Annotated in this window: 52 protein-coding genes and 1 pseudogene (1 of these 53 running past the window's edge); 38 read left to right on the forward strand and 15 right to left on the reverse strand. The window is 62.7% G+C overall.

Annotation, left to right across the window (positions count from 1 at the left end):
* Positions 1 to 336 precede the first annotated feature (336 nt).
* The 4 genes from speA to NPS47_RS16530 all read right to left on the reverse strand — a co-directional run bounded on the left by speA (position 337) and on the right by NPS47_RS16530 (position 4584).
* Positions 337 to 2250: an arginine decarboxylase gene (gene speA / locus NPS47_RS16515; protein WP_274295909.1), complete on the reverse strand. Its 1914-nt coding sequence runs from the start codon at positions 2248 to 2250 to the stop codon at positions 337 to 339.
* A gap of 153 nt (positions 2251 to 2403) precedes the next feature.
* Complete coding sequence (locus tag NPS47_RS16520; protein ID WP_010221702.1) at positions 2404 to 2775, reverse strand: translation initiation factor Sui1; 372 nt, start codon at positions 2773 to 2775, stop codon at positions 2404 to 2406.
* A 195-nt stretch (positions 2776 to 2970) separates the two neighbouring features.
* Positions 2971 to 3507 (reverse strand): NUDIX hydrolase, encoded by a 537-nt coding sequence (locus NPS47_RS16525; protein WP_274295910.1) that lies wholly within the window; start codon positions 3505 to 3507, stop codon positions 2971 to 2973.
* A 3-nt stretch (positions 3508 to 3510) separates the two neighbouring features.
* Positions 3511 to 4584, reverse strand: a complete 1074-nt coding sequence (locus NPS47_RS16530) for a DUF2333 family protein (RefSeq protein ID WP_274295911.1) — start codon at positions 4582 to 4584, stop codon at positions 3511 to 3513.
* A gap of 280 nt (positions 4585 to 4864) precedes the next feature.
* Here NPS47_RS16530 and NPS47_RS16535 point away from each other — a divergent pair, with 280 nt between their 5' ends.
* The 14 genes from NPS47_RS16535 (at position 4865) to NPS47_RS16600 (ending at position 23551) form a co-directional block, all read left to right on the forward strand.
* Positions 4865 to 6478 carry a response regulator gene (locus NPS47_RS16535; RefSeq protein ID WP_274295912.1) on the forward strand — a complete coding sequence of 538 codons (1614 nt, stop codon included), beginning with the start codon at positions 4865 to 4867 and terminating at the stop codon, positions 6476 to 6478.
* Between the two features lie 1293 nt (positions 6479 to 7771).
* Positions 7772 to 8551 (forward strand): methyl-accepting chemotaxis protein, encoded by a 780-nt coding sequence (locus tag NPS47_RS25775; RefSeq protein ID WP_425313519.1) that lies wholly within the window; start codon positions 7772 to 7774, stop codon positions 8549 to 8551.
* Positions 8552 to 8677: 126 nt separating this feature from the next.
* The gene (locus NPS47_RS16545) at positions 8678 to 10468 is read left to right on the forward strand and encodes a protein-disulfide reductase DsbD (protein ID WP_274295991.1); all 1791 of its coding nucleotides are present in this window, start codon (positions 8678 to 8680) and stop codon (positions 10466 to 10468) included.
* Between the two features lie 173 nt (positions 10469 to 10641).
* Positions 10642 to 11094 carry a type II 3-dehydroquinate dehydratase gene (gene aroQ, locus NPS47_RS16550; protein ID WP_136478331.1) on the forward strand — a complete coding sequence of 151 codons (453 nt, stop codon included), beginning with the start codon at positions 10642 to 10644 and terminating at the stop codon, positions 11092 to 11094.
* 99 nt (positions 11095 to 11193) lie between these two features.
* Positions 11194 to 11652, forward strand: a complete 459-nt coding sequence (gene accB, locus NPS47_RS16555) for an acetyl-CoA carboxylase biotin carboxyl carrier protein (RefSeq protein ID WP_274295914.1) — start codon at positions 11194 to 11196, stop codon at positions 11650 to 11652.
* A gap of 17 nt (positions 11653 to 11669) precedes the next feature.
* A complete protein-coding gene (gene accC / locus NPS47_RS16560) occupies positions 11670 to 13025 on the forward strand; it encodes an acetyl-CoA carboxylase biotin carboxylase subunit (protein WP_274295915.1) in 1356 nt (451 codons plus the stop codon).
* Positions 13026 to 13179: 154 nt separating this feature from the next.
* Entirely contained in the window at positions 13180 to 14058 is an 879-nt protein-coding gene (prmA, locus tag NPS47_RS16565) for a 50S ribosomal protein L11 methyltransferase (RefSeq protein ID WP_274295916.1), read from the forward strand.
* A 40-nt stretch (positions 14059 to 14098) separates the two neighbouring features.
* Complete coding sequence (locus tag NPS47_RS16570; RefSeq protein ID WP_274295917.1) at positions 14099 to 15376, forward strand: DUF3426 domain-containing protein; 1278 nt, start codon at positions 14099 to 14101, stop codon at positions 15374 to 15376.
* 156 nt (positions 15377 to 15532) lie between these two features.
* Complete coding sequence (gene dusB, locus NPS47_RS16575) at positions 15533 to 16546, forward strand: tRNA dihydrouridine synthase DusB (RefSeq protein ID WP_274295918.1); 1014 nt, start codon at positions 15533 to 15535, stop codon at positions 16544 to 16546.
* Positions 16543 to 16863 carry a DNA-binding transcriptional regulator Fis gene (gene fis / locus NPS47_RS16580; RefSeq protein WP_003186237.1) on the forward strand — a complete coding sequence of 107 codons (321 nt, stop codon included), beginning with the start codon at positions 16543 to 16545 and terminating at the stop codon, positions 16861 to 16863. Before dusB ends, fis begins: the two co-directional genes overlap by 4 nt.
* Before the next feature lie 82 nt (positions 16864 to 16945).
* Entirely contained in the window at positions 16946 to 18553 is a 1608-nt protein-coding gene (gene purH, locus NPS47_RS16585; protein ID WP_274295919.1) for a bifunctional phosphoribosylaminoimidazolecarboxamide formyltransferase/IMP cyclohydrolase, read from the forward strand.
* Positions 18554 to 18694: 141 nt separating this feature from the next.
* A complete protein-coding gene (purD, locus tag NPS47_RS16590; RefSeq protein ID WP_274295920.1) occupies positions 18695 to 19990 on the forward strand; it encodes a phosphoribosylamine--glycine ligase in 1296 nt (431 codons plus the stop codon).
* 135 nt (positions 19991 to 20125) lie between these two features.
* Positions 20126 to 22897 (forward strand): hybrid sensor histidine kinase/response regulator, encoded by a 2772-nt coding sequence (locus NPS47_RS16595; RefSeq protein WP_274295921.1) that lies wholly within the window; start codon positions 20126 to 20128, stop codon positions 22895 to 22897.
* 57 nt (positions 22898 to 22954) lie between these two features.
* Positions 22955 to 23551, forward strand: coding sequence for a MarC family protein (locus NPS47_RS16600; protein ID WP_274295922.1), 597 nt, complete (start codon positions 22955 to 22957; stop codon positions 23549 to 23551).
* Here the strand turns inward: NPS47_RS16600 and NPS47_RS16605 are convergent.
* The 7 genes from NPS47_RS16605 to cobG form a co-directional block, all read right to left on the reverse strand.
* Positions 23529 to 24200, reverse strand: a complete 672-nt coding sequence (locus tag NPS47_RS16605; RefSeq protein ID WP_274295923.1) for a hypothetical protein — start codon at positions 24198 to 24200, stop codon at positions 23529 to 23531. The genes NPS47_RS16600 and NPS47_RS16605 overlap by 23 nt on opposite strands.
* Positions 24197 to 24925, reverse strand: coding sequence for a hypothetical protein (locus NPS47_RS16610; RefSeq protein WP_274295924.1), 729 nt, complete (start codon positions 24923 to 24925; stop codon positions 24197 to 24199). The genes NPS47_RS16605 and NPS47_RS16610 overlap by 4 nt, the downstream gene beginning before the upstream one ends.
* Positions 24926 to 24953: 28 nt before the next feature.
* Positions 24954 to 25658: a hypothetical protein gene (locus NPS47_RS16615; RefSeq protein WP_274295925.1), complete on the reverse strand. Its 705-nt coding sequence runs from the start codon at positions 25656 to 25658 to the stop codon at positions 24954 to 24956.
* A 107-nt stretch (positions 25659 to 25765) separates the two neighbouring features.
* Positions 25766 to 27466 (reverse strand): precorrin-3B C(17)-methyltransferase, encoded by a 1701-nt coding sequence (gene cobJ / locus NPS47_RS16620; protein ID WP_274295992.1) that lies wholly within the window; start codon positions 27464 to 27466, stop codon positions 25766 to 25768.
* Positions 27466 to 28200 carry a precorrin-2 C(20)-methyltransferase gene (locus tag NPS47_RS16625; RefSeq protein ID WP_425313518.1) on the reverse strand — a complete coding sequence of 245 codons (735 nt, stop codon included), beginning with the start codon at positions 28198 to 28200 and terminating at the stop codon, positions 27466 to 27468. Before NPS47_RS16625 ends, cobJ begins: the two co-directional genes overlap by 1 nt.
* A complete protein-coding gene (locus NPS47_RS16630; protein ID WP_274295926.1) occupies positions 28197 to 28823 on the reverse strand; it encodes a precorrin-8X methylmutase in 627 nt (208 codons plus the stop codon). Before NPS47_RS16630 ends, NPS47_RS16625 begins: the two co-directional genes overlap by 4 nt.
* A complete protein-coding gene (gene cobG, locus NPS47_RS16635; RefSeq protein WP_274295927.1) occupies positions 28816 to 30153 on the reverse strand; it encodes a precorrin-3B synthase in 1338 nt (445 codons plus the stop codon). The genes NPS47_RS16630 and cobG overlap by 8 nt, the downstream gene beginning before the upstream one ends.
* Before the next feature lie 117 nt (positions 30154 to 30270).
* Between cobG and cbiE the strand changes: the two genes are divergently transcribed.
* The 21 genes and pseudogenes from cbiE to NPS47_RS16740 all read left to right on the forward strand — a co-directional run bounded on the left by cbiE (position 30271) and on the right by NPS47_RS16740 (position 51591).
* Positions 30271 to 31482, forward strand: a complete 1212-nt coding sequence (gene cbiE / locus NPS47_RS16640; protein ID WP_274295928.1) for a precorrin-6y C5,15-methyltransferase (decarboxylating) subunit CbiE — start codon at positions 30271 to 30273, stop codon at positions 31480 to 31482.
* Positions 31475 to 32557, forward strand: a pseudogene (locus tag NPS47_RS16645) (cobalt-precorrin-5B (C(1))-methyltransferase); the annotation flags it as partial. The gene cbiE and the pseudogene NPS47_RS16645, both read left to right, overlap by 8 nt.
* A 98-nt stretch (positions 32558 to 32655) precedes the next feature.
* Entirely contained in the window at positions 32656 to 33372 is a 717-nt protein-coding gene (locus tag NPS47_RS16650; protein WP_274295929.1) for a cobalt-precorrin-6A reductase, read from the forward strand.
* Between the two features lie 529 nt (positions 33373 to 33901).
* Positions 33902 to 34339, forward strand: a complete 438-nt coding sequence (locus NPS47_RS16655; RefSeq protein WP_274295930.1) for an NfeD family protein — start codon at positions 33902 to 33904, stop codon at positions 34337 to 34339.
* A gap of 23 nt (positions 34340 to 34362) precedes the next feature.
* Positions 34363 to 35220, forward strand: a complete 858-nt coding sequence (locus NPS47_RS16660) for an SPFH domain-containing protein (RefSeq protein ID WP_274295931.1) — start codon at positions 34363 to 34365, stop codon at positions 35218 to 35220.
* Positions 35221 to 35339: 119 nt separating this feature from the next.
* Positions 35340 to 35726, forward strand: coding sequence for a DUF2946 domain-containing protein (locus NPS47_RS16665; RefSeq protein WP_274295932.1), 387 nt, complete (start codon positions 35340 to 35342; stop codon positions 35724 to 35726).
* Between the two features lie 47 nt (positions 35727 to 35773).
* Complete coding sequence (locus tag NPS47_RS16670) at positions 35774 to 36244, forward strand: copper chaperone PCu(A)C (RefSeq protein WP_274295933.1); 471 nt, start codon at positions 35774 to 35776, stop codon at positions 36242 to 36244.
* A gap of 19 nt (positions 36245 to 36263) precedes the next feature.
* Complete coding sequence (locus NPS47_RS16675) at positions 36264 to 36704, forward strand: DUF2946 domain-containing protein (protein ID WP_274295934.1); 441 nt, start codon at positions 36264 to 36266, stop codon at positions 36702 to 36704.
* A 79-nt stretch (positions 36705 to 36783) separates the two neighbouring features.
* Positions 36784 to 38850 (forward strand): TonB-dependent copper receptor, encoded by a 2067-nt coding sequence (locus NPS47_RS16680; RefSeq protein ID WP_274295935.1) that lies wholly within the window; start codon positions 36784 to 36786, stop codon positions 38848 to 38850.
* 58 nt (positions 38851 to 38908) lie between these two features.
* Positions 38909 to 40270, forward strand: coding sequence for a PepSY-associated TM helix domain-containing protein (locus tag NPS47_RS16685; RefSeq protein ID WP_274295936.1), 1362 nt, complete (start codon positions 38909 to 38911; stop codon positions 40268 to 40270).
* 141 nt (positions 40271 to 40411) lie between these two features.
* Positions 40412 to 41200: an ABC transporter ATP-binding protein gene (locus NPS47_RS16690; RefSeq protein ID WP_274295937.1), complete on the forward strand. Its 789-nt coding sequence runs from the start codon at positions 40412 to 40414 to the stop codon at positions 41198 to 41200.
* Positions 41197 to 42144, forward strand: coding sequence for an ABC transporter substrate-binding protein (locus NPS47_RS16695; protein WP_274295938.1), 948 nt, complete (start codon positions 41197 to 41199; stop codon positions 42142 to 42144). Before NPS47_RS16690 ends, NPS47_RS16695 begins: the two co-directional genes overlap by 4 nt.
* Positions 42141 to 43151, forward strand: a complete 1011-nt coding sequence (locus NPS47_RS16700) for a FecCD family ABC transporter permease (RefSeq protein WP_274295939.1) — start codon at positions 42141 to 42143, stop codon at positions 43149 to 43151. Before NPS47_RS16695 ends, NPS47_RS16700 begins: the two co-directional genes overlap by 4 nt.
* Positions 43152 to 43261: 110 nt before the next feature.
* A complete protein-coding gene (cycA, locus tag NPS47_RS16705) occupies positions 43262 to 44677 on the forward strand; it encodes a D-serine/D-alanine/glycine transporter (protein WP_274295940.1) in 1416 nt (471 codons plus the stop codon).
* A 203-nt stretch (positions 44678 to 44880) separates the two neighbouring features.
* Positions 44881 to 46146: an urea ABC transporter substrate-binding protein gene (gene urtA, locus NPS47_RS16710; protein WP_274295941.1), complete on the forward strand. Its 1266-nt coding sequence runs from the start codon at positions 44881 to 44883 to the stop codon at positions 46144 to 46146.
* A gap of 128 nt (positions 46147 to 46274) precedes the next feature.
* Positions 46275 to 47771, forward strand: a complete 1497-nt coding sequence (gene urtB / locus NPS47_RS16715; RefSeq protein ID WP_274295942.1) for an urea ABC transporter permease subunit UrtB — start codon at positions 46275 to 46277, stop codon at positions 47769 to 47771.
* Positions 47771 to 48850 (forward strand): urea ABC transporter permease subunit UrtC, encoded by a 1080-nt coding sequence (urtC, locus tag NPS47_RS16720; RefSeq protein ID WP_274295943.1) that lies wholly within the window; start codon positions 47771 to 47773, stop codon positions 48848 to 48850. Before urtB ends, urtC begins: the two co-directional genes overlap by 1 nt.
* 35 nt (positions 48851 to 48885) lie before the next feature.
* On the forward strand, positions 48886 to 49707 hold the full coding sequence (gene urtD, locus NPS47_RS16725) for an urea ABC transporter ATP-binding protein UrtD (protein ID WP_274295994.1): 822 nt from the start codon (positions 48886 to 48888) through the stop codon (positions 49705 to 49707).
* 88 nt (positions 49708 to 49795) lie between these two features.
* Positions 49796 to 50494, forward strand: coding sequence for an urea ABC transporter ATP-binding subunit UrtE (urtE, locus tag NPS47_RS16730; RefSeq protein WP_274295944.1), 699 nt, complete (start codon positions 49796 to 49798; stop codon positions 50492 to 50494).
* Positions 50495 to 50529: 35 nt separating this feature from the next.
* Positions 50530 to 51063, forward strand: a complete 534-nt coding sequence (locus NPS47_RS16735; RefSeq protein ID WP_274295945.1) for a GNAT family N-acetyltransferase — start codon at positions 50530 to 50532, stop codon at positions 51061 to 51063.
* A 6-nt stretch (positions 51064 to 51069) separates the two neighbouring features.
* Positions 51070 to 51591: a GNAT family N-acetyltransferase gene (locus NPS47_RS16740; protein WP_274295946.1), complete on the forward strand. Its 522-nt coding sequence runs from the start codon at positions 51070 to 51072 to the stop codon at positions 51589 to 51591.
* A gap of 103 nt (positions 51592 to 51694) precedes the next feature.
* Here the strand turns inward: NPS47_RS16740 and NPS47_RS16745 are convergent, their stop codons facing one another.
* Positions 51695 to 52000: a chaperone modulator CbpM gene (locus NPS47_RS16745; RefSeq protein ID WP_274295947.1), complete on the reverse strand. Its 306-nt coding sequence runs from the start codon at positions 51998 to 52000 to the stop codon at positions 51695 to 51697.
* 2 nt (positions 52001 to 52002) lie between these two features.
* Positions 52003 to 52950: a curved DNA-binding protein gene (cbpA, locus tag NPS47_RS16750; protein WP_274295948.1), complete on the reverse strand. Its 948-nt coding sequence runs from the start codon at positions 52948 to 52950 to the stop codon at positions 52003 to 52005.
* Between the two features lie 160 nt (positions 52951 to 53110).
* On the opposite strand from cbpA, the gene NPS47_RS16755 reads away from it, so the two are divergent.
* Entirely contained in the window at positions 53111 to 54376 is a 1266-nt protein-coding gene (locus NPS47_RS16755; protein WP_274295949.1) for an Hsp70 family protein, read from the forward strand.
* A gap of 78 nt (positions 54377 to 54454) precedes the next feature.
* On the opposite strand, the gene NPS47_RS16760 is transcribed toward NPS47_RS16755, so the two are convergent.
* Positions 54455 to 55462 (reverse strand): AI-2E family transporter, encoded by a 1008-nt coding sequence (locus tag NPS47_RS16760; RefSeq protein ID WP_274295950.1) that lies wholly within the window; start codon positions 55460 to 55462, stop codon positions 54455 to 54457.
* Positions 55463 to 55679: 217 nt separating this feature from the next.
* Here NPS47_RS16760 and NPS47_RS16765 point away from each other — a divergent pair, with 217 nt between their 5' ends.
* On the forward strand, positions 55680 to 56600 hold the full coding sequence (locus tag NPS47_RS16765) for a hypothetical protein (RefSeq protein ID WP_274295951.1): 921 nt from the start codon (positions 55680 to 55682) through the stop codon (positions 56598 to 56600).
* Between the two features lie 82 nt (positions 56601 to 56682).
* On the opposite strand, the gene NPS47_RS16770 is transcribed toward NPS47_RS16765, so the two are convergent.
* The gene (locus tag NPS47_RS16770; protein WP_274295952.1) at positions 56683 to 57474 is read right to left on the reverse strand and encodes an AraC family transcriptional regulator; all 792 of its coding nucleotides are present in this window, start codon (positions 57472 to 57474) and stop codon (positions 56683 to 56685) included.
* 97 nt (positions 57475 to 57571) lie between these two features.
* Between NPS47_RS16770 and NPS47_RS16775 the strand changes: the two genes are divergently transcribed.
* On the forward strand, positions 57572 to 57671 hold the start of the coding sequence (locus tag NPS47_RS16775; protein WP_274295953.1) for a DMT family transporter. It continues 797 nt past the right edge of the window; 100 of the gene's 897 nt are visible here — the first part of the coding sequence; it begins with the start codon at positions 57572 to 57574; the stop codon falls past the right edge of the window.

Below are 57671 nucleotides of genomic sequence, written 5' to 3' on the forward strand. Positions count from 1 at the left end.
TATCCCGCCATTATCGAATGGTCCAAACCACTGCCGCCCGAGCAGTGGGCCAAGCGCTCCCCGGAGCTGGAAGCTGCCATCGCCAAGCGTGAGGAGGAATTGGCCGCGCAAGCGCTACGAGAGCAGCCTTGAGGCTGGCAACCGTTGTGATCATTCTGATCAGCCGAGATTGGGGGAAATGATGTGGCTATGTGGGCCTCATCGCGGGGCAAGCCCGCTCCCACCGGGCAGTCCGCTCCTACAAGACAGTTGCTCCCACCGAAGTGGGAGCTTTCAAAGCAGGTCCCACCAGGTTCACACAACCCCCGGTGGGAGCGGGCTTGCCCCGCGATTGCATCAGCTCGACAGGTAAGACGAACGCGTCAGCCCCAGACGCAAGGCATCAAGGAACTGGGTCTTCTCACGCGCGGTGATCTTGGCGCTGGCGCACTTGTCGCGGTAGTGCGTCATCAACTCCTCCGGCGACAGGTGCACGTAGCGCAGCATGTCTTCGATGGTGTCGTGGGTCTCGATACCGGCGTGGTACACAGTGCCGTTGGGGTTCTGGTAGATGTTCACCGAGTCGGTGTCACCAAACAGGTTGTGCATGTCACCGAGAATCTCCTGGTAGGCACCGACCAGGAAAATCCCCAGCAGGTAGTCCTCACCCTCGTTGATGCCGTGCACCGGCAGGCTGGTCTCGATGCTCTGCTCGTCGACGTACTGGTTGATCTTGCCATCGGAGTCGCAGGTCAGGTCCTGCAGCACCGCACGGCGCATCGGCTCTTCGTCGAGGCGATGCAGCGGCAGGATCGGCAGGACCTGGCCGATGGCCCAGGTGTCCGGCAGGCTCTGGAACACCGAGAAGTTGCAGATGTACTTGTCGGCGAGCTTGTCGTTGAGCTCGTCCAGCACCTGACGGTGCGAACGCTGACGCGCCTTGAGCGAGTTGTGCAGGCGCCGGCAGACGGCGAAGTAGCACTGCTCGGCCAGGGCTTTCTCGGCCAGGGTGATCTTGCCGTCGGCGTACTGCGCGGCCACGTCGCTCATGTAGTGCGTGGCACGCCAGTAAGTCTCGGTGACCATCTCGATATCGGTCGGACCGAGCAGGTCGGCCAGCCACTGGACGGTCTCGGGCAGGCTTTCCTTGTTGTCGATCACCGGCACTTCGTCGTTGTGCTTCTCGACGTCGGTAACCTGCACCACCAGCATGGCGTGGTGGGCGGTTAGCGAGCGGCCGCTCTCGGAGAAGATGTGCGGATGCGGCAGGCCCTGGGCATCGCAGAACTCTTTGAGCATGCCGACCACGACACCGGCGTAATCGTCCATGTCGTAGTTGATCGAGCTGGCGTTGCGCGAGTGGGTACCGTCGTAGTCGACACCCAGGCCGCCACCGACGTCGATGTGATCGACCGGCAGGTTCAGGGCGCGCAGCTCGCCGTAGTAACGGATCGCTTCCTTGAAACCGTGCTGGTAGTCGGCCAGGTTGGCGATCTGCGAACCCATGTGGAAGTGCAGCAGGCGGATGCCCTGATCGAGGCCGGCGTCGCGGAAACGCTGGACCACCGAGATCAGTTGCGCAGCCGACAAGCCGAACTTGGACTTCTCGCCACCGGTATCGGCCCATTTGCTCGACGCCAGCGACGACAGGCGCACGCGCAGACCGACCTGCGGCTTGACCTTGAGCTCGGCCGCTTCTTCGATCACCAGGGCCACTTCCGACTCTTTCTCGATGACGATGAAGACGTTGTGGCCGAGCTTCTGGCCCATCAGTGCCAGACGAATGAACTCACGGTCCTTGTAACCGTTGCAGACGATGGTGCCGCCCTTCGGTGCCAGCGCCAGTACCGCCAGCAGTTCCGGCTTGGAACCGGCCTCAAGGCCGATGGACACGTTCTGGGTGGCGATGATGTTTTCCACCACCGCTTCCTGCTGGTTGACCTTGATCGGGTACAACGCGGTGTACTGGCTCTGGTACTCCAGGCGTGCGATGTTGGCGTCGAACGCACCGGTCAGCTGGCGCACGCGGTCTTGCAGGATGTCTGGGAAACGCACCAGCAGCGGCAGCGACAGGCCGCTCTTGCGCAGCTCGTCGACCTGTTCGTACAGATCGATCGGTGCGCTGCCAGGCCCGTTGGGGCGGACTTCGACGCGGCCGGCCTCGTTGATTGCGAAGTAACCGGCCCCCCAATGGCGAATCCCGTAAACACTGCGGCTGTCCGCAACTGTCCATTGGCTGCCATCATCTTTGCGTGTGCGTCGTACGGACATTGAAGTCCCCTATATAGAAAGTCGAAAAACACCGGCCCACGGTCGGCGGGCGCAGTGTAAAACCTGGAAATGACGATTTTCCGTGTTCAGGGATAGACCCTTCCTACGGGAACGAGTTTAGAAAGCGAACGGCAAAAAATCGCGATGCGGTATTCAACCGCCGGACTTTTTCGCTTTGAAGCCTTGTTTGATCAGCTCTGCCAACAACAGCTCGACATGATCGCCCTGGATTTCGATGACCCCGTCTTTCAACGCGCCGCCGGTTCCGCAGCGGCGCTTGAGCGTGCTGGCCAGATCCTTGAGCTGTTCCAGGGGCAGCGGTACACCGCTGATGGTCGTCACCGTCTTGCCGCCACGGCCTTTGCTTTCGCGGCGCACGCGAGCAATGCCATCGCCTTCGGGGATGAGCGTCTGTTTGCAGATGCAGGCATCTATGGGTTTGCTGCAGTCCGGACAATGCCGACCTGCATCAGTGGAGAACACCAGGCCACCGAGGGCGGCAAATGATGCGGCTTTTTTGGCCACTTTTGATCCTCGTACGGTGAGGACAAAAACTGGTCGACGCCCCGGGCAGGGTACCGACCGCGAAGCCCCACTCTGGCAGGGGCAGCGCAACTGCCGTACCCAGGGTACGGCAGCCTTGAAAGGCCGCGCAGTGTAACGATAAATGCCGCGGATGCTAAGTCCAAAACTGCGCCAATTTGCACAGGATTCGCGACTTCAGGCCCGACGGTCGATATAGCGCTGCAAAGCGGCCAGGGAATCGGGGCAATACGGCTGTTGCCGACTGTCGGCCAGGGCCTGTTCGAGCGGCAGAAACCGCGCTTCGCTGACCTCTTCGGGCTGCAGGCGCAAAGGCCCGTCCCAGACCGCTGAAAACACCGCGCACCAGAGGCGGTTGCCGGGCTGGTCGAAGAAAAAGCGTTCGTGGGCGGTCAGCTCGACCCCGGTCACGCCCAACTCTTCTTCCAGTTCGCGGGCAGCCGACTCGGCAAAGCTTTCGTCGGCCTGGACCATGCCACCGGCAGCGACATCCCAGTACCCCGGGTAAATCGCCTTGCTCTCGGTGCGCCGGTGCACGCACAACTCACCGGCCGAGTTGAACAACAGAATGTAAGTGCCGCGCCCGATCAGGCCCTTTTCACGCAATTCGGCGCGAGGCAGTGCCCCCAGCAGCCGATCCTGCTCGTCGACCCAGGCGATCAGTTCGGCATCGGAGGCAGCGCGGTGCGCCGCCTCTTGTCTGGAAATGGCCACCGATCAGCCTTGCGACAACAGTTGGCGCAGGTCGATCACCGCCGCGTTGGCGCGGGAGATGTAGTTGGCCATGACCAGCGAGTGGTTGGCCCACATGCCGAAGCCGCTGCCATTGAGCACCATCGGGCTCCACAGCGGCTCCTGAGAGGCCTCCAGCTCGCGAATGATCTGCCGCACGCTGACCGTGGCGTTCTTCTTCGCCAGAACGTCGGCGAAGTCCACTTCGATGGCGCGCAGCAGGTGCGACAGTGCCCAGGCCTGACCACGGGCTTCATAGAAGACGTTGTCGATCTGCAGCCACGGGGTTTCGACCACTTCTTCATCGAGCTGCGGCGCCTGGCCGGCAACCACCGACTCGGTCTTCAGGGTGCTGTTGAGCTTGACCCGGCCCACGCTGGCCGACAGGCGCTGCGACAACGAACCCAGGCGGGTGGCGACGTCACCCAGCCAGTTGTTGAGGTTGTCGGCACGGGTGTAGAACAGCGCACCTTGCTGATCCGCCGAGGCCAGACGCTTCTGGTAGCGGCTCAGGGAATTGATGCCTTCCTGGAACTCCGACTCGCTCGACGGCAGGATCCAGCTCTTGTTGTCAAAGTTGAAGCGCGGCTCGGCCTTGGCCAGGTCGGCGTCTTCAGCGGACTGCGACTGCGAGCGGGCGAAGTCCTTGCGCAGCGCCCGGCTCAGGTCGCGAACCTGGACCAGCACGCCGTATTCCCAGCTGGGCATGTTGTCCATCCACAGGCCAGGCGGGAAGCGGTCGTTGGAAATGTAGCCGCCGGGTTTGTGCAGCAAGGTGCCGGCAACGGTCTTGAGGGTTTCTACGGTGGTGTAGCCAACAACCATCTGCTGGCCGGTCATTTCGGCGGCAGCCTGGGCATTTTGCTGGACCGGGAACAGGTCCGGCTCGGCGCTCCAGTACCAACCCAGGCCAATGCACACCAGCAGGTACAGGCCAATCAGCGTGCCCAGGGCACGGCTGAAGAACAGGCCGCCGAAATAGCTGCGGGTGGCGGCACTGCGGGGCTCGACCCGCTCGCGCGCTTCGGCTTTGCCTGTACGGTTTTTCCAGTCCAGCATGGCGTTGTCCTTTCTGTCACGTCGGTTCAAGGGGTTCGACCGCAACCCCCGGGCTTCGTGCCAGCGCGCTGCGGAATTTCCACGGTGCGCCGCCTGCCGGGGTCGGCAAGTATCGCTGCACTATAAATCAAGCGGGTCGGTTCGCATAAGCGACTATCGAGTCAGCAAATGAATAACAAACCTGTACAGATAATTGATACAAGGCACTCGATTGTCCAGTAAGTGGTGCTAGCATAGAGCCATCACTCGAACTGCCTCACCCCATATAAGTAGTCAGGACATGACCGAGCCAGAAGACCCCAACCGTGAACGCCTCAAGCAACATTTTGCCCAGCGGGTGATTCACCAGGCTCGGCAGATACTCGAGATCTGGCAGCGCCTGCAGCGCAGCGAGTGGTCGACTGGCGATCTGGGCGAACTGTGCGAAGCCAACCTGCGTCTACAGCGCTACGCCGCGCGTTTCGAACAACCTGAGCACAGCGAACTGGCCGAGGCCATCGGCCACACCCTGGAGGCCGTCGAGGCCAACAGCGCGCGCTTGAGCAGTCATCTGATCAGCGAACTCAACCGGCTGATGCAGCGCCTGTCGCGCACCGGCCTGCGCCAGGGCGACCAGCTCGAACAGGTGCCGTTGCCGCCGTTGCGCAAACCGGTCTACATCATGCTCCAGGACCATGACCGCGCCGAGCGCCTGGCCCAGCAACTGGAGTTCTTCGGCCTCGGTGTACAAGCCTTGTACAGCGCCGATGCGTTTCGTGCCTCGATGAGCGAGCGGCTGCCATCGGCGATCGTCATGGATGTCGACTTCAGCGGCAGCGGTGTCGGCCTGCAACTGGCGGCCCAGGCCCAGCAAGGCCTGGAGCAACGGGTGCCGTTGCTGTTCTTCAGCCTGCATGAAACCGACACGCCCACGCGTCTGGCGGCCGTGCGCGCCGGTGGTCAGGAGTTTCTGACCGGCACCCTGGAAGCGTCCAGCCTGCTGGAAAAAGTCGAGCTGTTGACCAGCGTCACCCAGTACGAACCCTTCAGGGTGCTGATCATCGACGACTCGCGGGCCCAGGCCATGCACACCGAGCGCCTGCTCAACAGTGCCGGCATCGTCACCCGGACCCTGATCGAGCCGATCCGCACCATGGCCGAGCTGGCCGACTTCCAGCCCGACCTGATCATCCTCGACATGTACATGCCCGACTGCACCGGTACCGAGCTGGCCAAGGTGATTCGTCACAATGACCGCTACGTCAGCGTGCCGATCATTTACCTGTCCGCCGAGGACGACCTGGACAAGCAGCTCGACGCCATGAGTGAAGGCGGCGATGACTTCCTGACCAAGCCGATCCGCTCGCGCCACCTGATCACCACGGTGCGCAACCGTGCCGCACGTGCGCGCAATCTCAAGGCGCGGATGGTCCGTGACAGCCTGACCGGGCTGTATAACCACACCCATATCCTGCAACTGCTCGAAGACTGCAGCTTCCGCGCCCGCCGCGAAGCACAGCCGCTGAGCTTTGCCATGCTCGACATCGACCACTTCAAGAAGGTCAATGACAGCCATGGTCACCCCATGGGCGACCGGGTAATCAAGAGCCTGGCGCTGTTTCTCAAGCAGCGCCTGCGCAAGACCGACTTCATCGGCCGCTACGGCGGTGAAGAGTTCGCCATCGTCATGCCCAACACCGACCTGACGGCAGCGCATAAAGTGCTGGATGAAATCCGCCGGCGTTTTGCCGAGATCCACTACCCGGCGCAACCGCGGGATCTGTCCTGCACCTTCAGCGCTGGAGTGGTGCAACTGAGCGATGAGCTCGACGCCCTGAGCATGGCCACCGCCGCCGACGAAGCCCTGTACCGCGCCAAAGGTGCTGGACGCAACCGGGTACAGCGCGTCGACTAATCAAGGCAAAGTGCCACTTTATTTGCCCAAACGCCTGACTTCGTCATAACCCGGTCACAAAAACGCAATAACTTCAGGGGCTTACCATTCGGCCGTTGGTAGACCCCGGACATGCGCCTGAAGCTGCTCACCAATTTCAACACCCTGTTGCTGGTCACCGTCTGTATCGCCCTGGGCGCCACCCTGTGGTGGTCGCAGCGTGCGCTGGAACGCCCCTACCAGATCATGGAGCGCTACCTGTCGCTGTCGCAGCAGTTCCAGAACCAGGCGGCGCGCAACATCCTCGACTACCTCAACAGCGGCGACGCCTTGCGCCACGCCACTGCGGTGCAGGCCACCAGCGCCCTGCAGGAGGAGCTCAAGCAACTGCCCGCGGCGCTGTCCGCCTCCCTGCGCCCGAGTCTGGACAGCCTGCAAGGCTTTGCCGGCAACGAGCTGTTGGCGGCCGGCAAACTGGCCGGCGACCCGCAAGCCTTGTTGCTTCAGGCTGAACGCGAGCTGGGCGCAAGCCTCGACCAACTGGCCAGCTACGCCCAGAACAGCACCAGCGGCGATGCCGGGCGCTATACCGCGCCGTTGTTGCGCGCCGCACTGCACCTCTCGCGGCTGTCGCTGGCCCGCGACAAGCTGGTCAGCAGTGGTCGCAGCGAACTGGCGGACGAGGTCGAGCGTGAGCTGCAACAAATGCTTGCCCAGGCTCAGGCGCTCGATGAACTGCCGCTGCTCGGCGTCACCGCCGCGCGTGAATCGAATGCCGACGACTTTGCCGCGCTGATGGGCCTGGAAACGCAAAGCACCGGCGAAAGCGAAGACACCGGCGTCGCCCTCAAACGGGAACTGAACAGCCTGCTCAAGCGCTACCCTGGCGAACTGCAACGCACCCGCGAACAGATCCAGCGCCGCAGCGAGCTGGCCAACCGCACTCACCAGCAGATCGACGCGGTGCAACAGGCGATGGCCGCCCTCGAACCGCTGGTGCGCAGTCAGCACGCCACGATCCAGGGCGAGGTGCGGCTGATCCAGGGCGTGATGATTGGCCTGATCCTGTTGATCGCCGTGCTCATCGACACCTTGCAACGGCGCCTGGCTCGGGTGCTGACCAACCTCGCGCCAGCGCTTTCACGCTGGACCGAAGGTGACTTCGGCCAGGCGATTGCCCTGGGCAAAAGCAACCGTGAAATGCATGACATCCAGGATTCGCTCAACCGCCTGCGCCTGTACCTGGTGGAACTGGTCGGGACCATCCGCAGCAATGCTGAACAGGTGGCGGGCAGCAGTCATGCCCTGGCCGGCATGAGCAGTGCCCTGCATGCGGGTGCCGAGCGCCAGGCCGGCGATACCGCGCAGATCCGCGACGCGCTAGGCGAACTGGAAGCGACCATCCTGCAGGTCGCCGGCGATGCCAGTCAGGCGGCCGACGCCAGCCGCGATGCCGGGCGCGCGGTAGAACAAGGCCAGGCGGTGATCGGCCAGAGCCTGACCGGCTTGCGCGCGCTGGTCGATGAAGTGCAAGGCAATGCCCAGATGATCGAACAACTGGCCGAAGAGTCGGCCACCATCGGTGGTGTGCTGACCGTCATTCGCTCGATTGCCGAGCAGACCAACCTGCTGGCCCTGAACGCTGCGATTGAAGCGGCACGCGCCGGGGAGATGGGCCGCGGCTTTGCCGTAGTGGCCGAAGAAGTGCGCTCGCTGGCCCAGCGCACCACGGGGGCTACTGGCGAGATCCAGACCTTGATCGGCCGTCTGCAACAAGCCGCGCGAGAATCGGTAGAGGGCATGCGCGCCCAGCTCGAACATGCCGAAACAACCGCTGACAAGGCTCAGGCCGCCGACGGTGCGCTGGATGAAATCGTCGCGGCGATCCAGACCATCTCGGCGACGGCGGTACGCATTGCCGATGTCACGGCACAGCAGAGCGGCGCGGTGAGCGAGATTCGCGACCACAGCGAGCGGATTCATGATCTGGGGGAAGACAACTTGCAACGTATCGGTGAAGGCCGTGAGCAAGGTGAACAGTTGCTCAGGCTGGGGGGCGAGTTGAATACGGCGGTGCGCACGTTCCGGCTGTAATGGCTATCGCGGGGCAAGCCCGCTCCCACCGGGCCATCGCTTGATTGAGCCAGGCCAGGAGCGGTGGGAGCGGGCTTGCCCCGCGATTGGGTTATCATGCTGCCAATTCTGTACAGCGAGACCGCCATGCGCCGCCTGCTTTGCCTGATTTTCCTGCTTCTGGCCCTGCCCGCCGCCGGCGCCGGCCTGCTCGACAACCGCCCCAGCGCCACCCTGGGCGCACCGTCGCTGAACAACAGCGCCGACTTCCTGCCGGTGCACGAAGCCTTCAAGCTCAGCGTGGTTCAAAGCGACGCGCAAACCATCAAGCTGCGTTTCGTCGCCGCTGACGGCTATTACCTGTACCGCCATCGCTTCCATTTCCGTACCGAACCTGCCGACATCGCCCTGGGTACTGCGCAAATCCCGCCCGGCGAAGCCAAGCACGACGAGTTCTTCGGCGACGTCGAGGTCTACCACGGCATCCTCGATATCGATATCCCGCGCCCGGCCAATGACGCGCGCGCCTTCACCCTGCTGGTGGGTTACCAGGGCTGCGCCGATAAAGGCCTGTGCTACCCGCCGGAAACCGAGCGCCTGAGTATTGAAGGCAGCGCTGACGCATCGGCTGCCAACGCTCCGGGAGTAACGGCAAAGGCCTGGACCTGGAAAGAGCTACTGCTGTTCTTTCTCGCCGGTGTCGGCCTGACCTTCACCCCTTGCGTACTGCCGATGCTGCCGATCCTCTCCGGTGTGGTCCTGCGCGGCCAGGTCGGGGGCCTGCGCGGTTTCAGCCTGTCGCTGGCCTACGTACTGCCGATGGCCGCCTGCTTCGCCCTGCTCGGTGCCCTGATGGGCCTGTTCGGCGCCGGCATGAACCTGCAGGCACGTCTGCAGTCGGCCTGGGTGCTGGTGCCGTTCTCGCTGTTTTTCGTGTTGTTCGCCCTGGCCATGTTCGGCCTGTTCGAACTGAAGCTGCCCCACGCCATCAGCCAGCGCCTGGAGCGCCTGGTCGGTCGGACCAAAGGCGGCTCACTGCTCGGCGCAGCGATTCTCGGGGTGTTCTCGAGCTTGCTGGTATCGCCCTGCGTGTCGGCGCCGCTGGCCGGTGCGTTGCTGTATATCAGCGCCAGTGGTGACGCCGTGGGCGGGGCATTGAAACTCTTTGCCCTGGGCCTGGGCATGGGCGCCCCCTTGCTGCTGGTGGCCACTGGTGGAGCGGCCTGGCTGCCGAAAAGCGGCCCCTGGCTGGTGACGGTGAAGAATGCCATTGGCGTACTGCTGCTGGGCCTGGCCATCGGCCTGCTCAGCCGGGTGTTGCCCGGTCAGCTCACCTTGCTGCTGGTGGGCCTGTTGAGTGCCGGCGTGGCGGTGTTCCTCGGCGCCCTGGAATTCACCGTAAAAACCACCCTGCAGCGCCTGGCGCAATTGCTCGGCCTGTTGCTGCTGGTCTACGCCCTGGCCTGCTGGTATGGCGCACTGAGTGGCCAGACCGACCCGTTGCGTCCGCTGCCTCAGGCCGCCGTCTCCAGCGGCGCAGGCAACACCCAGGTCAAATCCGAAAGCACCTGGCAGACCGTGACCACCCCCGCCGCGCTCGACAACGCCCTGGCTCAGGCCAAAGCCGATGGACAGCCCGTGCTACTGGACTGGTACGCCGACTGGTGCATCAGTTGCAAAGTCATCGAGCACGAAGTGCTGAGCGCCCCTGCGGTCCAGCGTCAGCTTGAGGGCTACAAGCTGCTGCGCTTCGATATCACCGAAAGCAACGCCGAGCAGCGCGCCCTGCTCGACCGCTACCAGCTGTTCGGTCCGCCAGCGCTGTTGTTCTTTGCCGCGAACGGCAGCGAAAAAACCAGCGCTCGCGTGGTAGGTGAGACAAACGCCGGCGAATTTGCCGAGCATCTGACGCGCATTCGCGCCGATCTGGGTCTATAACTTCTTCTGGCCGCTAAAAAGCCATCACCCATGACTGAATTTAATAAATTAGTCACATATTTGGCGTGAATCTCGGTCATCGTGCTGGCTATTGCGGGGAACTGGACACTGCCCGCCGGTTTACGGCATAGTCGCCGCGCAACGTTTGTGCCTAACGATAAAAGGAACCACAGATGGCAACGCTACTGGTGCTGCACGGCCCCAACCTGAACCTGCTCGGCACCCGCGAACCGGGCGTTTACGGCGCGATTACCCTGGCCCAGATCAACCAGGATCTTGAGCAGCGCGCCCGTGCCGCCGGCCATCACCTGCAATACCTGCAAAGCAATGCCGAGTATGAATTGATCGACCGTATCCACGCCGCGCGCGGCGAAGGCGTCGACTTCATCCTGATCAATCCGGCGGCTTTCACGCACACAAGTGTCGCATTACGTGACGCATTGCTGGCAGTGAGCATCCCATTCATCGAAGTGCACCTGTCCAACGTGCACAAGCGTGAACCTTTTCGCCATCACTCCTACTTTTCCGATGTCGCTGTAGGAGTGATCTGCGGCCTGGGCGCCAGCGGTTACCGCCTGGCCCTGGAGTCTGCCCTGGAACACCTGGCTGCTAACGCAAAGCCCTGAATGACGAGAACCTGGCCTGTAGGCCGGGGCTCACAAGAAACGTTTGCTAACACGTTTTTAAATTTACGCCCCTGACCGAACCTTGGGAGTTGATGATTAATGGATATCCGTAAAGTCAAGAAACTGATCGAACTGCTGGAAGAGTCTGGCATCGACGAGCTGGAGATCAAGGAAGGCGAGGAATCCGTACGGATCAGCCGTCACAGCAAGACCCCGGCCCAACAGTACTACGCGCCGGCTCCGGTTGCCGCCGCTGCTCCAGTTGCCGCTCCAGTTGCCGCCGCACCGGCTGCTGCCGAAGCGCCAGCCGCGCCAAAACTGAACGGCACCGTTGCCCGTTCGCCAATGGTCGGCACCTTCTACCGCAAAGCCTCGCCTAGCTCGCCAGCCTTCGTTGAAGTCGGCCAGACCGTGAAGAAAGGCGACACCCTGTGCATCGTCGAAGCCATGAAGATGATGAACCACATCGAAGCTGAAGCCAGCGGTGTGATCGAATCCATCCTGGTAGAAGACGGTCAGCCGGTTGAGTTCGACCAGCCGCTGTTCACCATCGTTTGAACCGCGGAGAGCCAACGATGTCTGCGAAGCTGGAAAAAGTCCTGATCGCCAACCGTGGGGAAATTGCCCTGCGGATCCTGCGTGCCTGCAAAGAGCTGGGCATCAAGACCGTCGCCGTGCACTCCACGGCTGACCGCGAACTGATGCACCTGGGCCTGGCAGACGAGTCGGTGTGCATCGGCCCGGCGTCCTCCAAAGACTCCTACCTGCACATTCCGGCAATCATCGCTGCAGCAGAAGTGACCGGCGCTACCGCCATCCACCCAGGCTACGGCTTCCTTGCGGAAAACGCCGACTTTGCTGAACAAGTGGAGAACTCCGGTTTCGCCTTCATCGGCCCGAAAGCCGACACCATTCGCCTGATGGGCGACAAGGTTTCGGCCAAGGACGCGATGATCAAGACCGGCGTACCCACCGTGCCGGGCTCTGACGGTCCGCTGCCGGAAGATGAAGAAACCGCCCTGGCGATCGCCCGCGAAGTAGGTTACCCGGTGATCATCAAGGCCGCCGGTGGCGGTGGTGGTCGTGGCATGCGCGTTGTGCACAAGGAAGAGGACCTGATCTCCTCGGCCAAGCTGACCCGCACTGAAGCCGGCGCCGCGTTCGGCAACCCGATGGTCTACCTCGAGAAGTTCCTGACCAACCCGCGTCACGTGGAAGTTCAGGTACTGTCCGACGGCCAGGGCAATGCCGTGCATCTGGGTGACCGCGACTGCTCGTTGCAGCGCCGCCACCAGAAGGTACTGGAAGAAGCTCCGGCACCCGGGATTGATGAAAAAGCCCGCCAGGAAGTGTTCAAGCGCTGTGTCGATGCCTGCATCGAGATTGGCTACCGTGGCGCCGGCACCTTCGAGTTCCTCTACGAAAACGGCCGTTTCTACTTCATCGAAATGAACACCCGTGTTCAGGTGGAGCACCCGGTTTCGGAGATGGTCACCGGTATCGACATCGTCAAGGAGATGCTCAGCATCGCCGCTGGCAACAAGCTGTCGTTCACTCAGGATGACGTGGTGATTCGTGGTCACTCGCTGGAGTGCCGGATCAACGCCGAAGACCCGAAGAAGTTCATCCCGAGCCCAGGCACTGTCAAGCATTTCCACGCCCCGGGCGGCAACGGCGTTCGCGTCGATTCGCACCTGTACAGTGGCTATGCGGTACCGCCGAACTACGACTCGCTGATCGGCAAGCTGATCACCTACGGCAAAGACCGTGACGAAGCCATGGCACGCATGCGCAATGCCCTGGACGAAATCGTCGTCGACGGTATCAAGACCAACATCCCGCTGCACCGCGACCTGGTGCGTGATGAAGGTTTCTGCAAAGGTGGCGTCAACATTCACTATCTGGAACACAAACTGGCTAGCCAGGAGTGATTCGGCAAGTGATGTGAAAAAGACCCCGGCCATTGGCCGGGGTCTTTTTTTGTGCCTGTCCCTGTGGTTTCCACAAAACCCTCGCACTCAAGTAAACTGGCGGGCTTCTCGCAGCCTTGGGCTGCCCCTGTAGATTTTTCCAAAGGTGCCCGCCATGCCTTGGCTGCAAGTACGTCTGGCCATCAGCCCGGAACAAGCCGAAACCTATGAAGACGCCCTGCTCGAAGTCGGCGCGGTTTCGGTCACCTTCATGGATGCCGAAGATCAGCCGATTTTCGAACCGGACCTCAACACCACCCCGCTGTGGTCAAACACCCACCTGCTGGCCTTGTTCGAAGCCGATACCGACGCCGCTGCGGTGTTCGCTCACCTTCAGCTGCTGACCGGCGCCGCACTGCCGGAACACCAGGCCGAAGTCATCGAAGACCAGGACTGGGAACGCAGCTGGATGGACAACTTCCAGCCGATGCGTTTCGGTCAGCGCCTGTGGATCGTGCCAAGCTGGCATGCCGCCCCGGAGCCTGACGCGGTCAACCTGCTGCTCGACCCGGGCCTGGCGTTCGGCACCGGCACCCACCCGACCACCGCGCTGTGCCTGGAATGGCTCGACGGTCAGGACCTGAACAACACGCAAGTGCTCGACTTCGGCTGCGGCTCGGGGATTCTGGCGATTGCCGCCCTGCTGCTCGGCGCCCGTGAAGCGGTCGGTACCGATATTGACGTGCAGGCCCTGGAAGCGTCCCGCGACAACGCCGGACGCAATGGCATCGCCGACGATAAATTTGCCCTGTACCTGCCCGAGCACATGCCGGCCATGCAGGCCGATGTGCTGGTGGCCAACATCCTCGCCGGACCGCTGGTCTCGCTGGCCCCGCAACTGTCCGGGCTGGTGCGTCCGGGTGGCCTTCTGGCACTGTCGGGGATCCTCGCCGAACAGGGCGAAGAGGTCGCCGCGGCCTACGCCAAGGACTTCGATCTGGACCCGATCAGCGTTCGTGACGGCTGGGTACGCATCAGTGGTCGCCGCCGTTAACTGCGCCTAGAATAACTATCTGTATAACCCGGACCGCCGCATGACCGACAGTTTCGTCACTCAGTGCCCGCATTGCCAGACCAGCTTTCGCGTCAGCCACAATCAGTTGAGCGTGGCGCGCGGCGTAGTGCGTTGCGGCGCCTGCCTGCAGGTGTTCAACGCCGCCAAGCAGCTGTTGGAGCAAAGTGCGGCGCAGCAGCCTGCTGCCGAGCCAACGAGCACTGAGCCGCCCGCGGCGGAACCGCTGACGCCGGCCAGTCAGCACGCCTGGAGCAGCACCGAGCTGGACCTCGACCAGCTCGACCTGGACCAGGAGCTGGCGCGTCTGGAACAGCGTGAAATCCAGCCGGTCACCGAATTCAAGGCCAGCGCCCCGCGTGAAGACAGCCTCAGCGCCCACCGCGACGAGCCGGACAACGACGACCAGCACTGGCCCGACAGCCTGTTCAGCACCCCGGCCAGCGAGCGTGACACGCCGTTCGAGGCGCTCGAGGAACCGCAGCCGCCGCTGATCGAACAGGCGCCGCTGGACCTTGCGCCGGCGCCGGGCGAGCGCACCGAACCGTCGCTGTCCCTGGACCCGGATGCCCTCGATGACGATCTCGACGACGACACGCTGCACCATCACCAGCCGATAGTGAGCGACCTGGACGAGCCAGCTGGCGAACGCCTGTCGGCAAAAGACCCGGACGACGACCTCGACACCCCGCACAGCCCTCTGGACGAGCGCCACGAGCCTGGCTTGGGCCCGGTCACCGGGCGCGCGGCACGCAAGGAGCCGCTGCTTGACCTGGTCGACGACCCGCTGCAGCTGGACTGGCAAAAGCCCAAGACCCACTGGGGCAAACGCCTGCTATGGATTTTCCTGGTGCTGCTGGCCGCCGCCGCGCTGGCGGGCCAGTACATCTGGTATCACTTTGACGAACTGGCCCGCCAGGACCAGTACCGCCCCTGGTTTCAGCAGATCTGCCCGCAGTTGGGCTGCGAGGTTCCTTCGCGCGTCGATATTGCCCGGATCAAGAGCAGCAACCTGGTGGTGCGCAGCCACCCGGATTTCAACGGCGCACTGATCGTCGACGCGATCATCTACAACCGTGCACCGTTCACCCAGCCGTTCCCGCTGCTGGAACTGCGCTTTGCCGACCTCAACGGCCAGTTGATCGCCAGCCGGCGCTTCAAACCCGCCGAGTACCTCAGCGGTGAACTGGCCGGCAAGGGTGAAATGCCCAGCCAGGTGCCGATCCACATCGCCCTGGACATCCTCGATCCAGGGCCCAAGGCAGTCAATTACAGCCTGAGCTTCCGCTCCCCCGAATAGCGCCTGGCGTGCCTGCCCGACCGTGCAAACTGTCGGGCATAACGTCGCAGCTGTTCAGATTTTATCCAAATCCATCTTTATCCGGTCACCGAGAGCGGGTATCATGCCCACCCTTTTTCGAACTCTAATGATCCGGCCCCACAACAGGGAACTCCTATGTCGGCGGTACGCATCGGCCCATACACACTGCAGAACAACCTGATCCTCGCGCCGATGGCCGGGGTCACGGACCAACCCTTCCGTCAGCTGTGCCGACGAATGGGTGCAGGCCTGGTGGTGTCGGAGATGGTCAGCAGCGACATGAGCCTGTGGAACAGCCGCAAGTCGCGCCTGCGCATGATTCACCAGGGTGATCCCGAGCCGCGCTCGGTACAGATCGCCGGCGGTGACGCGCAGATGCTCGCAGCGGCGGCCCGGGCCAATGTCGAGGCTGGCGCGCAGATCATCGACATCAACATGGGCTGCCCGGCAAAAAAAGTCTGCAACAAAGCTGCAGGCTCTGCTTTATTGAAAGATGAAGCCTTGGTCAGCGAGATCCTCCACGCGGTGGTTGCCGCCGTGGATGTACCGGTCACGCTGAAAATCCGCACAGGATGGGACCGGGCGAACAAGAACGGCCTGACGGTGGCAAAGATTGCCGAACAGGCCGGGATCCAGGCACTGGCAGTACATGGACGCACCCGCGCCGACCTTTACACCGGCGACGCCGAGTACGACACCATCGCGGCGATCAAGCAGGCGGTGTCGATTCCGGTGTTTGCCAATGGCGATATCACTTCGCCAGAAAAGGCTCGGGCCGTGCTTCAGGCGACCGGGGCCGACGGCCTGTTGATTGGCCGGGCTGCCCAGGGGCGGCCGTGGATCTTTCGCGAGATCGAGCATTACCTGCGCACCGGCGAACACTTGCCGGCACCGCAGCTGCAAGAAGTGGAACGCATTCTGCTGGAGCACCTGGCCGCGCTGCACGCCTTTTATGGCGAAGTGATGGGCGTACGCATCGCCCGCAAGCACGTCGGCTGGTACCTGGCAACGCTTCCGGGCGCCAGGGAGTTTCGCGCCCAGTTCAATCGTTTGGAAGATACGCAAGCGCAGTGCGCCGACGTTCGCGGTTTTTTCCGCGAGCGTGAACAGAGCCTTGAGACAGAGGACGGACAAGGGGTGGCCGCATGACGATGATGACCGAGACTTTAGTGAGTGGAACAACGCCCGTGAGCGACAACGTCAACCTGAAACAGCACCTGAATACACCGAGCGAAGAGGGTCAGACCCTTCGCGGCAGTGTGGAAAAGGCGCTGCACAACTATTTCGCCCATCTTGAGGGTGCGGCCGTCACGGACGTGTACAACCTGGTGCTCTCGGAAGTCGAAGCGCCGTTGCTCGAAAGCGTGATGAATTACGTCAAGGGCAACCAGACCAAGGCCAGTGAGCTGCTCGGTCTCAACCGCGGCACCTTGCGCAAAAAGCTGAAGCAGTACGATTTGTTGTAAGCAAGCATCCAAACCAGAAAAGGCGGCTCCCATTCGATGAGGTCGCCTTTTTTGCTGACTCCACCGCGTTATGGAATCTGAAATGACCGACCAGACTACCCGCCTGCCGATCCGCCGCGCCTTGATCAGTGTTTCCGACAAGACCGGGATCCTTGAATTCGCCCGTGAGCTGCAACAGCTCGGCGTCGAGATCCTGTCCACCGGCGGCACCTTCAAGTTGCTCCAGGACAACGGCGTTGCCGCGGTGGAAGTTGCCGATTACACCGGCTTTGCCGAAATGATGGACGGCCGGGTCAAGACCCTGCACCCGAAAATCCACGGCGGCATCCTTGGCCGTCGCGGTACCGACGACGCCATCATGGCCGAACACGGGATCAAACCGATCGACCTGGTCGCGGTCAACCTCTACCCGTTCGAAGCGACCATCTCCAAGCCGGGCTGCGACCTGCCGACCGCCATCGAGAACATCGACATTGGCGGCCCGACCATGGTTCGCTCGGCGGCCAAGAACCACAAAGACGTGGCCATCGTGGTCAACGCCAGCGATTACGCCCAGGTGCTGGAAAGCCTCAAGGCCGGTGGCCTGACCTACGCCCAGCGTTTCGACCTGATGCTCAAGGCGTTCGAACACACTGCCGCCTATGACGGCATGATCGCCAACTACATGGGCACCGTTAACCAGGCGGCTGAAACGCTGAGTACTGAAGGCCGCAGCGAGTTCCCGCGCACCTTCAACAGCCAGTTCGTCAAGGCCCAGGAAATGCGCTACGGCGAGAACCCGCACCAGAGCGCGGCGTTCTATGTCGAAGCCAAGCCTGCCGAAGCCGGTATCGCCACTGCGGTACAACTGCAGGGCAAAGAACTGTCGTACAACAACGTGGCCGACACCGACGCCGCGCTGGAATGCGTGAAGAGCTTCGTCAAGCCGGCCTGTGTCATCGTCAAGCACGCCAACCCGTGCGGCGTAGCAGTCAGCCCGGACGCCGAAGGCGGCATCCGCCAGGCCTACGAACTGGCCTACGCCACCGACACCGAGTCGGCCTTCGGCGGCATCATCGCCTTCAACCGCGAACTGGATGCCGAAACCGCCAAGGCCATCGTCGAGCGTCAGTTCGTCGAAGTCATCATCGCCCCGAGCGTCAGCGACGAAGCCCGCGCCGTGGTTGCGGCCAAGGCCAATGTACGCCTGCTGGCCTGCGGCGAGTGGTCGGCCGAACGTGCCGCTGCCTGGGACTACAAGCGTGTGACCGGTGGCCTGCTGGTACAGAGCCGCGACATCGGCATGATCAGCGCTGCAGACCTGAAAGTGGTGACCAAGCGTGCCCCGACCCAGCAAGAGATCGACGACCTGATCTTCGCCTGGAAAGTGGCCAAGTTCGTCAAATCCAACGCCATCGTCTACGCCAAGGGCCGTCAGACCATCGGTGTCGGCGCTGGCCAGATGAGCCGGGTGAACTCCGCACGCATTGCGGCAATCAAGGCCGAGCATGCCGGCCTGCAGGTACAGGGCGCGGTCATGGCCTCGGATGCGTTCTTCCCGTTCCGTGACGGCATTGATAACGCGGCTAAAGTGGGTATCACTGCGGTGATCCAGCCGGGTGGTTCGATGCGCGATGCTGAAGTCATCGCGGCTGCCGACGAAGCCGGTATCGCCATGGTGTTCACCGGCATGCGCCACTTCCGTCACTGATACCAGGACCTGGTACCAGGCTCGGTGGGAGCGGGCTTGCCCCGCGATTGCGATCTGTCCACACCATCGCATCGCGGGTCAAGCCCGCTCCCACAGGGGCCTTGCCAGCACTATCCGAATTAGCGTCATCGAGGTTTTGACATGAAAGTTTTGATTATCGGTAGCGGCGGTCGTGAACACGCCCTGGCCTGGAAAGTCGCTCAGGACCCACGGGTCGAGAAAGTCTTCGTTGCCCCGGGCAACGCCGGTACCGCCACCGAAGCCAAGTGCGAGAACGTCGACATCGACGTCACCGCCCTGGATCAACTGGCCGACTTCGCCGAAAAGAATGTCGCCCTGACCATCGTCGGCCCTGAAGGCCCGCTGGTTGCCGGTGTCGTCGACCTGTTCCGCAGCCGCGGCCTGGACTGCTTTGGTCCAACCAAGGGTGCAGCCCAGCTGGAAGGCTCCAAGGCGTTCACCAAGGACTTCCTGGCCCGCCACAAGATCCCTACCGCCGACTACCAGAACTTCACCGAGATCGAACCGGCCCTGGCCTACCTGCGCGAAAAAGGCGCACCGATCGTGATCAAGGCCGACGGCCTGGCCGCCGGTAAAGGCGTGATCGTCGCCATGACCCTGGCCGAAGCCGAAGACGCCGTGCGCGACATGCTCGCAGGCAACGCGTTCGGCGACGCCGGCTCGCGCGTGGTGATCGAAGAGTTCCTCGACGGCGAAGAAGCCAGCTTCATCGTCATGGTCGATGGCCAGAATGTACTGCCAATGGCCACCAGCCAGGACCACAAACGCGTTGGCGACGGCGATAGCGGCCCGAACACCGGTGGCATGGGCGCCTACTCGCCGGCCCCGGTGGTCACTGCCGACGTGCACCAGCGGGTCATGGACCTGGTGATCTGGCCGACCGTGCGCGGCATGGCTGAAGAAGGCAACGTCTACACTGGCTTCCTGTATGCCGGTCTGATGATCGACAAGGCCGGTAACCCGAAAGTCATCGAGTTCAACTGCCGCTTCGGCGACCCGGAAACCCAGCCAGTCATGCTGCGCCTGGAGTCGAGCCTGGTGCTGCTGATCGAGGCCGCCTTTGCCAAGGCGCTGGACAAGGTAGAAGCGCAATGGGACCCTCGCCCAAGCCTGGGTGTGGTCCTGGCTGCCGGCGGCTACCCTGGCGACTACAGCAAGGGCGCGGCGATCAACGGTCTGGACGCTGCAGCGAAGCTGGAAGGCAAAGTCTTCCACGCCGGTACCGCACTGAAGGACGGTCAAGTGGTTGCCACCGGTGGTCGCGTACTCTGCGCCACGGCCTTGGGCGCAACCGTTGAAGCTGCACAACAGCAGGCTTATCGCCTGGCTGCCGAAATCAACTGGGACGGCAGCTTCTACCGCAAGGACATCGGCTATCGTGCCATTGCCCGCGAACGTGGTGAGCATCAGCAGTAAAACAGCGCCCGCAAGCAGCGACGCCCTCGGCGTCCTGCTTGCGGATCGACGTCAAGGCCCATCATGGGCCTTGCCTTCGCCTTGGCGCGCCGCGCATAGTTATCATTCGGCTCTTTGCTAAGAAAGGATCTCGTCGTGCGTTGGCTCAGGATCGCCATTGGCCTCACCGTCAGCCTGCTGACCCTGCTCTGCCTGTTTCCGGTCTCGGCCGAACAAAGCGGTGGCTGGGCGGTTTTGCTCGACGAACAAGCCAACCTGCAGCTCAGTGACATACGTTCCGATCGCTACCGCAATCAATTCAGCCCCATTGAGCTGAACCAACTCGATGCCGCAACGCCAGACCAGGCGCTGTGGTTGCACCATCGTCTGGAACCCGGACAGCACGAACAATTGCTGCGGGTCTTCGCGCCGGATCTGTCGCGTCTTGATCTTTATGCCCTGGACGGCGACCAGTTGATCAAGCACATCCACAACGGCCGCCCCTCCGAAAGCGGCGACACCACCGTACGCAGCAGCGACCACCAACTGGCCTTGCCGAACAGCGCGCATACGCTGGATATCTACCTGCGCCTGGTTTCCGAACATCAACTGCGTCCGAGCATTGGCCTTGCGCCTGCCACTCAGGTCGCCGCCGACCAGCGCCAGACCCTGATGTTCGGCCTGCTGTTCGGCTGCCTGCTGATGTTGATGCTGCACAACCTCATCCGCTTTGCCTATTCGCGCTCCAGCACCAGCCTGAGCCTTGCCGTGTATCACGGCCTGATGCTGCTCAGCGCGCTGATCCTGCTCAACCTCAGCGGCCCCTGGTGGAGCCTCTGGCACTCGGCGCAAACGCCGGCCGCCTATCTGACCGCCCTGCTTGCCAGCCTGGCCGGCCTGACCTTCACCCTGCGCTTCTTCAGCCCCTGCGAGCACCCACGCCTGAGCCGCCTGCTGCAGGCAGAAATGATCCTGATCGGGGGCTTTGGCCTGCTGCTGCTGTTCGTCGATACCCTGCCGCTCAACCTGATGACCTATGCGTTGTTCGCCCTGGGCACGCTGAGCATGCTGCTGGTCGCCAGCTACCACTGGCACAAGGGCTATGCGCCAGCGCGGTTGTTCGCCTTGTCGATGCTGGCCTTCAACATTGGCTGCCTGGTGGTACTGCCGGCCCTCCTCGGCCTGACCCGCACGCCGACACAATGGCTGTTGTTCATTCTCCTGGGGCTCACCAGTTTCAGTGGCCTGCTGCTTAACCTGTCAGTCAGCGAGCGCCTGCGCCGCATCAGTGAAGAACGCTTCAGCGCCAGTTGTGCGCTGGCGGCGAGCAACGCCGAGATCAACGCCAAGGCCGAGTTCCTGGCCAAGATCAGCCATGAAATCCGCACGCCGATGAACGGCGTACTGGGCATGACCGAACTGCTGCTGGGCACCCCGCTGTCGGTCAAGCAACGCGACTACGTGCAGACCATCCACAGCGCGGGTAACGAACTGCTCACCCTGATCAACGAGATACTCGACATTTCCAAGCTTGAGTCCGGGCAGATCGAGCTGGACGACGTGCAGTTCGACCTCAATGCGCTGATCGAGGATTGCCTGAGTATTTTCCGCGCCAAGGCCGAACAGCAGAACATCGAGCTGATCAGTTTCACCCAGCCACAAGTACCGCGGGTCATCAGCGGTGACCCGACGCGCCTGCGCCAGGCGCTGCTGAGTCTGCTGGAAAACGCCCTGAAGAAAACCGAGCAAGGCGAAATCCTGCTGGTGGTGGCGCTCGATCAACGCGGCAGCGCACCCCGTCTGCGCATTGCCGTGCAGGACAGTGGCGAGGCCATCTCCCCCGGCGACCGCGAAGCCCTGTTGCAGGCCGAATTGCACAGCAAGCACTTCCTTTCCAGCAACAAGCTAGGTGGGCATCTGGGCCTGGTCATCGCCAAGCAGCTGATTACCCTGATGCAGGGTGAGTTCGGGATCAAGACCAGCCACGGCATGGGCAACACCTTGTGGCTGACCCTGCCGCTGGATCCGCAGCGCCTCGAACAGCCTCCCGCCGATCTCGACGGCCCGCTGCGCGGCGCTCGGGTGCTGGTGGTGGACGACAACGACACCTGCCGCAAGGTCCTGGTGCAACAGTGCAGTGCCTGGGGCATGAACGTCAGCGCCGTGCCTTCGGGCAAGGAAGCCCTGGCCTTGCTGCGCACCAAGGCGCACCTGCGCGATTATTTCGATGCGGTCCTGCTCGACCAGAACATGCCGGGCATGACCGGCATGCAGCTGGCAGCCAAGATCAAAGAAGACCCGAGCCTGAACCATGACATCCTGCTGATCATGCTCACCGGCATCAGCAATGCGCCGAGCAAGGTCATCGCGCGCAATGCCGGGGTCAAGCGGATCCTGGCCAAACCGGTCGCCGGCTACACCCTCAAGACCACCTTGGCGGAAGAACTGGCGCAACGCAGCAAAGGCCAGCCCAGCATTCCGGCGCCGGTCAGCCTGGGCACGCCGCTGAACCTGCCCAGTGACTTCCGTATTCTGGTCGCCGAAGACAACAGCATCTCGACCAAAGTCATCCGCGGCATGCTCGGCAAGCTCAACCTCGAACCCGATACCGCCAGCAACGGTGAAGAAGCCCTGCAGGCGATGAAAGCCCAGCGCTACGACCTGGTGTTGATGGACTGCGAGATGCCGGTGCTCGATGGTTTCTCGGCCACCCAGCAGCTGCGGGTCTGGGAACTGAGCAACCAGCGCAAGCGCACGCCGGTGGTGGCCCTGACGGCGCACATTCTGGCCGAACACAAGGAACGCGCGCGGCTGGCCGGCATGGATGGTCATATGGCCAAACCGGTCGAGCTGTCACAGCTGCGTGAACTGATCGAGCACTGGGTCGCCCAGCGCGAGGCTGAATCCACTCAGGTGCCGACCCCGTAAAACCTCAGACCCCTGATACACTTGCTTGACGTCCCCTCTCCGTCGCGAGCTCAGACCATGCTCCATGAGTTGTTCAGCGTCTACCTGAAAATGCTCGTGCTCTACAGCCCGTTCTTTGTGCTCTCCTGCTTTATCAGCCTGACACGTGGCCACTCCAGCAAGGAGCGCAAGCAACTGGCCTGGCGGGTGGCATTCGCCGCGTTGATCGCCAGCGTGGTGCTGTACCTGTTCGGCAGGCAGATCTTCGGGGTGTTCGGCATCACCCCCGATGCCTTTCGCATCGGCGCCGGCAGCGTGCTGTTCATTTCTGCACTGGCCATGGCCCAGGGTAAGTCCGCGGTACAGACTGACAATGTTCAGCAGGACGTCACCATCGTCCCCCTGACCATTCCCCTGACCGTCGGCCCAGGCACCATCGGTGCCCTGTTGGTGATGGGCGTCGGCCAGCCAGAGTGGGCGGACAAACTCCTGGCCATCGTCAGCATCGCCCTGGCCAGCTTCACCGTCGGTCTGGTGCTCTATCTCTCACACCGGATCGAACGGATTCTCGGCGATCAGGGTTTACAGATCGTCAGCCGCTTGATGGGCTTGTTCGTCTGCGCCCTGGCGGCACAGATCATCTTCAGCGGGATCAAGGGTTACCTGGCCTTGTAAGCGGAACGTTCTTCACGTCCTGCAGATTTTGCCGGGCCGTGCTGATCATGACTTTGTTCCGCCATTCCTGCCTGAACAAGCGGATGTTGAAGCGCACCCGCTCCAAGGCGTTGGCAGTCACTTGCACAGCATTGTCGCGTTGGGCGAACAAAAAGCGCTGGGCGAAATTTCTGGCTTTCAGCTCCTGATGGTAGAGCACGATATCGATGTGGCTGCCCACCCGGGTACAGAGCAGCAACTGATAAATGGCCGTATCCTTTTCTTTGCTCACCGCATGGTCTTCGAAACAGCTGAGGGCCTCGCCATTTTCGGCCAGACTCTGCAACGCCTGTCCGCTGACAATGGCCATCTGCTGCGAAGCCAGTTGGCCTATATGGGCGACGGCTTCCTCAGCCAGCGGCCCGGGCTGTGGCCCTGGCACATAGCTGTCGGGAGCCGGCGTTGCGTCCCAGCCCAGAAACTGCAAACGCTTTTTGTAGTTGGGCAACCAGTCCATGTTCAGCTTCGCATCGCGCTCGGCCCGCGCAATGCGCTGGGCGAACAGATTGGCAAGAATCACGTCCTGTTGATCTTCAACGCTCATCGTTGGCAAGAATGCCGTCAAACTGCCAGAAACCACCGCAGCATTGGCTACAAAAACTTCACTCATACCGCACCCTCCCGGACACTGACGGGCATGACATACATGGCTCGAATGGTCTCCAGTCGTTTCTCCAGCAGCGCTCTGACCCCCGAGAAAACGCCAGGGAACAATTCGCCGACAAAACTTCGTGTGACCTGATGGCTGATCTCCTCAACCTTCAATTCCTGGGTTAACCATTGCCCCTCCATGGGCTGGCTGGTTTCCAGGAAAATGCTGCTCGACACCACACACAAGCCAGGCAGCACCACCCGCAATTCAAAAGCAAGACGGGTGATCGGTTCGACGCTTGGGGCCTGTACGCGCTCCAGCGCTTCTGTGCTCAACACCTGCAGAGCGGGATGCGTAACAGGCAACGCTTGAACCATCGCCAGTGCGTCGTTCAAGGCAGGTAACAGCTGTGTGGGCAGCAACGCGTTCAACTCATGCCTGGCAATCGCCAAGGGCGTACCGGGCACAGGCCCCTTCACGACCTTGGTCTTCTCGGCAGAGGCACTGACAACCCAACCCAGCCCGGTGTGCCTGTCCATATAGGTGCCATGCCACTGCTTGTTTTCACCCAGCAACAAGCACTCGGCTGAAGCGTTAAGCCAGGCAAACAGTTGCGCGTCGATGGCATCGTGGCGCTCACGCTCGTCAAGATCAGCGCTCAGCAGCAACAGGCAGTTGCCGGACAGTACCAATGAAAAACCCTGCGTATGCATTTCAATCCTCCCTGTGCAAAGCAAACGCACCGGCGACCGTAGTCGCCGGTGCCCGCCATCACGAGCGTTTTTTCGGCTCGATTGACAGGGTGAGCACGTCCTTCCTGCTTTTATCGCCTACGCGCTCAATCAGCGTGTCCTTGATCTGGTCATAAAGACCGCGATGGAACGACAAGGCGGCAGCGCCGGTGTAGGTATCCGAGTGGCTGGAGTTCCACTCAAAGACCAGGACATTGGTCTTGCCCGGAGGGGACTCAGTGCTCTGCATGCAGCCGACGCTCAGCATCACTTCACCGTTGGCATGCTGGGTGCACACGGCCATGCTCAGGGCTGTGCCCTCTTTATCGGTATTGGTGCGATCGAATAACTCGGTCGCCTCAGGGTTCTGCGCCAGGGTATCCACCGCATCGCTAGCAACCCCGACCAGTGTGGCTATCGCCGTGGCGCCTCCGGTGGCGTAACTCAGGCCTGCCTGAACGGCCTTGACCAGCAGGTTCTTGACCGACAGATTCTGTGAGCTTGCGACTTCTTTGGTGTACGAGAACTTGATCGGCAGCCAGCCGCAGGTCTGCATGGCCTGCAGGTAGGCCTGGAACCATTGCTGGCCTTCGGTAGTCGGGAAATATTGGGCCGAAGCGGCCAGGGAACTGAACAGATGGCTGTACTTGAGGGCGTCGCTGTTTTCGGTAGACAGCCCGACGAAAACCAGAAGGTCGCCGTTGTTCAACTGGACATTGTTGCCAGCGCTCTGAATTTCACTCATGAGTGCTCTTCCTTGATCATTGATGGGGAGGCCTGCAGTCAGGCCACCCCATCAATCTGATCGGTCAGAGACTCAATGGGCACAGAGAAAAGCGCCCCTCTGAGCGCTCAGGGTTTTTGACCATACCAGCGCGGTGTATACACCCATGGCTGGTGGCCCGGACGCTCGAACGCAACCGTGGTCGAGGAGCCGATCAGCACCATGGTTCGCATGTCCACATCTTCCGGGGTCAAGGCCTGCAACGGGAGGACACGCAGCGTCTGCCCTGGACGACCGATGTCACGGCCAAGGACTACAGGCGTTGTCCCCAGGCGGTGCTGGCGTACGATCTCCAGCGCCCGCCCCAGCTGCCAGGGCCGTGAGCGCGAGATCGGGTTGTAGAACGCCAACGCCAGATCGGCCTGACAAGCCAGATCCAGACGCTTCTCGATGATCGACCAGGGTTTGAGGTTGTCCGATAGCGACAGCACGCAGAAGTCATGCCCCAGCGGCGCCCCGGCCTGAGCGGCAGTAGCCAGCGACGCCGAAACGCCAGGCAGCACCTCCAGATCGACCGCATGCCAGCGGGGATCAGTGGACTCGTGCAATGCCTCAAGCACCGCGGCAGCCATGGCAAATACACCGGGATCACCAGAAGACACCACCACTACCGAACGCCCTTGAGCGGCCAGTTCGAAGGCATGCCGGGCACGCTGCATTTCTTCGCGGTTGTCGGTGCAGTGCATGACCTGGTCTTCCCGGAACGGGCCGGCCATCCGCACGTAGGTTTCATAGCCGAGGATATCGTTGGCCCGAGCCAACTCGGCCTTGACCGCAGGCACCATGAGCTCGGCGGCGCCGGGGCCCAGGCCGATCACCGCCAGGCGACCGCGGGCGCGACCGACCCGCAACGGATCGATGGGTTGACTGGAGACCAGGATCGCCAATGCTTCGCTGACCGGCTGCGGTGGCAGCAACTGTGGCAGCACCTGTGCTGCCAGGTCACTGGCGCTTTCGGCGTGCGGCGCAAAACGTAGGGCAACGCCCAACTCAGCCGCAGCAGCGTGCAAGCCCGGATCGGCCATCAGCGTTTCACTCGCCAACAGGCAGGCCAGCGCAGGCTCGGCGATACGCGCAGCGCGCAGCGCACTGCGTACCTGGGCCACCAGCTCCGGTACGACGGCAGTGACCGCCAGCATGACGCAACGCGGATAGATCACCAGCTCGTGAGCCGAAGCCTCGCGCGCGTCGCAGCCGACATGAATAGCCAGTTGCGCCTGATCGCTGTGCGGCAACTGGGCATCGGCGAGCCAAGGCGCCTCACCGTCGATACGCACCGATTCGCCAGCCAACAGGTCGCTGACAAAACGCTTGCCCAGCTCCAGGTCGGCCAGGGCATAGCCACTGGGCGGGTTGAGCAAACAGGTACCAAAACGCAGCTCACCACTGGTGGTGATTGCCGCCGCCACGCCCAGGCCTGCGGCAATTTCCCGGGCCATGACGTTGACCCCGCCAAGGCCACCGAGCAATGGCACCACGGCGCTGCCATCCTCGGCCACGGCCAGCACCGGTGGCTCGACGCCCTTCTCCAGCAACAGGCTGGCCAGGGTGCGGATAACGATACCGGCGGCGCACAGGGCGATGATCGGCGTGTCCTGTTGATAGAGCTGACGCAAGGTGGCGCCAAACTCCAGATAGCTGCGATCGACGTCTTCGACCCGGCCTTGCAGGCCATGGATCAAGGCGTCCGGATACAGCTGCTGGATCTTGCGGGCGGCGGCCAGGCTGCCTTTGCCGAGAATGATGATCGCCGGTGCTTTGCGAGTCATCATCCCTGCCACCTTTCGCCCGGAACGATGATCAGCGAGAAGTACGGCGACGACTGCGGATCGACGTCATCCAGGGCAACGATTTTCTGGTTGGCCATGGTCGCCCGCTCCACGTACAGCGCGCGCTCGGCCAGACCGAGCTCAGCCAGTACCGCACGAACCTTGGGGAAGTTGCGCCCCAGCTTCATGATCACCGCCGCATCGGCGTCGGCCAGGCGGCGCTTGAGCTCATCGTGCGGCAATACACCGGACAGCACCGACAGGCTCTGGTTGCGATAGACCAGCGGCGCGCCCAGTACCGACGCACCGCCCAGCATCGAGCAGACCCCCGGAATCACCTCGGCATCGTAGCGCTCGGCGAGCCGATCATGCAGGTACATGTAGGAGCCGTAGAAGAACGGATCGCCTTCGCAGATCACCGCCACATCGCGTCCAGCGTCCAGATGGGCAGCCACTTCCAGCGCGGCCTCATCATAAAAATCGCTGATCACCTGTTCGTACGACAGCGGTGCGGGCAGCGCTTCGGTGGTCACCGGGTACACCAGCGGCAGCAGCGTCTGGGCTTCCTGCAGATGGCCTTCGATGATGCCAAAGGCATTGCCGCGCTTGCCCTTGGCGACGAAGTAAGCCACCACCGGCGATTCGCGCAGCAAGCGCAAGGCCTTGACGGTAATCAGTTCCGGATCGCCAGGTCCCACACCCAGGCCAAGCAAACGTCCACGAGCCTGCATCATTCGACCTCCGTGGCCAGGGCATTGACCGCAGCCGCAGCCATGGCGCTGCCACCCAGACGGCCCTGCATGATCACGAAAGGTACGCCACGGCTGTCGGCGGCGAGCATCGCCTTGGACTCGGCAGCACCGACAAAGCCGACCGGGAAGCCGAGAATCAACGCCGGCTTCGGTGCGCCGGCATCAAGCATTTCCAGCAGGTAGAACAATGCGGTCGGGGCATTGCCGATCACCACCACGCTGCCCTCAAGGTGCGGGCGCCAGAGTTCCAGGGCCACCGCCGAACGGGTGTTGCCCAGCTCACGGGCCAGATCCGGCACCTGTTCGTCACGCAACGTACAGATCACCTGGTTATTGGCTGGCAGACGAGCGCGGGTAATGCCCTCCGAGACCATGCGTGCATCGCAGAGAATCGGTGCGCCAGCGGCCAAGGCATCGCGCCCGGCCTTGCCAGCACCTGGCGAGAACTGCAGGCCATCGATCGCATCGACCATGCCGCATGCATGGATCACCCGAACCGCGAGTTTTTCCAGATCGGCAGGAATACGATCGAGCCGCGCTTCCTCTCGAATGATCGCGAAGGAATTGCGATAGATCTCCTGACCATCGCGGATGTAATCAATCATCAAGGGTGCTCCGTGAGCAGGCGTCTAGCAGTGCGCCGGCTTCTTTCAGTGTGAGGTTGCGTGCGCGCAGGTTGCCGAAACCCGGCTGGGCTGCGTCACGCAGATACAAATCGTAGTGGCCCGGGCTTTGCGCCAGCAGGGTCGTCGGGGCGATATGGGCCATGGCGCAGGAACGCGGGCAGCCGCTCAGGTGCACGCTGGCCGGGGCACCGCCGCTCAGCAGCGTGGCCAGCACGCGGGCATCGCCCTTGGTTTCAGCCTGGGCCTTGGCGCAACCGGCAGAGCCGGTGCAGGCCACCAGGCGGGCCAGTTTTTCATCTACCGAGCACAGCAAGCCAAGCCGGGCCAGGCCAGCACTGACAGCAGCTGCATGGTCTTGGGAAACATTGGGCAGCAACAGGCTCTGCCAAGGTGTCATGCGCAGGCTGCCATCGCCCAGATCGCGAGCCAGTTGAGCAGCGCCGCGCAGCATCGATGGATTCAGACGCCCCAAAGGCGCAGCCGCACCGACGGCGCTCAGGCCCGCTTGCCGCTGTGGATAAATCCCCAGATAACCGCTGCCTGCCGTTGCCGTGCGGCGCCATTGCAAGACAGCCAGGTCACGACGGATCGGCAGGTTTAGTCCTGCGACAAAATCGTCTGGCGCACACTCGGTCAGCAATTGACGCATGCGCGCCTGCTCAGGCCGGGCCAGATCGAGGAAGCGATTGAGTACCGCCAGCACCAGCTCATGCCCCTGCGCCAGAGGCACGGCGCCCAAGGGTGAGTCGTGTGCCGGGCAACCTGCCAGGCCAAACGCCAACCACGGCTCACCGTCCAGATGCACGGCGCTGAGCCACAGGTCATGAGGATGTTCGAGCATCGCCAGCGCTTCGCCGCCATCGAGCTGCACGGCGAACTTGGCCGACAGCTGATGAAAGCGCGGGGTGGTTTCCAGCGCCTGCAACACCTGCGCCGCTAAAGGGCGGGTGTCGAACAGCATCTGTGGATCGACACCGGCTACCGGACTGAGCATCAGGTTACGCACATCGTCACCCGCCGCATCGCGCGGGCCCAGGCCGGCTGCCAACAACCAGTCGATCAGCCCGGCCTGTTCGTTGCCGATGCCACGGATCTGCAGGTTGCCGCGGTTGGTGGCCTCGATCTCGCCGCTGGCAAAACGCTCGGCGGCGGCGGCGACCGCGTCGGCCTGGTCAGCCGTGAGCGCACCGCCGGCCAGCTTGATCCGGCAGATGCCACCGTCTTTGGCCTGGACAATACGCAGCAACCCCGGACAGGCCGAGGGGCGCAGCGAAGCGTGGGGCTGGTGGGCCGATACAGGCTGGTTCAAAAGGTCACCCGACAATCGTGAAAAGGCACTTCAGTGTAGAAGGCGCGGTATTATGCCTGCTTTGTCCGAAGGCATGAAAAGCCTGCCGGTCGGATTGCCGGGTATTGAGGGAAACGCATGTCGCCGTGGCTGACTGTAGTAGGTATCGGAGAAGACGGCTTCAGTGGTCTGGGCAAGAATGCCCGGCGCGCGCTGCTGGGCGCTTCTCGGGTGTTTGGCGGCCAGCGTCAGCTGGATCTGCTGCCACGCTGCATCCGCGGCGAACGCCTGTTATGGCCTAGCCCCTTCTCCCTCGCGCCCGTGCTGGCCTTGCGCGGCGAACCGGTGTGCGTGCTGGCCAGCGGTGACCCGATGTTCTTCGGTGTTGGCGCAAGCCTGGCCCGTCAGTTCGACACCGATGAGATGAGCGTGTTGCCGATGCCCTCGTCCTGCTCGCTGGCGGCTACGCGCCTGGGCTGGCCTTTGCAGGAGGTGACGACGCTGTCTGTGGTGGCTCGGCCGCTTAGTGCCCTCAATGCCCACCTATACAGCGGTGTACGCCTGCTGGTGCTGAGCAACGATGGCAGCAGCCCGGCGGCGATTGCCGCGTTACTGCGTGAACGCGGCTTCGGGCCGAGCCGGATGCAGGTCTTCGAGCACCTTGGCGGGAGCGCCGAGCGCTGCCTTGAAGGCACTGCCGGGCACTGGCCGCACACCGGGATTGCCGACTTGAACCTGGTTGCCATCGAATGCCTGGCCGCGCCCGATGCACCGCGCCTGTCGCCCCTGGCCGGGTTGCCGGACAGCGCCTTCAAACATGACGGCCAATTGACCAAACGCGATGTCCGCGCCATCACCCTCGCCCGCCTCGCGCCGCAACCGGGTGAGTTGCTCTGGGATGTCGGTGCTGGCAGCGGCTCGATCGGCATCGAGTGGATGCGTGCTCATCCCAGCTGCCGGGCGCTGGCGATTGAGTCCGATGACGGTCGTCAGCAACTGATCGAGCACAATCGCGATGCCCTCGGCGTCCCCGGCCTGCAGCTGATCCGCGGGCGTGCTCCGCAAGCGCTGCAAGGCCTGGAACGTCCGGATGCGATCTTCATCGGCGGCGGTGTCACCCGTGAAGGTGTACTGCAACACTGCTGGGAACAATTGCGTCCGGGCGGCCGCCTGGTGGCCAATGCCGTCACCCTGCAAAGCGAGCTGACCCTGGTCAGCTGGCGCGAACAACATGGCGGTGAACTGACCCGCATCCATATCGCCCAGGCCCAGCCCCTGGGCGAGTTCGATACCTGGCGTCAGGCCCTACCGATCACCCTGCTAGAAGCGATCAAACCCGCTGATGCGTGACGAGACCCAGGAACACCCCGCCCCGCTGCGCAGCGGCCTGACCACCGGCAGCTGCGCCACCGCCACCAGTCTTGCTGCGGCGCGCCTGCTGCTGACTGGGGCACAGCACGACGCCGTGCAAATCACCTTGCCCAAGGGCAAGCAGGTGCAGATGCGCCTGGAGTTCTGCCGCCTGTTCGAGGGCGGTGCCGAAGCCGGCACCCTCAAGGATGCCGGCGACGACCCCGATGTCACCCACGGCGCCTTGCTCTACAGCCGCGTGCGCCTGCAGGCTGAACCCGGCGTGCGCTTTGTCGCCGGCACAGGCGTGGGCACTGTAACCCGCCCCGGTCTGGTCCTGGCGGTGGGCGAACCGGCGATCAACCCGGTGCCACGGCGGATGATGACCGAGCACCTGCAGCAGCTGGCCGGTGAGTGTGCGTACAACGGCGGTTTTGAAGTCACGGTGAATGTGCAGGACGGTGAAAGCCTGGCGCTGAAAACCATGAACCCGCGCCTGGGGATTGTTGGCGGCCTGTCGATTCTCGGTACCAGCGGCATCGTCCGGCCCTTCTCCTGCTCGGCCTACATCGCCTCGATCCACCAGGGCATCGATGTGGCGAAAACCAACGGCTACCTGCACATCGCCGCCTGCACCGGCAACGCCAGCGAAGACACCATGCGCCGGGTGTACAACCTCCCGGAAATTGCCCTGATCGAAATGGGCGACTTTGTTGGCGCGGTGCTCAAACACCTGCGCAAAGTGCCTGTGGATAAACTCAGCCTGTGCGGCGGCTTCGGCAAGATCAGCAAGCTCGCGGCCGGGCACATGGACCTGCACAGCCGCCACTCCAGCATCGACTTGCCGCAGTTGGCCGAGTGGGCGGCAGCCATCGGTGCCGACAGCGACTTGCAAGCCGCAATTCGCCAGGCCAACACCAGCCAGCAGGCGCTGGCCATGGCCAGCGCTGCGGGCATCGCCCTGGGTGATGCGGTCTGCGCCCATGCCCTGGCCTTTGCGCGCAGCGTAGTGCCTGCCCAGGTGCAGGTAGAAGTGTTTGCCATCGACCGCCAGGGCGGGATTGTTGGCCATGCTGCTCACCCCGGTGGGAGCGAGCTTGCCTCGCGATGCGATTTGACTGACAACATGCAATCGCGGGGCAAGCCCGCTCCCACCGAGGGGTAAGCAACTGTATGAGACGTATCTTACTGCTCGGTGGCGTCACCGAGGCATTGACCATTGCCCGTACCCTGGGCCCGGAACATGTCTACAGCCTGGCCGGAATCGGCCGGGTGCCCAGTGACTTGAGTTGTCAGGTGCGGGTTGGCGGTTTTGGTGGGGCCGAGGGTCTGGCTGCTTATCTGCTCGCCGAGAAGATCGACTTGCTGATCGACGCCACTCATCCTTATGCCGCGCAGATCAGCGCCAACGCCGCCCGCGCCGCACAGCTCAGCGGTATTCCCTGCTGGGCCCTGCGACGGCCGGCCTGGCAGGCGCAAGCCGGTGATGACTGGCGCGAAGTGGCTGGCTGGGACGAATTGATCGCAGCCCTGCGGCCGTTCCGACGTCCGCTGTTCACCCTTGGCCGCGAGCCCTTGCAGCACCTGGATGAAATCCCGCCGCAACAGTTCTGGACCTTGCGTGCCCTGGAAGCCTGCCCGGGTAATGTGCGTTGTGAAGTCATCGGCGCACGCGGACCGTTTCACCTGGAAGACGAACGTGAGCTGTTCGAGCGTCGGCAGATTGATGTGTTGATCAGCAAGAACAGTGGCAGCACCGCCACCGAGCCCAAGCTGGAAGTCGCAAGAGAGCGTGGTGTACCCGTGCTGGTGCTGAAGCGGCCCGAGTTGCCGGTGGTGGACAGGGAATTCTTTGCTGTTGATGAGATGGTCGCTGCACTCGCTCGGTAACGTATATCCCGTTGACATGTACCCGACGCAGCTTAAGCTCGGAAAACATTCACGTATTCCGGGAGGCCATCCATGGAGCACGGTGCGGTTTTCAACGAGACTTGGGACAGCTGGTTCGAGGGTGAGTGCGTCACTCCGGACTTCATGTTTTCTCGGGAGCAGCAGACTGATCAAGAGCGTGCTCCTGAAATACCCGTAGAAAACAGGACTGAAGACGATTGAACCCTGTGGGAAGCCAGCGTTGCTGGCGATGCCCGGCGCAGCAGGGCCAGGGGCGCTACGCGCCCCATCGCCGGCAAGGCCGGCTCCCACTTAGACAGTTGTCGAGCGGACGCGGGGGGAGAAACCGAGGCGGCCAGACCGAAGCCTGCCCGCGCACAGCAGCCATACAACACCCGCAGGAAGTTCCTAAAGACACGAAATCTGAAGCTTCAGAGCCGCCCCACAGCTGTTTCAGAATTTTCTGAATGGTTCAATCGTCACCCGCTGCCTTACACTACGCCCTCTCCCCCTGGAAGAATTCGCCCATATGGAAATGCAATGGTGGATCTGGCTGGTGTTCGGTTTCGGCCTGATTGTGCTCGAACTCGTTCTACCGACCTTCTTCATTCTCTGGTTCGGCATCGGTGCCGTACTGGTGTCGTTCATCGCCTACCTGGCCCCGAGCCTGCAGCTCGACATGCAGGTGCTGCTGTGGGTGGCGCTCTCGTCCATCACCACGCTGCTGTGGTTCAAGGTGTTGCGCAAGAAGAAGCCCGACACCCGCTGGACCGCCGACGAAGTAATCGGCGAAGTCGGCCTGCTCACCGCTACGGTTTCGGAATTCAACAAAGGCCGCGTGCGCTTCCAGAAGCCCATCCTCGGCAACGAGGAATGGGTCTGCGTCGCCGATGCCGAGATCCCCTCGGGCGAGCGCGTACGCATCACTGCCATCGAAGGCAATACTGCCCGGGTTACCCGGGCCTGATCAGCAAAAGGAAAGCTTGATTCATGACCAGCCTCATCGTCGCCGCTACCCTCGCCGCGTTTGTCATCATCACCTTGTTCAAAGGGGTGCGCATCGTGCCTCAGGGCGAGGAGTGGATCGTCGAGCGCCTGGGTCGCTACCACGCCACCCTCAAGCCCGGCCTGAACATCGTCATTCCCTACATGGACGTGGTCGCCTACCGCCTGCCGACCAAGGACATCATCCTCGACGTGCAGCAACAGGAAATCATCACCCGCGACAACGCGGTCATCGTCGCCAATGCGCTGTGCTTCGCCAAGGTCGTCGACCCGCAGAAAGCTGCCTACGGCGTGCAGGATTTCACTTACGCGGTCACCAGCCTGACCATGACCTCGCTGCGCGCCATTGTCGGTGCCATGGACCTGGACGAAGCACTCTCCAGCCGCGAACAGATCAAGGCGCGGCTGCGCGAAGCGATGTCGGAGCAGACTGAAGACTGGGGCGTGACCGTACGCTCGGTGGAGATCCAGGACATCAAACCGTCGGAAAACATGCAGTCGGCCATGGAACGCCAGGCCGCTGCCGAGCGTGAACGTAAAGCCGACGTCACCCGTGCCGAAGGTGCCAAGCAGGCCGCCATTCTCGAAGCCGAAGCCCGCCTGCAATCGGCCAAGCTGGATGCCGAAGCGCAGATCAACCTGGCCGAAGCCTCGGCCCGCTCGATCACCCTGGTCAGGGACGCAGTTGGCAGCGAGATCACCCCGGCGATGTACTTGCTGGGCGAACGCTACATCGGTGCGATGGAAAACCTGGCCGGCAGCGACAACGCCAAAGTCGTGGTGCTCCCGGCTGACCTGCAGGAAACCGTGCGTGGTTTGATGGGCCGCAACAAGGCTGTTTGACCCTCAGCTACAGTGTAAAAGCCGGGCCCATGCGACACTTCATCGCATGCCCGGCTTTTTTACATATACTTGCAACTCTGGCTAAATAGCCATCATTCGATTCCTGACCGGATCTCTCCATGCCATCACATCGGCTTGCCCATGCCTGGATCGCCTGCTTTGCAGTGCTGTTCAATCTGCTGGCCATGCCGTTGTCCGCTGCCGCGCCAAAAAGCCAGAGCGAACAATTGCTCTGGGGCGCGTTCTGCTCCACTGGCGGCACCAAGCTGATCGCCATTTCTCTAGGCTCGCCGGACGGCAGCCAACAGAACGATGATCACTCGACCATGCAGCATTGCTGGTGCTGTTCCGGCGCTGCGCCGCTGCTGGCGCTGCCTGGGCACGCTCCACGCTTGCTGCTGCCGGCCCAGGACTTTGCCCGCCCTCAGGTGCTGCTCAGCGCCAACCAGCCGACCCCGCGTCAACTGTGGCCGGAGCTCAATCCTCGCGCCTCCCCTCTGGTCTGATTTCACTACGCTCACCGTTGCGAACCTGAATCGACTGGAGAATCACCATGTTCAAGAACGCCCTGCTGCTGGCTGCCCTGTTGCTGCCGGCAACCTTTGCCACTGCCCACGAATACACCAAGGGTGACCTGCATATCGCCCATCCGTGGTCGCAGGAACTGCCGCCCAACGCGCCTAACGTTGCCGCCTACTTCGTCGTCCACAACAACGGCACGAGCGCCGATACGTTGCTCAGTGTCGACAGCCCGATCAGTGACGATGCCCAGCTGCATGAGCATGTGCACAAAGACGGCTTGATGAAAATGCAGCAGGTGCAGAGCGTCGAAGTGGCCCCTGGCAAAGACCTGGTGTTCGCCCCCGGTGCCTACCACGTGATGCTGATGCAACCCAAGGACCGCAGCCTGCTCACCGACGGCAAACATTTCCCGTTGACCCTGCATTTCAAGAACGCCGGCGATATCACCGTCGACGTCGCCGTGCAGAAGCAAGCGCCCGAGGACGCTGCACACAGCCACTGACCGCTGAACGCTGCTCACCATGAGCATCGCCCGCAGCAGCCTCAGCCGCCCCGCGCGCCCTGATTCAAGAAGGGTTCGCGGCAGCTGGTTGAGCCTGTTCGCCATGTTGATGATCTTTATCGGCCCACTGGTTTCCCAGTCGATGCCGATGGATCACCGTGCCCTGTCGAAAGACATGGGCATGGGCATGAGCATGGCAATGTCCATGGACAGCAGCGCTGATTGCCATGGCGACAGCCCTCACAACAGCAATCCCTCGCTGCATGTGATCTGGGAGAAATGTGGCTACTGCAGCCTGTTCTTCCACTGCCCGGCACTGCCTCAGGCCCTGAGCCTGCTCAATACCGAGGCAGCCCCCGCCACCAGCACCCTGATCGTCCACACTCGCCAGGGCCATGCCCGGCAGCCCGTTTTCCCCGGGGCCCGGACCCGCGCGCCACCGCCCTTCATCGTCGTCTGAACACACACTTCGCACTCAAGGCTCGGCCCTGCGCCGCTGACTTTGTGTGCCCTCATGACTGATCGATGTTGGAATCACTATGTCCAGCTGTACTGCTGTCTTTCGTTTGTCCCAGCGTGGGACCCTCGCCGTGATCTGCGGCACCCTGCTCAGCCCCTTCGCCCTGGCCGCCGGCCAGGCGGTTGACGAACACGCTCACGACAACGCCGAACTGAGCCCGACGGTAATCACCGCCGTCGCCCCCAGCTCACCACTGACCATCGTCACCAACCCCAAGGACCCGCGCCAACCGGTGCCAGCCAGCGATGGCGCCGACTACCTGAAAACCATCCCCGGCTTTTCCGCGATCCGCGCTGGCGGCACCAATGGCGACCCGGTACTGCGTGGCATGTTCGGCTCACGCCTGAACATCCTCACCAACGGCGGCGTGATGCTCGGTGCCTGCCCCAACCGGATGGACGCCCCCACCTCCTACATCTCGCCGGAAACCTATGACCGCCTGACGGTGATCAAAGGCCCGCAAAGCGTGATCTGGGGCCCGGGCGCATCGGCCGGGACCATCCTCTTTGACCGCGACCCGGAGAAATTCGGCGAGCTGGGCAGCCGGGTCAACGCCAGCCTGCTGGCCGGTTCCAACGGGCGCTTCGACAAGGTCGTCGACACGGCTGCGGGCAACCAGCTGGGTTATGTGCGCTTTGTCGGCAACCAGTCGCACTCGGATGATTACGAAGACGGCAATGGCGACACCGTGCCGTCGCGCTGGGACAAATGGAACGGCGATGTCGCCCTGGGCTGGACCCCCGATGCCGACACGCTGGTGGAGCTCACAGCCGGCAAGGGTGACGGTGAAGCCCGCTACGCCGGGCGTGGCATGGACGGCTCGCAGTTCAAGCGCGAAAGCCTCGGCCTGCGCTTTGAGAAGTCCAATATCGGCGAGGTCTGGGACAAGCTCGAAGCCCAGGTCTACTACAACTACGCCGACCATGTGATGGACAACTACAGCCTGCGCACACCCTCGGGCACGGGGATGATGGGCATGCCGATGGTCAGCAACGTCGACCGCCGCACCCTCGGTGGCCGGGTCAAGGGCACCTGGCGCTGGAGCGAGCTGCAGCTGATCGCCGGCGTCGATGCACAGACCAACGAGCACCGCCAGCGCGGCGGCATGGGCATCGATGTGCACAAGGAGATGCCCTGGACCAAAGACGCCGACTTCCACAACTACGGCATGTTCGGTGAACTGACCTGGTACGCCGCCGAGCAGGATCGCCTGATCAGCGGTGCACGCCTGGATCGCGCCTCGGCCAAAGACTATCGGGAAACCAGCGCCACCAACGGCGATACCCGCGCCGACACCCTGCCCAGCGGTTTTGTCCGCTACGAGCATGACCTCGTCGAGATCCCCGCCACCACCTACGTCGGCCTCGGCCACGCCGAACGCTTCCCGGATTACTGGGAGCTGTTTTCGCCCAAATCGGGGCCAGCCGGTTCGGTCAATGCTTTCGACAGCATCAAGCCGGAGAAAACCACCCAGCTGGACTTCGGTATCCAGTACCAGACCGAAGACCTGCAGGCCTGGGCCTCGGGCTATGTCGGACAGGTGCGCGATTACATCCTGTTCTACTACCCCACCAACAGCATGGGCAAATCCAGCTCCCAGGCGCAGAACATCGACGCGCGCATCATGGGTGGTGAACTGGGCGCAGCCTATATGTTGACCTCCAACTGGAAAGCCGACGCCACCCTGGCCTACGCTTGGGGCAAGAACAGCAGTGATGGCACGGCGCTGCCACAAATGCCGCCTCTGGAGAGTCGCCTGGGACTGACCTACAGCCGTGACAACTGGAGTGCCGGGGCTTTGTGGCGGGTCGTCGCGGAGCAGAACCGCGTGGCCGAAAACTACGGCAACGTGGTCGGCAAGGACTATGAGAAGAGCGCGGGCTTCGGGGTGTTCTCACTCAATGGCAGCTACAAGGTCAGCCAGCACCTGAAGCTCAGTGCCGGAGTCGACAACCTGTTCGACAAGGCCTACGCCGAGCACCTGAACCTGGCGGGCAATGCCGGCTTTGGCTATCCCGCGAGCGATCCACAGGCCATCAATGAGCCGGGGCGCACGCTCTGGACCAAGGTCGACCTGAGTTTCTGATCCATTACCGGGGCGCGATCATCGATCGCGCCTTTTCTGCACAACATGGGAGCACACCATGAGCAAACCGCCGATTAGTTTCTACAACCTGGCCTGGCGTTGGCACTTTTATGCGGGGCTGTTCGTCGCCCCGTTCATGATCCTCCTGGCGATCACCGGGATCATCTACCTGTTCAAGCCGCAGCTCGATCCCTTGCTCTACCGCGACCTGATGGTGGTCGAGGCCGGGCACCACACGCAAAGCGCTGACAGCTTGCTCAAGCAGGTGCATGAGGCCTACCCCAAAGGCCAGGTCAGCCAGTACCTGCCAGCCGTGGCCGCTGACCGCAGCGCGCAGTTCGTGGTCAAGGATGCAGGCCGTGAACTGAATGTGTTCATCAACCCCTATGACGGCGCCCTGCTGGGCGAGCAGGACGCGAAAAACAACCTGCAAGCGGTCGCCCGCGCCCTGCATGGCGAGTTGATGATCGGCACCGTCGGCGACCGTCTGGTGGAACTGGCCGCTGGCTGGGGCATCGTCCTGGTGGTCTCCGGCCTGTACCTCTGGTGGCCGCGCGGCAAGCGTTCGGCCGGCGTGCTCTGGCCACGCCTGAATGCCCGCGGACGCCTGCTCTGGCGTGACCTGCATGCCGTCACCGGATTCTGGGGTTCGGCCCTGCTGCTGTTGATGTTGCTCAGCGGCATGACCTGGACCGGCTTCTGGGGCGCCAAGTACGCCGATGTGTGGAACACCTTCCCGGCAACGATGTGGAACGATGTGCCGAAGTCCGATCAACAGGCCCGCGAACTCAACAGTGCTACTCGCCAGACCGTGCCCTGGGCGATGGAAAACACGCCGATGCCGCAGTCCGGCGCCCATGCCGAACATGCCGGGCACAGCATGGGTGCAAGTGCACCCGCCGCCCCGCAGGTCAGCCTGCAACAAATCCAGGAGCTGGCCAGCACCCGCGCGGTCGAACCGGGTTACAGCATCACCCTGCCGACCAGCGCCGGCGGCGTGTACACCATTGCCGTGTTCGCCGACGATCCGCGCAATGACGCCACCCTGCATGTCGACCAGTACACCGGCAAGGTCCTGGTGGATGTGCGCTGGCAGGATTACAACAACGTCGCCCGCGCCACCGAGCTTGGGGTGATGCTGCATGAAGGCAAGATGTTCGGCCCGCTCAATCAGATCATCATCCTGGTGGTGTGCCTGATGATTCTGCTCGGTTCGGTCAGCGGTCTGGTGATGTGGTGGAAGCGCCGCCCTGAAGGCGGACTGGGTGTGCCGCCGTTGCGGCACGACCTGCCGAAATGGAAAACCGCGATTGTGATCATGGTTGCCCTGGGCGTGGCGTTTCCGCTGGTGGGCGTTTCGCTGCTGGCCGTTTGGGTGCTGGACTGGGGAGTGTTGTCGCGAAGACTGCAGAGCGCCTGATTTCTGGGATGGCAGTCTCCGGTGGGAGCGGGCTTGCCCCGCGATGCGATGCGGCTGACAAACCGCAATCGCGGGGCAAGCCCGCTCCCACCGATTGCCCACCCGCTGCTAACATACGCGCCCGCTTCCGACAGGACTGTCATGAGTACCCTGAGCATCAGCGACCTGCACTGGTCGCCCCTGGGCCACGGCCATTGTCATCACCAGTTCCAGCTGCGCGCGGTCGATCTGCAGGTCAGGGCGGGGGAATTCGTCGGCCTGATCGGCCCCAACGGCAGTGGTAAGACCAGCCTGCTGCGCTGTGCTTATCGCTTCAACAAGCCCGAGCGTGGCCAGGTGCGTCTGGATGAACATGACCTGTGGCGGCAATCGCCGCGCTGGTGCGCCCAGCGTATCGCCGTGGTCCTCCAGGAGTTTCCCGATGCCTTCGGCCTCAACGTCGAAGAAGTGGTCGCCATGGGCCGTACCCCGCACAAGGGCCTGTTCGACGGCGACAATGACGAGGACCGCCAGTTGGTCAAAGCGGCGCTGCTCGCGGTCGGCCTGCAGGGCTTCGACGACCACGCCTTTGCCAGCCTGTCGGGCGGTGAAAAACAGCGGGTGATCCTCGCCCGGGCGCTGGTTCAGCAACCGCAGCTGTTGATCCTCGACGAGCCGACCAACCACCTCGACCCGCGCTATCAGCTGGAACTATTGCAACAGGTGCGCCGCCTGGGCATCGGCACGCTGGCGAGCATTCATGACCTGAACCTGGCGGCCGCCTTCTGCGATCGCCTGTACGTTCTCGACCATGGGCGCATTGTCGCCAACGGCACGCCAAGCGAAGTGCTCACCACCGAGCTGCTGCACGATGTTTTTGGTGTGCAGGCACTGATCGACCGTCACCCACTCGCCGACCACCCACGCCTTACCTGGATAACCCAGCGATGATTCGTACTACCCTGCTTCTGCTGCTGGGCCTGCTTGCCAGTACCAGCGTCTTCGCCGAGGCGAGCCAATACCCGTTGACCATCCAGAGCTGCAACCGTCAGGTGACCTTCAACAAGGCCCCCGAGCATGCCCTGAGCCATGACATCAACATGACCCAGATGATGCTCGCCCTCGGCCTGCGCCAGCGCATGGTCGGCTACAGCGGGGTCAGCGGCTGGAAGGCGGTCACCCCTGAACTGCGCAAGGAACTCGACGGGCTGCCGGAACTGGCCAGCAAGTACCCGTCGGTGGAAACCCTGCTCAACGCCAATGTCGACTTCTTCTTCGCCGGCTGGGATTACGGCATGCGCGTCGGTGGCGACCTCACGCCACAGACCCTGGCGCCGCTGGACATCCCGGTGTACGAGCTGACCGAGTCCTGCGCCTTTGTCATGAAACGCCCGGCGGCCAGCCTCGACGATACCTACAACGACCTGCGCAACCTGGGGCGGATCTTCGATGTACAGGAGCGCGCCGAGCAGCTGATCGGCCAGATGCAACAGCGCATCGCCGTCGTCCAGCAGCAACTGCCTGCACAGCGCCCACGAGTGTTCCTGTACGACAGCGGTGAAGACCGCGCCATGACCTCCGGGCGCCTGGGCATGCCACAGGCACTGATCGATGCCGCCGGTGGCCGTAACGTCCTGGACGATATCGAGGCCAGCTGGACCCGGGTGAACTGGGAAAGCGTGGTCGAGCGCAACCCCGAGGTAATTGTCATCGTCGACTATGGCGAGATCAGCGCCGCGCAAAAACAGGCATTCCTCGAACAGCACCCGGCCTTGCAGTCGGTATCGGCGATCCGCAACAAGCGCTTCGTGGTGATTCCTTACGTGGGCGCGACGCCGAGCCTGGAAAACGTCGAGGCCATCGAAGCCATCGCTGCAGGCCTGCACGACACATGAGTCGCTATCGTCTGCTGCTGCTCGGCCTGATCGGCCTGCTATTGGTGTCCTGCGTCGTGTCGCTGGGCTTTGGCGCGGCACCGGTTCCGGTTGAGGTGGTATGGCGGGTGCTATTGTTCAAGGTCTTCGGCGTCGCCCCGGAAACGCCGGCCTGGAGCACCGGCCAGGAACATATCGTCTGGCTGATCCGTGTGCCGCGCATGTTGCTGGCGGCCTTGGTTGGCGGCGGCCTGGCGATGATCGGTGCGGTGTTGCAGGCAGTGACACGCAACCCCCTGGCCGACCCGCACCTGCTCGGCGTGACCTCCGGTGCCACGCTTGGCGCGGTGCTGGTAGTACTGCACATCGGTGAAGTACTCGGCCTGCTGACCTTGCCGTTGGCGGCCTTTATCGGCGCGCTGTGCAGCATGCTGCTGGTGCTGGCGATTGCCAGCCGCCATGGCCGCCTGGACAGCGACCGCCTGCTGCTGTGCGGGGTGGCGGTGGCCTTTGTGATGATGGCCATCGCCAACCTGCTGCTGTTTCTTGGCGATCACCGCGCCAGTTCCGCGGTGATGTTCTGGATGCTCGGTGGCCTGGGCCTGGCGCGCTGGGAGCTGCTGCCGATCCCGGCCATCAGCGTGTTGCTGGGCCTGACTCTGCTGCTGGGCATGGCCCGCGCCCTGAATGCGCTGATGGCTGGCGAACAGACGGCGGTGACCCTCGGTTTGAATGCCCGCTCGGTGCGTCTGCTGGCCTTCCTGATCTGCTCGTTGCTGACCGGCGTGCTGGTGGCGATCAGTGGCTCGATCGGTTTTGTCGGCCTGATGGTCCCGCACATTGCCCGACGCCTGGTCGGTGCCGAACACACCCGCCTGCTCCCGGTGTGCCTACTGCTCGGCAGCCTGTTCCTGATCTGGGTCGATGTTGCCGCGCGCACGCTGATCTCGCCGGAAGACTTGCCCATCGGCATCGCCACTGCCGCCATCGGCGGTCTGTTCTTTATTGGCCTGATGCGCAAGCGTTGATCATCGTCAACCACGCTTTGGTCTTGAGACGTATTGTCGCGGTTGCGCCAGGAAGGCGCGTGTTAGCCTAACGCGCACAAGAGAACTGTATTGAACGGAATGCCTAGCCTATGACCGCGAACCTGTCCACGCAACACCCCACGCCTGACGAACACGAACACCTCGAACGCAGCCTGTCCAACCGCCATATCCAGTTGATCGCCATCGGTGGCGCCATCGGCACCGGCCTGTTCATGGGCTCGGGCAAGACCATCAGCCTCGCCGGTCCGTCGATCATCTTCGTCTACATGATCATCGGCTTCATGCTGTTCTTCGTCATGCGCGCCATGGGCGAACTGCTGCTGTCGAACCTGCAATACAAGTCGTTCATCGATTTCTCCGCCGACCTGCTCGGTCCCTGGGCGGGCTACTTCACCGGCTGGACCTACTGGTTCTGCTGGATCATCACCGGTATCGCCGATGTCATCGCGATCTCCGCCTACTCCCAGTTCTGGTTCCCCGACCTGCCCCAGTGGGCGCCGGCGCTGGCCTGTGTCGGCCTGCTGCTGTCGCTGAACCTGATCACGGTGAAGATGTTCGGCGAAATCGAGTTCTGGTTCGCCATGATCAAGATCGTCGCCATCCTCGCCCTGGTCGGCACCGGCCTGTACATGGTCCTGGTCGGTTTCGAATCGCCCGCCGGACGCACCGCCAACCTGGCCAACCTGTGGAACGATGAGGGCATGTTCCCCCATGGCCTGATGGGCTTCTTCGCCGGTTTCCAGATTGCCGTGTTTGCCTTCGTCGGTATCGAGCTGGTGGGCACCACTGCCGCCGAGGCGAAGAACCCCGAGCGCACCCTGCCGCGCGCGATCAACTCGATTCCGGTACGGATCATCATCTTCTACGTGCTGGCGCTGATCACCATCATGGTGGTGACGCCATGGCGCGACGTGGTGCCGGGCAAGAGCCCGTTCGTTGAACTGTTCGTGCTGGCGGGGCTGCCTGCGGCGGCGAGCATCATCAACTTCGTGGTCCTGACCTCGGCCGCTTCTTCGGCCAACAGCGGTGTGTTCTCCACCAGCCGCATGCTGTTCGGCCTGGCCCAGCAAGGCGACGCCCCGCGCAGTTTCGAACACCTGTCGAGCCGCAAGGTGCCGGCCAACGGTCTGTACTTCTCCTGCACCTGCCTGTTGCTTGGTGCGGCGCTGATGTATGTGATTCCAGACCTGATCGAAGCCTTCACCCTGGTGACCACGGTGTCGGCGATCCTGTTCATGTTCGTCTGGACCCTGATCCTGCTGTCGTACCTGAGCTTCCGCAAAAACCGCTCCGCCCTGCATCAGGCGTCGAAGTACAAAATGCCGGGCGGACGTTTGATGTGCTACGTGTGCCTGACCTTCTTCGCCTTCATCCTGGTGCTGCTGAGCCTTGAGAACGATACCCGTCAGGCGCTGATCGTCACGCCGCTGTGGTTCCTGCTGCTGGCCGTGACCTATCAGTTCGTGCGGCGCAATCGCCAAGCGTTGGCGACCCAGCAGAACTGAGCCCAGCCGGTTGCGCACCAGCGCGGCGCAACCGGCTGCACCGCCTCCCCCGTTCAGCCCCAGGCCGGTGCAAGCATTTCCATTTTCTCCCCACAACGCCCGTGCCAGAGCCTTCAACGGTTCCGGCACAGCCTTTGCTAAAGCTCTCTCCCGAAGTCGCCATCTGCCTTACCCGCACATTCGAACTCAACGGAGAGAGCACTATGAAGCGTCGCAGTCTGATCAAGGCCTTCACCCTCAGCGCGTCCATCGCGGCGATGGGCCTGAGCTGGAGCATCCAGGCCGCCGAGACCATCAAGGTCGGCATCCTGCATTCGCTGTCCGGGACCATGGCGATTTCCGAGACCTCGCTCAAGGACATGGCCTTGATGACCATCGAGCAGATCAACGCCAAGGGCGGCGTCAACGGCAAGCTGCTGGAGCCGGTGGTGGTCGACCCGGCGTCGAACTGGCCGCTGTTCGCCGAGAAGGGCCGCCAGCTGCTGACCCAGGATAAGGTCGCGGTGGTGTTCGGTTGCTGGACCTCGGTCTCGCGCAAATCGGTGCTGCCGGTGTTCGAGGAACTCAACGGCCTGCTGTTCTACCCGGTGCAGTACGAAGGTGAAGAAATGTCGCCAAACGTCTTCTACACCGGCGCCGCGCCGAACCAGCAGGCGATCCCGGCGGTGGAATACCTGATGAGCGAAGACGGCGGCGCGGCCAAGCGCTACTTCCTGCTCGGCACCGACTATGTCTACCCGCGCACCACCAACAAGATCCTGCGCGCCTTCCTGCACAGCAAGGGTGTAGCCGACAAGGACATCGAAGAGGTCTACACCCCGTTCGGCCACAGCGATTACCAGACCATCGTCGCCAACATCAAGAAGTTCTCCGCAGGCGGCAAGACGGCGGTGATTTCCACGGTCAACGGTGACTCCAACGTGCCGTTCTACAAGGAACTGGCCAACCAGGGCCTGAAAGCCACCGACGTACCGGTGGTGGCCTTCTCGGTGGGTGAAGAAGAACTGCGCGGGATCGACACCAAGCCGTTGGTGGGGCACCTGGCGGCGTGGAACTACTTCGAGTCGGTGGATAACCCGGTCAACAGCCAGTTCGTTGCCGACTGGAAAGCCTACGCCAAAGCCAAAAACCTGCCGGGCGCCGACAAGGCGGTGACCAACGATCCGATGGAAGCCACCTACGTCGGTATCCACATGTGGGCCCAGGCGGTCGAGAAGGCGGGCAGCACCGATGTGAACAAGGTTCGCGAAGCGCTGGCCGGACAGACCTTCAAGGCGCCGTCGGGCTACACCCTGACCATGGACAAGAGCAATCACCACCTGCACAAGCCGGTGATGATCGGCGAGATTCAGGACGACGGTCAGTTCAATGTGGTCTGGGAAACCGGGCAGCCACTGCGGGCACAGCCTTGGAGTCCGTTCATTCCGGGCAATGACAAGCGTCCGGATTATGCGGTGAAGGGTAACTGATAGCCCCGGGGCCGCTGTGCGGCCCATCGCTGGCAAGGCCAGCTCCCACAATGTTCGGTGCACACAGTACCTGTGGGAGCCGGCCTTGCCGGCGATGAGGCCAACAAGAACACCACAAGGAATCCGTCATGCCCAAGGCTCTCCTGTGCCTTTTCCTCAGCCTCGTGCTGCTGCCCCTGGCCGCCCAGGCCAGCGACGCCGACTACTTCATCGCCGCCAAGGCCAACGAGCAGGCGCGCCTGCTGCAGGACTGGGCCGCGCAACCGGACCCGGCTCGCCTCGAACTGCTGACCTCCCTGCAGCAAGGCCGCCTCAGCCCCACCGACACCCGCAAACTGCGCCTGAACAATCGCCTGCGTGGCCTTGTCGATAACGCTCTGGCCAGTCATCAACTGCTCAGCACCGACGCCAGGCTGCGTCTGGCCGCCGCCCAGCAACTGCAAAAAAGCGCCCAGCCGCCACAAGTCGCCTTCCTCGACCGGCGCTTCGCCAGTGAAACCGATGCCGCCGTGCATGCGGCCCTCGGCCTGGCCTTGGCCAATCTGCAGTTAGCCGCCAGCGACCCGGCAGTGCGCCTGGCCGCCGTACGCCTGCTCGGCGAAACCGGCGACCCCATGGCCCGCACGCGCCTGGAAGCCCTGCTTGAGCCGGGTGTGGAAACCGACAGCAACGTGCGCACCGCCGCCGAAACCAGCCTGGCCCAGGTCAAGCGCAAGCTGCTGTTCGGTGAACTGCTCGGCCAGGCCTTCAGTGGTTTGTCGCTGGGCTCGATCCTGCTGTTGGCCGCCCTGGGCCTGGCAATCACCTTCGGCCTGCTCGGGGTGATCAACATGGCCCACGGCGAGATGCTGATGCTCGGCGCTTACGCCACCTATGTGGTGCAGGTGCTGATCCAGCGCTACGCACCAAGCGCCATCGAGTTCTATCCGCTGATTGCACTGCCGGTGGCCTTCGCCGTCAGCGCCGGGGTCGGCATGCTGCTGGAACGCACGGTAATCCGTCACCTCTACGGCCGTCCGCTGGAAACCCTGCTGGCGACCTGGGGCATCAGCCTGATCCTGATCCAGGCCATCCGCCTGCTGTTTGGCGCGCAGAACGTCGAAGTGGCCAACCCGGGCTGGCTCTCCGGCGGTATTCAGGTGCTGCCGAACCTGGTCCTGCCCTACAGCCGTATCGTCATCATCGGCTTCGCCCTGTTCGTGGTGTTGCTGACCTGGTTGCTGCTCAACCGCACACGCCTGGGCCTGAACGTGCGCGCCGTCACCCAGAACCGCAACATGGCCGCCTGCTGCGGCGTGCCCACCGGGCGCGTGGACATGCTCGCCTTTGGCCTCGGCTCGGGCATCGCCGGGCTCGGTGGCGTGGCCCTGAGCCAGATCGGCAACGTCGGCCCGGACCTGGGCCAGAGCTACATCATCGATTCCTTCCTGGTGGTGGTGCTCGGCGGTGTCGGTCAACTGGCCGGCAGCCTCTGGGCCGCCTTCGGCTTAGGGATAGCCAACAAGCTGCTGGAGCCGCAGATCGGTGCGGTGCTCGGCAAGATCCTCATCCTTGCGCTGATCATTCTGTTCATCCAGAAACGCCCGCAAGGCCTCTTCGCCCTCAAGGGACGGGTAATCGACTGATGAACCAGCCTCTGCTTGTTACCGCCAGCCAGAAGGCCGGCCCGCGCTGGACAGTGGCCATTGGCGCTGTTGTCCTGCTGGTGCTGCTGGCCCTGCCGTTGTTGTCGTTGCTGCCCGATGGCCACGGCCTGCAGGTCTCGGCCTACACCCTGACCCTGGTCGGCAAGATCCTCTGCTACGCCATTGTCGCTCTGGCGCTGGATCTGGTCTGGGGCTATGCCGGGTTGCTGTCGCTGGGCCATGGACTGTTCTTCGCCCTCGGCGGCTATGCCATGGGCATGTACCTGATGCGCGAAGCGGCGGGCGACGGTCTGCCAGCGTTCATGACCTTCCTGTCGTGGACCGAGCTGCCCTGGTACTGGGCCGGCACCCAGCATTTCGCCTGGGCCCTGTGCCTGGTGGTGCTGGCGCCCGGATTGCTGGCCCTGGTGTTCGGCTTCTTCGCCTTTCGCTCGCGGATCAAGGGCGTGTATTTCTCGATCATGACCCAGGCCCTGACCTTCGCCGGCATGCTGTTGTTCTTTCGCAACGAGACCGGTTTTGGCGGCAACAACGGCTTCACCAACTTTCGCAGCATCCTCGGTTTTCCGATTACCGCGCCAAGCACTCGTGCGGTGTTGTTCCTAATGACTGTCGCGCTGCTGGTAGCCAGCCTGTACCTGGGCTGGCGCCTGGCGCGGAGCAAGTTCGGCCGGGTGCTGACCGCGCTGCGCGATGCCGAGAACCGGCTGATGTTCTGCGGCTACGACCCACGTGGCTTCAAGCTGTTCGTCTGGGTCCTCAGCGCCGTTCTCTGCGGCCTGGCTGGCGCGCTGTATGTGCCGCAGGTAGGCATTATCAACCCCAGTGAAATGTCGCCGACCAACTCCATCGAAGCCGCCGTGTGGGTGGCCTTAGGTGGACGCGGCACGCTGATCGGCCCGTTGCTCGGCGCCGGTCTGGTCAATGGCATGAAGAGCTGGTTCACCGTGGCATTCCCCGAGTACTGGCTGTTCTGTCTGGGGGCGCTGTTCATTCTGGTGACCTTGTACCTGCCCAAAGGCGTGGTCGGCCTGTTGAAGAAAAAGGGTGAACAATGAGAGCCATACCACTGCCACCGGTGCACCCGGAATTCATGCTCGAACCGATCCTCGACGCCGGCAGCGGCCGCGATGCCATCGGCCTTGGCCAGGTGCGCGGCGCAGGCCTGGATGCCCGCCACGGCACGGTCCTGACCCTGGAAGACATCAGCGTCAGCTTTGACGGTTTCAAGGCCCTCAACGCCCTGAACCTGTACATCGGCGTGGGTGAACTGCGCTGCATCATCGGCCCCAACGGCGCGGGTAAAACCACCCTGATGGATGTGATCACTGGCAAGACCCGGCCCACCAGCGGCAAGGCCTGGTTCGGCGACACCCTGGACCTGACGCGCATGAGCGAAGTGCAGATCGCCCAGGCCGGCATCGGACGCAAGTTCCAGAAGCCGACGGTGTTCGAGGCCTTGAGTGTGTTCGAGAACCTGGAGCTGGCGCAGAAGGCCGACAAGTCGGTGCTGGCCAGCCTGGTCGCGCGCTTGAGTGGCGAACAAAGGGAGCGTATCGATGAAGTGCTGCAGACCATTCGCCTGACCACCTCAGCCCAGCGTCCGGCGGGTTTGCTGTCGCACGGCCAGAAGCAGTTTCTCGAGATCGGCATGCTGCTGATGCAAGACCCGCAATTACTGCTGCTCGACGAGCCGGTAGCGGGCATGACCGACGCCGAAACCGAGTTCACCGCCGAACTGTTCAAAAGCCTGGCCGGCAAGCACTCGCTGATGGTGGTCGAGCACGACATGGGCTTTGTTGGCAGCATTGCCGACCATGTCACGGTACTGCACCAGGGCAGTGTGCTGGCCGAGGGTTCGCTGGAACAGGTGCAGGCGGATGATCGGGTAATTGAAGTTTATCTGGGTAGGTAATTTAAAGCATCGCGGGGCAAGCCCGCTCCCACAGGGGGGCTCGGTGGGAGCGGGCTTGCCCCGCGATAAAGCATCCAAGGACAACACCATGCTGAAAATCGACTCACTGCACCAATACTACGGCGGCAGCCACATCCTGCGTGGCCTGTCTTTCGAGGCCAAGGTTGGCGAAGTCACCTGCCTGCTGGGCCGTAACGGTGTCGGCAAGACCACCCTGCTGCGCTGCCTGATGGGCCTGCTGCCCACCCGCGAAGGCAGTGTGCACTGGGAAGGCCAGGCCATCACCGCCCTCAAGCCGCACCAACGGGTACAGGCCGGTATCGCCTACGTGCCCCAGGGCCGGGAGATCTTCCCGCGCCTGAGCGTTGAAGAAAACCTGCTGATGGGCCTGTCGCGCTTCAGCGCCAGCCAGGCCAGCAGCGTCCCGCCGTTCATCTACGAACTCTTCCCGGTGCTGCTGCAAATGAAACACCGCCGCGGCGGTGACCTTTCCGGCGGCCAGCAACAGCAACTGGCAATCGGCCGCGCCCTGGCCAGCCAACCACGCCTGCTGATCCTCGACGAGCCGACTGAAGGCATCCAGCCTTCGGTGATCAAAGAAATCGGTGGGGTGATCAGCAAACTGGCTGCCCGCGGCGACATGGCGATTCTGCTGGTCGAGCAGTTCTACGACTTTGCCGCCGAGCTTGCCGACCAGTACCTGGTGATGTCGCGAGGCGAAATCGTCCAGGCCGGGCGCGGTGAAAACATGGAAGCCGAAGGTGTGCGCGGGCTGGTAACCATTTAACCTGACAACACTTCGTAGACGTTCGAGAAGCTGCCATGACTTACCTGATTCGTGATGCCGTAACTGCCGATTTGCCGGGCATTCGCGACATCTACAACGACGCCGTGCTCAACACCACGGCGATCTGGAATGAACAACCCGTTGATCTAGCCAATCGCCAGGCCTGGTTCGACGCCCGCCAGGCCCAACGCTACCCGATCCTGGTGGTTGTGGATGCGACCGCAAGTGACGAGGTGCTTGGCTATGCTTCGTTTGGTGACTGGCGGCCCTTCGAAGGCTTTCGCCATACCGTCGAGCACTCGGTGTACATCCGCAGCGACCAGCGCGGCAACGGTCTGGGCCCGAAACTGATGGCAGCCCTGATCGAGCGCGCACGCGCCTGTGACAAGCATGTCTTGGTCGCTGCCATCGAAAGCGGCAATGCCGCCTCGATCCGTTTGCACGAGCGCCTGGGTTTCACCCTCAATGGGCAGATGCCCCAGGTGGGGGTGAAGTTCGGTCGCTGGCTCGACCTGACGTTTATGCAACTGATCCTCAACCCCGGCGCGCCCCCACGCTCAGCGGAGTGAAGTTTTATGAATGCAGCGCAACTCAATCGTGTCACCGCTGAAGGCTTTGCCTACTACCGCGACGGCCTGCTGGCGCTGTTGCTGGATGCCGTGGCGCACGGTGCCTCGGTGGGCTTTCTGGCGGAGATCGATGGTCGGCAGGCCAACACTTACCTCGACGAAGTGAAACAGCGTCTGGTTAGCGGCGAGCTGCTGCTGTGGGTGGTCGGCAAGGACAAGGAGGTGCTGGGCAGTGTGCAATTGGGGTTGTGCCAGAAGCTCAATGGCCTGAAGCGCGCCGAAGTGCAGAAGTTGCTGGTGCACAGTGCGGCGCGGCGCCGGGGCCTGGGGTTGCAGCTGATGCAGGCGCTGGAAGCGGCGGCGCGGCAGAAACAGCGTTGCACGTTGTATCTGGATACCGAAGCGGGGTCGGGGGCGGAGGCGTTTTATCAGTCGTTGGGGTATATCAAGGCGGGGGAAATTCCTGAGTACGCCTGTGGGCCTGATGGCACCTATCGAGCGACGGCGCTGTACTACAAATTGCTGTAAGGCTTGGGGGCCAATCGCCGGCAAGGCCGGCTCCCACAAGGATGGTGCCTGCCCTGTGGGAGCTGGCCTTGCCAGCGATCGAGCGCGAAGCGCTCGCCATGGCTCAACCCTGCAAAAACCTGCCCAGGCGTTGCCTGAGCATGCTGTTCTCACTACGCAGCTGCTGAACCTCCTCCAGCAACTCCAGGGCCAGTGCTACCCCCTCCCACTCCAGCTCAAGCTCGCGCTGCAACTTGGCTGCACGTTTGGCCAACACCGCAGCCTGATCATCAAACAGCCACTCCTCCGGCGTTCGCCCGGAAGGTTCGACAATGCCGTGTTCGACGATTTCGATCACGTAGGCCGCCGGAAGATCGGCTTCCCGGCAAAGGGTCTGCATGTCCAGTTGAACGACCAGGGTACTGCTCATGATCAGCTACTCCATTGTGTCCTCGGATTGAACGCTGCCTTCTGCGCCAGCTTGCTCCACAACTCGCGGGTGGCATCGTCGCTCTGGCTGGGCATCACCACCTTCAGCTGCGCGTAAAGATCACCGCGCTGGCCCTGCTTGTTGGCCAGGCCCATGCCCTTGACCCGCAGACGCTGGCCGCTCTGGCTGTCCGGACGGATGGTCAGGTTGATCTTGCCAGTCAGGGTCGGCACTGCCACTTTGGTACCCAGCGCCGCTTCCCAGGGCGCCAGCGGCACGGTGATGATCAGGTCATGACCTTCGACATCGAACAGCGGATGCGGTGCCATGCGAATGGTCAGGAACAGGTCGCCGTTGGCGCCACCGCCGATACCCGGCGCGCCCTGGCCCTTGAGGCGGATCTTCTCGCCATCGCTGACCCCGGCCGGAATCTTCACGTTCAGGGTTTTGGTGGTGAAGCCGGTGCGTTGACCCGCGGCATTGTGTTGCGGCACCTGGAAGCTGATCTGCTTCGACTCGGCAGACAGGGTTTCCTCAAGGAAAATCGCCAGTTCCATTTCCACGTCCTGCCCTCGCCGACCGGCACTGCGTTGCTGGCCGCGGCCAAAAGGATTGCCGTTGCCACCACGCGCACCGAAGATCGAGCTGAAGAAGTCGGAGAAATCGCCGCCCTCGAAACCGCCGGAACTGCGGCTTTCCCAGCCTGGCGGGCCCTGGAAAGGCCGGCCGTGCTGGCCATACTTGCGCAGTTCGTCGTATTCGGCGCGCTTTTCCGGGCTGCTCAGGACGTCGTGGGCCTCGTTCACCTCTTTGAATTTCTCCTCGGCGTCGCGCTCTTTGCTGACGTCGGGGTGATACTTGCGCGCAAGCTTGCGGTAGGCGGTCTTGATCGCCTTGTCGTCCGCCGTCGGCTCTACGCCCAATATCTTGTAGTAGTCTTTGAAGTCCATCTAAGGAATCACCATCAAGTTGTTCAATGCTTCTGAAGATTGGGGTCAAGCATAGCCTTTCAAGGTGCCCTTGGGTTTGCTGTAAAGCAGATAATCGGTCTTGATTCTGCTGGCCACTGGCATAAACTGCGCGGCCGTTTTTCCCCCGGAAGTACAACCCATGAGTGACGCATCCCCGGCCCGTGCCTGCGGCATCGACTTTGGCACCTCCAACTCCACCGTCGGCTGGCATCGCCCGGGCGTGGAGTCGTTGATCGCCCTGGAAGACGGCAAGATCACCCTGCCGTCGGTGGTGTTCTTCAACATCGAGGAGCGCCGCCCGGTCTACGGCCGGCTGGCCCTGCACGAATACCTCGAAGGTTACGAAGGCCGGCTGATGCGCTCGCTCAAGAGCCTGCTGGGTTCCAAGCTGATCAAGCACGACACCAGCGTGCTCGGCACCGCGCTGCCGTTCAAGGACCTGCTGGGCATGTTCATCGGCGAACTGAAGCAACGCGCCGAGGCCAATGCCGGCAGGGCCTTCGATGAAGTGGTGCTGGGTCGCCCGGTGCATTTCGTCGATGACGACCAGGCCGCCGACCAGGAAGCCGAAGACACCCTGGCGGAAGTGGCGAAAAAGATCGGTTTCAAGGAAGTCTCCTTCCAGTACGAGCCGATTGCCGCAGCCTTCGACTACGAGTCGAACATCCAGGGCGAAGAACTGGTGCTGATCGTCGACATCGGCGGTGGTACCTCGGACTTCTCCCTGGTGCGCCTGGCCCCTGAACGGCACATGCTCGATGATCGCCACAGCGACATCCTCGCCACCGGCGGTGTGCACATCGGCGGTACCGACTTCGACAAGCAGTTGAGCCTGCAGGGCGTGATGCCGCTGTTCGGCTATGGCAGCCGGATGAAAAGCGGCGCCTTCATGCCGACCAGTCACCACATGAACCTGGCCACCTGGCACACGATCAACTCGGTGTACTCGCAAAAATCCCAGCTGGCCCTGGGCAGCATGCGCTACGACATCGAAGACACCGACGGCATCGACCGTCTGTTCAAGCTGATCGAGCAGCGCGCCGGGCACTGGCTGGCGATGGAAGTGGAAGAAACCAAGATCGAACTGACCCACAACGAGCGTCGCCTGGTTGACCTCAAGCGGGTTGAGTCAGGGCTGAACGTCGAATTGACCCGGGCGCTGTTCGAAGAGTCGATCGATAACCTGCTCGAGCGCGTGCGTGGCAGTGTCAGCGAGCTGCTGAACAAGGCCGGTGTCGGTGTGGCTCAGGTGGATACGGTGTTTTTCACCGGTGGTTCCAGCGGTATTCCTGCGCTGCGCCAGAGCGTGGCGGCCATGCTGCCGAATGCGCGACATGTTGAAGGCAATATCTTTGGCAGTATCGGTAGCGGTTTGGCGATCGAAGCGCGCAAGCGTTACGGTTGAGAAACGATCGCGGGGCAAGCCCGCTCCCACAGGGAGAGTGAAAATCCGGTGGGAGCGGGCTTGCCCCGCGATCAGGCTTCACACCAGCTCAGCCTGCCTCAATTCGCTCTTCAGGTAGGCATAATAGATCGGCCCCGCCACCACCCCCGGCAAGCCAAACGCCGCCTCGCACACCAGCATCGCCAGCAACAGTTCCCAGGACTTGGCGCTGATCTGCCCGCCGACAATCCGCGCGTTGAGGAAGTACTCGACCTTGTGGATGACAATCAGATAGCCCAGCGCCGCCATGGCCACCCAGATCGACAGCGACAGGCCGACGATGGTGATCAGGGTGTTGGACATCAAATTGCCGATCACCGGCAGCAGCCCCAACAGGAACGTCAGCACGATCAGGGTCTTGGTCAACGGCAGGTGCACGCCGAACATCGGCAACACCACGGCCAGGAAGATCCCGGTGAAAAAGGTGTTGAGCAGGGAAATCTTGATCTGCGCAAAGACGATGTTGCGAAACGCCTGGACCAGCAGCGCCAGACGATTGAACAGCGCTGCCGCCAATGGCTTGCGTCGGGAAATGTCCGGGATGCGCTGCAAGGCGACAATGGCGCCGAGGATCATCCCGATCAGCAGGGTGACGAACATGTGCGCCGCGCCCTTGCCGACCAGTTGCAGCTCGCCCAGATGGGTCTTGAGCCACTCACCGATGGCGACCTTGAACTCTGCGGCACTGGCTGGCAGGTAGGCATCGACAAAGGGCGGCAATTGCCCGCGGGCCTGGTCCACCAGGAGCATGAACTTGTCCAGCGAAGCGCCGGGATTCTCGGCTTCGTGCAGCAGAAAACTGATCGCACCGGCAAACAACAAGGTCAGGGTGCTGACCACCAGGGTGCCAAGCAAGGCCACCGCCAGCCAGCGCGCACGCTCGCCAGCGATCAGGTGCTGCAGCTTGGGGGTAAGCATGTTGACCAGTTCGAACACCAGCAGGCCGGCCAGCAGGCTCGGCAACAGCTTGAGCGGCAACACCAGCAACAGGCCGGCGAAGACGATGATCCAACTGGCCATTTTGATCTGGCGCGGGGTAAAGGTCATACAACCTCAAGGGCAACTGCGGGAAAAAACGCAGTCTGCCAGCCTTCGCCCGGCAGGCATAGTGGCACGCAGCGGCGTTGCGGCTGGTAATGCCGCCCTGATGTTTCTATAATTGCCGCCCCCCATGGAATGGCGGCGCCGCGCTGGCGCATTCGCAAGCAGGCGAAACAGGATTCCCTCTGTGCCTTCCCACCTTCAAGGCACAGCGTTCAAAACCATGCGCAAACTGCTTATCCTGCTTCCCCTGTTGCTGCTTGGCGGCTGTTCGGAAGATTTCGCCACCCTGCATTTCGCGGAGCCGGCCAGCGCCTACTATGGCACCCTCAAACAGCAGAACGGCGATGATCTGTACCAGGCCATCCTGAAACTGGGTATCGACCCGAAGGACATCGAGGTCAAACTTGATAACGATCACCGCCAGGACCTGCTCATCAGCGTCTCGCGCTCGCTCGATGCCGATAAGCGTCAGGCCCTGCGCGAGTTGTTCGACGAAATCCCCCGGGCCCGTGCCGCCACGTCCTGGGAAGTGGACGTCACCCTTGAACCGCAGTCACTGGAACCGCGGCACCGGGCCTGGCGCGAGGCGCTCGAAAAGATCAAGGGTCCGGTCACCCTCGAGATCAAGCTTGGCACCCGTATCGAAGCGTTTTACACCGCGAACAACCTGGAGCGCATACTGGCCGCCGCGAACAAGAGCGAAGTGTCGGGCATCGTCACCTGCCACGTGCTGGCCGAAGTCTCGCGTGGGCCATTCAAGCTCAGGTCGATCGTGCAGCTCGAGGAGGGCCCGTCGGAACGCGCGCAGGTGGACATCGAGTACGATCAGATGCGTTACGCCACGGGGCCTGCACAGTTCGATTTCAAGGACCCGGTCCTGAAGGAGCGAATCCGCAACGGCCAGATCAAGGCCTGGCAAGCCGAACGGACGCCGCAGCGCTATCCGTACGGCCCGTTCGAGATGGCCTTCGAAATCGGCTCGCTGGGCAAGCATAGCGTTGACCTCTACTCAGGTACCGACCAGCGCATCAGAATGTTCCAGAGTGACTGCTGGGCGCTGGCCAACCACGTCGGCCGGCCGTTCTCGCTGTTCATCGGCCATGGCCTGGACCGGCTCGAGTCGGTGACTTACGCCGACTGACGCAAGTTACTTTTTCTTCAGGCAGCCGCTCCTGGTCGCTGCGCACCACGCGCAGCCTTGGCCGAAGCGTAGACAAATATTCTTACAAACCTCCAGCGCGAGCCTGCCGCCGGTACTGCTCCGGGGTGCAATGGGCCTGTCGCTGGAACATGGCGATGAACGCCGAGGCGCTGCTGTAGCCGAGGTCGAAGGCAATCTGCTGGATCGGCAGGTTCTGCTCCAGCGCATCAATGGCGCGCAGAAAGCGCAGACGCAGTCGCCATTCGCCAAAGCTGATGCCCAATTCACGCAAGAACTGCCGGGCCAGCGTGCGCTCGCTGACATGCACGCTCGCCGCCCATTCGGCCAACGGTCGGTTGTCTCCGGGCTCAGCGTGCAAGGCCTGCAATACGCCATCCAGACCGGCGCTGCGGGCATAGGGCAGAAAACAGGTCTGGGTCGGCGCCAGGCGCAGTTGGTCGACCAGCACCTGGGCCAGACGGCGGTCGGCTTCATCCTCGGGAACCTTGACGTCACGCCGGGCAAAGTCGCCGAGGATGGCCTTGAGAATCTCGCTGATCACCAGCGTGCAGGGCTGTGTCGGTAATCCCTGGCACAGGGCCCGGTCCAGATAGACCGAGCGGTAGACGATGGCCTGGGGGTTGTAGCAACTGTGTTCGGTGTCCGGCGGCACCCAGACCGCATAGTGCGGCGGCGAAACGAAGCGCTGGCCGTCGATTTCCAGGTGCATGATGCCATGGGCCGCATAGTTGAGCTGGCCCCAGGTGTGACGGTGCGCGGCACTGTGGGTATCGGCGCCGAACTCGTCGTAACGGAAGTACACCGGTGCCGGCAAGGCGGCGAACTGCGGGATGTCGAGGTATTTGCGCTGCATGCTGTCTGGATCGATGGGCAGGTTGTCCGGATACAAGTATAGCTAGCAAGACAGACAGTGGATAATGGCGCCCTGTACCTACACGAGTTCCTGCGTCATGAATTATGCGTTTCCCTTGCTGGCCATCCTGATCTGGGCCGGCAACACGGTAGTCACCAAAATGTCGGCCGGGGCGATTTTTCCCGCCGAGATCGGTT

It is taken from the genome of Pseudomonas putida (assembly GCF_028682475.1).
In the GTDB taxonomy this organism is placed as follows: domain Bacteria; phylum Pseudomonadota; class Gammaproteobacteria; order Pseudomonadales; family Pseudomonadaceae; genus Aquipseudomonas; species Aquipseudomonas putida_AG.

Bases quoted from the DNA above. Each gene is read 5' to 3' on its own strand.
- speA (WP_274295909.1), bottom strand. From the start codon at position 2,250: ATGTCCGTACGACGCACACGCAAAGATGATGGCAGCCAATGGACAGTT.
- NPS47_RS16530 (WP_274295911.1), bottom strand. From the start codon at position 4,584: ATGCTGGACTGGAAAAACCGTACAGGCAAAGCCGAAGCGCGCGAGCGG.
- NPS47_RS16535 (WP_274295912.1), top strand. From the start codon at position 4,865: ATGACCGAGCCAGAAGACCCCAACCGTGAACGCCTCAAGCAACATTTT.
- NPS47_RS25775 (WP_425313519.1), top strand. From the start codon at position 7,772: ATGAGCAGTGCCCTGCATGCGGGTGCCGAGCGCCAGGCCGGCGATACC.
- NPS47_RS16545 (WP_274295991.1), top strand. From the start codon at position 8,678: ATGCGCCGCCTGCTTTGCCTGATTTTCCTGCTTCTGGCCCTGCCCGCC.
- aroQ (WP_136478331.1), top strand. From the start codon at position 10,642: ATGGCAACGCTACTGGTGCTGCACGGCCCCAACCTGAACCTGCTCGGC.
- accB (WP_274295914.1), top strand. From the start codon at position 11,194: ATGGATATCCGTAAAGTCAAGAAACTGATCGAACTGCTGGAAGAGTCT.
- accC (WP_274295915.1), top strand. From the start codon at position 11,670: ATGTCTGCGAAGCTGGAAAAAGTCCTGATCGCCAACCGTGGGGAAATT.
- prmA (WP_274295916.1), top strand. From the start codon at position 13,180: ATGCCTTGGCTGCAAGTACGTCTGGCCATCAGCCCGGAACAAGCCGAA.
- NPS47_RS16570 (WP_274295917.1), top strand. From the start codon at position 14,099: ATGACCGACAGTTTCGTCACTCAGTGCCCGCATTGCCAGACCAGCTTT.
- dusB (WP_274295918.1), top strand. From the start codon at position 15,533: ATGTCGGCGGTACGCATCGGCCCATACACACTGCAGAACAACCTGATC.
- fis (WP_003186237.1), top strand. From the start codon at position 16,543: ATGACGATGATGACCGAGACTTTAGTGAGTGGAACAACGCCCGTGAGC.
- purH (WP_274295919.1), top strand. From the start codon at position 16,946: ATGACCGACCAGACTACCCGCCTGCCGATCCGCCGCGCCTTGATCAGT.
- purD (WP_274295920.1), top strand. From the start codon at position 18,695: ATGAAAGTTTTGATTATCGGTAGCGGCGGTCGTGAACACGCCCTGGCC.
- NPS47_RS16600 (WP_274295922.1), top strand. From the start codon at position 22,955: ATGCTCCATGAGTTGTTCAGCGTCTACCTGAAAATGCTCGTGCTCTAC.
- NPS47_RS16605 (WP_274295923.1), bottom strand. From the start codon at position 24,200: ATGAGTGAAGTTTTTGTAGCCAATGCTGCGGTGGTTTCTGGCAGTTTG.
- NPS47_RS16615 (WP_274295925.1), bottom strand. From the start codon at position 25,658: ATGAGTGAAATTCAGAGCGCTGGCAACAATGTCCAGTTGAACAACGGC.
- cobJ (WP_274295992.1), bottom strand. From the start codon at position 27,466: ATGACTCGCAAAGCACCGGCGATCATCATTCTCGGCAAAGGCAGCCTG.
- NPS47_RS16625 (WP_425313518.1), bottom strand. From the start codon at position 28,200: ATGATGCAGGCTCGTGGACGTTTGCTTGGCCTGGGTGTGGGACCTGGC.
- NPS47_RS16630 (WP_274295926.1), bottom strand. From the start codon at position 28,823: ATGATTGATTACATCCGCGATGGTCAGGAGATCTATCGCAATTCCTTC.
- cbiE (WP_274295928.1), top strand. From the start codon at position 30,271: ATGTCGCCGTGGCTGACTGTAGTAGGTATCGGAGAAGACGGCTTCAGT.
- NPS47_RS16650 (WP_274295929.1), top strand. From the start codon at position 32,656: ATGAGACGTATCTTACTGCTCGGTGGCGTCACCGAGGCATTGACCATT.
- NPS47_RS16655 (WP_274295930.1), top strand. From the start codon at position 33,902: ATGGAAATGCAATGGTGGATCTGGCTGGTGTTCGGTTTCGGCCTGATT.
- NPS47_RS16660 (WP_274295931.1), top strand. From the start codon at position 34,363: ATGACCAGCCTCATCGTCGCCGCTACCCTCGCCGCGTTTGTCATCATC.
- NPS47_RS16665 (WP_274295932.1), top strand. From the start codon at position 35,340: ATGCCATCACATCGGCTTGCCCATGCCTGGATCGCCTGCTTTGCAGTG.
- NPS47_RS16670 (WP_274295933.1), top strand. From the start codon at position 35,774: ATGTTCAAGAACGCCCTGCTGCTGGCTGCCCTGTTGCTGCCGGCAACC.
- NPS47_RS16675 (WP_274295934.1), top strand. From the start codon at position 36,264: ATGAGCATCGCCCGCAGCAGCCTCAGCCGCCCCGCGCGCCCTGATTCA.
- NPS47_RS16680 (WP_274295935.1), top strand. From the start codon at position 36,784: ATGTCCAGCTGTACTGCTGTCTTTCGTTTGTCCCAGCGTGGGACCCTC.
- NPS47_RS16685 (WP_274295936.1), top strand. From the start codon at position 38,909: ATGAGCAAACCGCCGATTAGTTTCTACAACCTGGCCTGGCGTTGGCAC.
- NPS47_RS16690 (WP_274295937.1), top strand. From the start codon at position 40,412: ATGAGTACCCTGAGCATCAGCGACCTGCACTGGTCGCCCCTGGGCCAC.
- NPS47_RS16695 (WP_274295938.1), top strand. From the start codon at position 41,197: ATGATTCGTACTACCCTGCTTCTGCTGCTGGGCCTGCTTGCCAGTACC.
- NPS47_RS16700 (WP_274295939.1), top strand. From the start codon at position 42,141: ATGAGTCGCTATCGTCTGCTGCTGCTCGGCCTGATCGGCCTGCTATTG.
- cycA (WP_274295940.1), top strand. From the start codon at position 43,262: ATGACCGCGAACCTGTCCACGCAACACCCCACGCCTGACGAACACGAA.
- urtA (WP_274295941.1), top strand. From the start codon at position 44,881: ATGAAGCGTCGCAGTCTGATCAAGGCCTTCACCCTCAGCGCGTCCATC.
- urtB (WP_274295942.1), top strand. From the start codon at position 46,275: ATGCCCAAGGCTCTCCTGTGCCTTTTCCTCAGCCTCGTGCTGCTGCCC.
- urtC (WP_274295943.1), top strand. From the start codon at position 47,771: ATGAACCAGCCTCTGCTTGTTACCGCCAGCCAGAAGGCCGGCCCGCGC.
- urtD (WP_274295994.1), top strand. From the start codon at position 48,886: ATGCTCGAACCGATCCTCGACGCCGGCAGCGGCCGCGATGCCATCGGC.
- urtE (WP_274295944.1), top strand. From the start codon at position 49,796: ATGCTGAAAATCGACTCACTGCACCAATACTACGGCGGCAGCCACATC.
- NPS47_RS16735 (WP_274295945.1), top strand. From the start codon at position 50,530: ATGACTTACCTGATTCGTGATGCCGTAACTGCCGATTTGCCGGGCATT.
- NPS47_RS16740 (WP_274295946.1), top strand. From the start codon at position 51,070: ATGAATGCAGCGCAACTCAATCGTGTCACCGCTGAAGGCTTTGCCTAC.
- NPS47_RS16745 (WP_274295947.1), bottom strand. From the start codon at position 52,000: ATGAGCAGTACCCTGGTCGTTCAACTGGACATGCAGACCCTTTGCCGG.
- cbpA (WP_274295948.1), bottom strand. From the start codon at position 52,950: ATGGACTTCAAAGACTACTACAAGATATTGGGCGTAGAGCCGACGGCG.
- NPS47_RS16755 (WP_274295949.1), top strand. From the start codon at position 53,111: ATGAGTGACGCATCCCCGGCCCGTGCCTGCGGCATCGACTTTGGCACC.
- NPS47_RS16760 (WP_274295950.1), bottom strand. From the start codon at position 55,462: ATGACCTTTACCCCGCGCCAGATCAAAATGGCCAGTTGGATCATCGTC.
- NPS47_RS16765 (WP_274295951.1), top strand. From the start codon at position 55,680: ATGCGCAAACTGCTTATCCTGCTTCCCCTGTTGCTGCTTGGCGGCTGT.
- NPS47_RS16770 (WP_274295952.1), bottom strand. From the start codon at position 57,474: ATGCAGCGCAAATACCTCGACATCCCGCAGTTCGCCGCCTTGCCGGCA.